Below are 54528 nucleotides of genomic sequence, written 5' to 3' on the forward strand. Positions count from 1 at the left end.
GGTCGAAGATGCGCGCCGCATAGGGCGCGGTCGCCAGCGGGTCCTCGACATAGATGGCGTTGGGCCAGCGCTTGCGCATGTCGGCGAGCGCCTCGTCCTCGCCGCCCTCGTCGGCGAAGGCGAGGCCGCACAGGCCGCGCGGCGTCGCCATGGCGAGCGCGCGTCCGAACGGCGAGGGGTGGAAGCCCCAGCGGATGATCAGCCCGGCGGCGCCGGTCTTCCATTCGCCGGGCGACAGCGATTCATGCACCACGAACAGGTCGTGCAGCCGGCCCGGGCCGGAGAAGCCGAGCTCATAGGCGGCGTCGAGCACGTTGTTGGATTCGGAAAGCACCTGCCGGGCGGCGTCGAGCGTTACCGCCTGCAGGAAGGCCTTGGGGCTGAGGCCGCACCAGCGGCGGAACAGATCGGTGAGCGCGCGCGGCGAGACGCCGGCGGCGCGGGCGATCTCCTCGACCTCGGGCTGGTCGCGGAAGCGGCGGTTCACGAACTCGACGGCGCGACGGACGGTCTCATAGTCGTTCGCGGCGATTTCGAGCGGACGGGCATTCTCCAGAGTTGGCGCGAGCACGGCGGTGTCCTCCTGTTGCGCCCATTTGGACATGTCTGCCAGCAGGGGGCCACCCGATTTCGACGCAACCTCCATCATTGAGTCTCCATCAGAGGTCGGACCGCGCCACGCCGCGCTTGGCCTGCGCCAGCGCGCGGTCGAGCCCGAGAGCGAGTTCTTCCCGCTGCTGGGTGTGCAGGAAGCCACCCACCACCACCGGCGTGCCGCGCGAGGTGAGGCTGAGGCGCTGCAGGCCGTAATCCTCGTGGAATTCCTTGTCGAGCCGGGTCCAGAGCGGGTTGAGCCGCGCCTCGTCGGCGCCGCCGCGCGGGTCGATCTTGCGCACCTCGATCAGGCTCGGCGTCACCGTGATCTCCTCGCGGGCCCGCGCCGAACGGAAGCTCATGCGGAAGGCGATGTAGATGGCGAGCACGTCGAGGCCGAACACGCCGAACACCGGCCAGGCGCCCATCAGCAGGAAGGCGGTGCCGCAGACGAAGCTCACCCCGGCGACCAGCAGCATCACCAGCCGGAAGCCGCGCTCATCCAGCGAGCGATGCGGCGCGAGGCGGACCCGATAGAGGGTCGGCTCCTCGCCCGGCGCGTCGCCTCCGGCGAGGGCGGTCCGGTCGTCGGCAAGGCCGGTGGCGGCAAAGCTCTTGGCAGCGCTCATGACCCCGCATTATAGCTCGCAAATGGCTCGCGACGACAAGAAATCCCCGCCCGACACCTCCCCGCGCAAACCCGCCCCGAAGCCGGCTCCCAAGCGGGCGACGGCGCCGGCTGAGCCCGGCCGCAAGGCCAAACCGGCTGGCAACAAAGCGGCCGCGGGCAAGACGGCCGCCCGCGAGGCGACCCCGGCGGCGCCCGAGATGGTCAAGCGTCGTCGCGCGGTGGCCAATGCCGCCGCCGCGCTCGCCGGGCGCGACATCGCGCCGTGGACGCCGGCCGAGGTGGCGGAGGCCTTCTCGCGCTTCGAGGCCGCCGACCCCGAGCCCAAGGGCGAACTGGATTACGTCGATCCCTTCACTCTCCTCGTGGCGGTGGTGCTGTCCGCCCAGGCCACCGATGTCGGGGTGAACAAGGCGGCCCGCACCCTGTTCGCCGCCGCGCCGACCCCCGAGGCGATGGTGGCGCTGGGCGAGGAGGGCGTCGCCGGCCATATCCGCACCCTCGGCCTCTATCGCGGCAAGGCGCGGAACGTGGTCGAGCTGTCGCGCCGGCTGGTCGCGGAGTTCGGCGGCGCGGTCCCCGCCGACCGGGCGATCCTCGAGACCCTGCCCGGCGTCGGCCGCAAGACCGCCAATGTCGTGCTCAACATCGCCTTCGGCCTGCCGACCATCGCGGTGGACACGCATCTGTTCCGCGTCGCCAACCGCACCGGGCTCTCCGCCGGCAAGAACCCGCTGGAGGTCGAGCTCGGCCTGGAGCGGATGATCCCGAACCGCTTCAAGCTGCACGCGCATCACTGGCTGATCCTGCACGGGCGCTATGTGTGCAAGGCGCGAGCGCCGGAATGCTGGCGCTGCCTGATCGCCGACCTCTGCCGCTGGCCGTCTAAGACGGCAGCGCCCGCCGCGTGAGCCGCTTGTGCAGCCGCACCATGAACAGGGTGGCGAACACCGGGGTGACGAGGTTGAGGATCGGCACCGACACCAGCACGGCGATGATCAGCCCGGCGAGGAAGATCGACAGCCCGTGCCGGCGCCGCAGCTCGCCCGCCTCCTCCTCGCTGCGGAAGCGCATGGCGGCGAGCTGGAAATATTCCCGGCCGAGCAGGTAGCCATTGGCGATGTAGAACACCACGAGGTTGACGCCGGGCACCAGCAGCAGCGCCAGCGCGATCAGGTTCACCACCAGCATCACGCCGAAGAATTTCAGCGTCATCGCCAGCGAGCGCACGAAAGGCAGCGCCCGCCCAGGCGGGTCGGCGGGGAAATCCTCCGCTTCCGCCCGCTCGGCCACCTCGTCGAGGAACAGGCCGGCGACCAGCGAGGTCACCGGCGGCACCAGGAAGATGGCGCCGATGAAGATGCCGAGCGCGGCGAGTATGTCGAGCGTCAGCTGCGCCCAGCCCCAGTCCAGCATGACGAAATAGGTCAGCGCCCAATGCGCGCCGATGCCGAGCGCCGCCAGCAGGCCGAGGGCGATGAGCACGGAGCGGATGAGCACCCGGCGATAGGCGGGGGAGAAGGTGCGCCCGAAGGCGGTGACGGCGTCGTGGAGCATGGCGTCTCGCGTGGTGAGGTGGCCTGTAGCTAGTCACGCGCGGCACCGGTTCAAAGGGGCGACGCGGTTTCCGCTGCGTCGGCCGCGAGATTTTTCGCTTGCGGAATCACCGGTCCCGAGTCGGTCCTCGATTCGTTCTCGCCGAACAAACCATGATTCTGTCCGGGCCGGCGGGTGAGGCTCGAGGCGTTCCGTCGCGCGGCGGTGGGTGCCGGAGCCCTTTCGATCGGATGGAATCGCCCGATTGGAAGCGGCTCCGGATTCAATAAGCCGGAGCACGTCCTCGCCGCGAAAGCCTTTCAGCTTTCGTGGAACATGCTCTAGCGTGGCGGCCGATGCCGGAGTTTCTTGCCGCATGATCCGATTGCCCCGCCCCACGCGCCGCGCGTTCCTTGCCGGCTTGGCCGGTCTGCCCGCCGCTGCGCTCGCGGCGCCGGCGCTGGCGCAGACCGCCGGCACCGGCGTCGACGTCGCCATTGTCGGGGCCGGCGCGGCGGGCATCGCGGCGGCGCGCAAGCTCGCCGCCTCCGGGCGCTCCTATGTGCTGCTGGAGGCCGCCGCGCGGGTCGGCGGGCGGGCGCGCAGCGACACGACGCTCGGGCCGTCGGTCGATCTCGGGGCGGCAACCTTCGCGCGGATGGATGGCGGCCTTGCCGACGCCGCCGAGGCGGCCGGGCTGCCGCTGGTCGCGGTTCCCGCCTCGGCGCGGCTGTTCGTCGACGGCCGCGAGGCGGCGGAGAGCGGCTATGACGCCTTCGCCCTCGCGCTCGGCCGGGCGCGGCGCGACATGCTGGCCGCCGCCGATGGCGGCAAGGACGGGCCGGCTGCGGCCTTCTTCGCCACGCGCGGCCCGTGGACCGCGACGGTGGAGGCGCTGCTCGGCCCGCTCGGCTGCGGCCAGCCGCTGTCCGCCGTCTCGACGCTCGACCTGTCGCGCCGGCAGGCGCCGCCGGACGACGTCACCTGCACGCTCGGGGTCGGCACCATGCTGGAGCGGCTGGCGGCGTGGACCAATCTGCGCACCAATGTGGTGGTGACGCAGATCACCAATGCCGGCCGCGTCTACGCGCTCGCCTTGCGCGGCGACCGCAACGTGATCCGCGCCCGCACCGTCATCCTCGCGGTGCCGGCGGCGGTGCTGGCCTCCGATGCCATCCGCTTCAACCCGGCCTTTCCGACCCGCATCGCGCTCGCCTTGCGCGGCTGCCCGTCCGGCGCCATGGAGCAGGTGGCCTTCGAACTGCCGGGCAATCCGCTGCACCTCGCCGATAACGAGACGGTGCTGGCGCAGGTGGGGGAGGGCACGCCGGCGCTGCTGCGCGGTCGCCTCGGCGGCAGCGACGTGCATGTGCTGCGCTTCGGCGGCGCGGCGGCGCGGGCATTGTCCGGCAAGGGGGAAGCGGCGGCGCGCGATGCGGCGCAGGCCTATATGCGCGCGGCGTTCGGCATTGGCGAGATCGGCAAGGGGGTGGCGTCGAACTGGACCGCCGACCCGCTCATTCGCGGCGCCATGGCGGTGGCGGCGCCCGGGCAGGGCGCGCAGCGCAGCCAGTTCGCGTCGCCGCTCGGCCGCATCGTCTTCGCCGGCGAGTACGCCAATGTCAGCGGCTGGGGCACGCTTACCGGCGCGTGGAATTCCGGCGAGATCGCCGCCGAGCGCGTCATCCGCCTCACCGGCGGCCCCGCCTAGGCCGGACTGCCGCGAGCCCGGTCGTCGTCTCCCGAGCGAAGGATCATCCTCCCGGACGGTGCTAGGCCGCTCGGGCATGCGCAAACACGAGAGAGCGATCCCGGCTCCACGTCGTCAGGACGCCGGTCGGGATGACGCGGAATCGAGCGGGCCGCTCCGTCTCCCCGCACAGAACTCGGCTATAGCCGAGTCCTACACCTCACAAAGTTAGCGCCGAATACATCCGATGCCGACGGAGAGGGCCGGGGTAAGCGGCCTTCGTCGGGTCCGCAATCGCGCAGCCCCTCGCCGAGCCGCTGCGCGGGCCACCTCTCCATCGAAACCGGATGTTTCCGGTTTCGATCGCGCCGGAACTGCACTCGGCGACAGCCGAGTGCAGGCGGGGAGAGGGTAACGAGGCCATCCACCCTCAGCCTCGCAGGCTGGCGCCGGTCTTCTTGGTCACGTCCGCGACGATCTTGCCCGCCACCGCCTCGATCTCGGCGTCGGTGAGCGTCTTCTCGCGCGGCTGCAGGGTGACGGAGAGCGCCACCGACTTCTTGTCGGCGTCGATGCCGGCGCCCTCATAGACGTCGAACACGTTCACCGCGACGATCAGCTTGCGGTCGACGCCGGCCACCGCCTTGACGATGTCGCCGGCCGCCACCGAGCGCGCCACCACGAAGGCGAAGTCGCGCTCCACCGGCTGGAAGGCCGAGAGGTCGAGCAGCGGCTTCACCCGCGTCGCCTTGGCCTTCGGCTCGGGGATCTTGTCGAGCACGATCTCGAAGCCGACCAGCGGCCCCTCGACGTCGAGCGCCTCCAGGAGCGCCGGGTGCAACTCGCCGAAATGCCCGATCACATTGGCGCCGAGCCGGAAGCTGCCGGAGCGGCCGGGGTGGAACCAGGACGGCGCATCGGTCGAGATCTGCAGATTGGCGACCGGAGCGCCGCAGGCGGCGAGCACGGCGAGCGCATCGGCCTTGGCGTCGAAGGCGTCGACCACCGTCGCCTTGCTCGACCAGTGGCGCCCGGTGCCCGCCGGCTTGGCGAAGGCGCGGCGGATGCCGGTGGCGCAGATGAACTGGTCCTGCGGCCGGTCACCCTTGAACACCTGCCCGACTTCGAACAGCGCGACGTCGCCCAGGCCACGGTCGGCATTGGCCTGACCCGAGCGGATGAGGCCCGGCAGCAGGCTGGGGCGCATGTCGGAGAGGTCGGAGGCAATCGGGTTGGCGAGCGCCAGCTCGGGCTGGCCGCCGCCGAACAGCTCGGCCGAGGCCTTGGGCACGAAGGACCAGGTGACGGCCTCGACGAGGCCGCGCGTGGCCAGCGTGCGCTTGGCCTTGCGGGTGCGGATCTGCAGCGTGGTCAGCACCGGCTGGCGGGCGGTCTCGTCGCGCGGGAACGGCGTGGCAGGCACCCGGTCGAGGCCGATGATGCGCACCACTTCCTCGACGAGGTCGGCCTTGCCCTCGATGTCGCCGCGCCAGGACGGCGGCACGACGTCGACGGTGCCGCTGGTGCCCGCGACCTTGAAGCCGAGCTTGTCCAGCACGCCGATCTGTTCGGCATCGTCAGCGACGAGGCCGGCGAGCTTCTCGGTCAGCGACAGCGGGAAGGCAATCGTCCGCGTGGTGTCGGGGATCGCGCCGGCCAGCACCACCTGCGAGGGCTCGCCGCCGCAGAAGTCGAGGATCAGCTTGGTCGCCAGCTCCAGGCCCGGCACGGTGAAGGCCGGGTCGATGCCGCGCTCGAAGCGGAAGCGGGCGTCGGAGTTCAGCCCCAGCTTGCGGCCGGTCTGGGCGATGTTGATCGGCTCCCACAGCGCCGATTCCACCAGCACGTCGGTGGTCGCCTCGTCGCAGCCGCTCTCCTCGCCGCCCATCACGCCGGCGAGCGATTCCACGGCCTTATCGTCGGCGATCACGCACATCGAGGCGTCGAGCGTGTAGGTCTTGCCGTCGAGCGCCAGCAGCGTCTCACCGGCCGTGGCGCGGCGCACCACCAGGTCGCCATGCACCTTCTTGGCGTCGAACACGTGCAGCGGCCGGTTCTGGTCGAAGGTGATGAGGTTGGTGACGTCGACCAGCGCGTTGATCGGGCGCAGGCCGATGGCGCGCAGCTTGGCCTGCACCCAGTCGGGCGACGGGCCGTTCTTCACCCCGCGAATGAGGCGCAGCGCGAAGGCGGGGCAAGGGGCCCCCTCGGCGATGGTCACCTTCACCGGGCAGGGGAAGGCGCCCGGCACCGGCACGATCTCGTCCTCGACCAGCGTGCCGATGCCGGCGGCGGCGAGGTCGCGGGCGAGGCCGTGAATGCCGAGGCCGTCGGCGCGGTTCGGCGTCACGGCTATCTCGACCACCGGGTCGTCGAGGCCGATCCAGTCGACATAAACAGCGCCCACGGGAGCGTCGGCCGGCAGGTCGATGATGCCGTCATGATCCTCGGAGAGCTGCAGCTCGGCCGCCGAGCACAGCATGCCGCGGCTCTCGACGCCGCGGATCGAGCCGACCCCCAGCGTGATGTCCTTGCCGGGGATATAGGTGCCGGGCGGCGAGAACACGCTCTTCATGCCGGTGCGGGCATTGGGCGCGCCGCACACCACCTGCACCGGCTCGCCGGCGCCGGTATCGACCATGCAGACCCGCAGCTTGTCGGCGTTGGGGTGCTTCTCGGCCGAGATCACATAGGCGATGGAGAAGCCCTTGAGCTTGCCCGCCTTGTCCTCGACGCCCTCGACCTCGAAGCCGATGCGGTTGAGGGCGCCGGTGACGTCGTCCAGCGTGTAGCTGCCGGAAAGGTGCTCGCGCAGCCAGGAGAGGGTGAATTTCATGATCTATTTGAACCCGTAGGTTTCTTTGAAAATGTCAAACAGCTGCTTAGCTGTCTCTTCGCCCAACTGGATCGTTTGGCTGAGTTTTCCGGGAATTTCCCGGTCATCAGAGCCATGCGTGTCAATTTGCACAATGGGCGTTGAGTTGTCGGTCTCAAAGACCTTCACCACAGCTACAACTTGCGTCGGCTGCAGCCTTCCTTTGGACTCAACGCGCGAAACCGACTTGATCCAGGCCACATCAATCCCCATTGACCGGGTTATGCGCTAAGGCCGCCGGCCAGCGTCGGGAAGTCGAGCGGGCGGAAGCCGTAATGCTGCAGCCAGCGCACATCGGCCTCGAAGAAGGCGCGCAGGTCCGGCATGCCGTATTTCAGCATGGCGATGCGGTCGATCCCCATGCCCCAGGCGAAGCCCTGATACTCGTCCGGGTCGAGGCCGCAATTGCGGATGACGTTCGGGTGCACCATGCCGCAGCCGAGGATCTCCAGCCAGTCATTGCCCTCGCCGAAGCGGATCTCTCCGGGGCGCGAGCGGTCGCACTGGATGTCGACTTCCATCGACGGCTCGGTGAAGGGGAAGAAGGACGGGCGGAACCGCATCGTCACGTTCTCCACCTCGAAGAACGCCTTGCAGAACTCCTGCAGGATCCATTTCAGGTGGCCGAGATGCGAGCCCTTGTCGATGACGAGGCCCTCGACCTGGTGGAACATCGGCGTGTGGGTCTGGTCGCTGTCCGAGCGATAGGTGCGGCCCGGGCAGATGACGCGGATCGGCGGCTTGTTCGCCAGCATGGTGCGCACCTGCACCGGCGAGGTGTGGGTGCGCAGCACCAGGCGCGAGCCGTCTTCCTTGGTCGGCAGGTAGAAGGTGTCGTGCATCTCGCGCGCCGGATGCCCCTCGGGGAAGTTCAGCGCGGTGAAATTGTGGAAGTCGTCCTCGATGTCCGGCCCCTCGGCCACCGCGAAGCCCATATCGGCGAAGATGGCGGTGAGCTCGTCGATCACCTGGCTGATCGGGTGGACGCGACCCAGCTCGGCCGGCGCCTCGCGCACCGGCAGGGTGACGTCGAGACGCTCGGTCTCCAGGCGCTTCTCCAGCGCGGCGGCCTTCAGCGCGGTGCGGCGCTCGGCGAGCGCGGCGTTGAGGCGGTCGCGCAGGCCGTTAATGGCGGGGCCGGCGGTCTTGCGCTCCTCCGGGCTCATGCCGCCGAGGCTCTTGAGCAGTTCGGACACCGAGCCTTTCTTGCCGAGCGCGGCGACGCGCAGGGCTTCGAGGGCGGCCTCGTCGGCGGCGGCGGCGACGCCGGCATGGAGCTCGGCTTCGAGCGCGGCGAGATCGGGCAAGGTGGCGACGGACATGAAGTTTCCTCGGCGGTTCCTCGGAGGGAGCGGACGCGGCGCTTATAGCGAGGCGGAAGGCGGGCGCAAAGCGGCAGGCGGGGGAAGGCAGGGCCGCCGGCGGCGCGGACAGGCGCAGGAACGCGAAGAGCCCCGGCGCGGACGCGCGGGGCTCTTCTCATTTTGGTCCCGGCAGATGCGGGGAGGTCAGGCGGCCAGATCAGGCGGCCTTGGGCTCCAGAGCGGCCTTGGCCTGCTCCACCAGCGCCTTGAACGCCTCGGGCTCATGGATGGCGATATCCGAGAGCACCTTGCGGTCGACCTCGATCCCGGCCTTGCCGAGACCGTCGATAAATCGACCATAGGTGAAGCCGAGCTCACGGGTCGCAGCGTTGATGCGCTGGATCCACAGGGCGCGGAAATTGCGCTTCTTCGCCTTACGGTCGCGATAGGCGTACTGCTGCGCCTTCTCGACGGCCTGCTTGGCGACGCGGATGGTATTCTTGCGGCGGCCGAAATAACCCTTCGCAGCCTTCAGCACCTTCTTGTGCTTGGCGTGGGAGGTTACGCCGCGCTTGACACGGGCCATGGGGAATTCTCCTGGTACGGGCTAAGGGCTGGCGTCAGCCGTTGGGCAGAAAATACTTACGGACGACCACCGCATCCGGCTCCGCCATGACGGAGGTGCCGCGCTGGTTCCGGATCTGCTTGTTGGTGCGCTTGATCATGCCATGGCGCTTGTTCGCCTGGGCCATGATCACCTTGCCGGTGCCGGAGAGCTTGAAGCGCTTCTTCGCTCCGGACTTGGTCTTCATCTTGGGCATTTGGCTCGGTCTCCGCGGCCTGATGCTCGCCTTACGGCGTGCGTGGCCATATTGTTGGTGTTGAGCAGAAGAACCGCCGCGGCAGCCCTAATTCGCCGGGCGGTTCGATAAGGCCGCACCCCTTACAGGAGCGGGCCCGCTATTTCAAGAGCCGTCAGGCGGCAAACCGGCACGGGCGGGGGAATTCGCCCGTGCCATTGGGTGCCGAACGGCCCGCCAGCGGGCACGCCGTTCGGTGTTTTCGCCGTAACCCTCGGTCCGGTCCGTCAGCACTGGCCCTTCTGCATCTGCACGCGCGGGCAGCCATCGTCGCTGCGCTGCGGGCCGGGGCGCTCGCCCATTTGCTGCGGCGGTCCCGGCGGGCGTCCCTGTTGCTGCGGGGGACCGGAGGGCTGGGCCTGCTGCGGCGGGCGGCCCTGCTGCGGCGGAGGGCCGCCATTGCCGCCATTGCCGCGCGGCGGTTGTCCACCGCCATTCCAGTTGCCCTGCGGAGGCTGGCCGCCGCCGCCGTTCCAGTTGCCGCGCGGGGGCTGTCCGCCACCGTTCCAGCCGCCCCCCTGAGGCGGGCCGCCATTCCAGCCACCACCGCCGCCGCCATAGCCGCCACCGCCATAGCCGCCACGCGGCGGGGGCGGGCCGTTGTTCCAGCCGCCACCGCCACCGCCCCAGCCGCCGCCACCCGGAGGCGGGCCGCCATACCAGCCACCGCCCGGAGGCGGCGGGGGACGCCGGCCGGGGGGCGAGCCCCAGCGGTAGCGGTCGCCATACCAGGGGCGGTCGCGATAGTAGCGGCCCCAGTAATTGTCGACGCTGAAGCCGATGATCGGCACGCCGATCATCGGGGCATAGCTGGGGAATTCCACCCGGCGGCCGCGATAATCGTATTCGAGATAGGCGGCGGCGACCCAGCCGCGATAGCCGCGCCAGTCGACATCGCACCAGCTATAGGTGTCGAGGCAGCCGAAAATGGAGAGCGGGGTCCCGGCGCCGAGCACCACGACCGCCGGATAATCGGTGCCCGGCCCGGCGCGCAAATTCACATTGGTGGTGACGAAGCCGCCGGTTTGCGCGGAGGCCACGCCGGTGAGGGCGATGAGGCCACCCAACGCGGCCAGAAGACGTTTCATGCGTATTCTCCAGAACGTTGCATCATGTCCGCAACGCCGACCCAGGGTAAAATGGATTACCTTCGTGAGGCGGAATCGTGATGACACGGTGTCGGCGCGGCGTCGACGGCGAATTCCCACCGTTACGTCACGTTGATCGCCGGCCGCGAACCGGACAGGATGCGGCTTCCGCTGTTCCTCGTCCGTCCTGCGGCGGTCGTCGGACGTCTTTTCCGCTGCCTCTCACCGGATCGTCTTCATGTCGTTCGGCAATCTGCTCGAAGCCTTCCTGCTCGGCCTTCTCGAAGGCTTCACCGAATTCCTCCCCGTCTCCTCCACCGGCCACATCCTGCTCGCCGGTCATTTCCTCGGCTTCGAGAGCCAGGGCAAGGTCTTCGAGGTGCTGATCCAGCTCGGCGCCATCCTCGCCATCGTAGTCGCTTATTTCCAGCGCTTCTGGCAGGTGCTGGTCACGCTGCCGTCGAGCCCGCGCTCGCGCAATTTCGTCATCGGCATCCTCGTCGCCTTCCTGCCGGCGGCGGTGATCGGCGCCTTCGCGCACGGCTTCATCAAGCAGGTGCTGTTCGAATCGCCGGCACTGATCTGCGTGATGCTGATTCTCGGCGGCATCGTGCTGTTGTGGGTGGACACGCTGAAGATCCGTCCGCGCTACACCGATCCCATGGCGCTGCCGCCGCTGCTGACGCTGAAGATCGGCTTCATCCAGTGCCTCGCCATGATCCCGGGGGTGTCGCGGTCCGGTTCCACCATCGTCGGCGGGCTGCTGCTCGGGGTGAGCAAGCCGGCGGCGGCGGAATTCTCCTTCTTCCTCGCCTTGCCGACCATGGCGGGCGCCTTCGCCTACGACCTCTACAAGAACCGCGACGCCCTCTCGATGGATGACGGCATCCTCATCGTCGTCGGCTTCCTCGCCGCCTTCGTCGCGGCGCTGGCGGTGGTGCGCACGCTGATCGGCTTCGTCTCCCGGCACGGCTTCACGCCGTTCGGCTGGTGGCGCATCGCGGTGGGCGGCGTCGGGCTGATCGCGCTGGCTCTGGTCGGCTGAGCCGCGCCCACAAGGCCGCTCAAGAAAAAGGCCGCCGGGGATCGCTCTCCGGCGGCCTTTTTATGGGATGAGGAGCCGGCTCAGGCGACGAGGCGGGTGAACTGGCCGGCCTTGCGGTAGCGCCAGAGATAGCCCGGCAGCACGGCGCCGAGCGCGGTCGGCTGGATGCCGAGGCCCTCGAGGATGCGGCCCTCGGCGATCGCCTGGGCGGAGACGACGTTGTCATGCGCCAACAGCTTCACCTGGTCGCGGGTGAGCAGCGGGTTGGGCAGCAGCTCCAGCAGCCGCGCCTGCAGCGAGGCGATGGCGAAGGGCAGCGGCACCAGCAGGCGCTTGCGGTCGATCTCCTTCAGCATGATCTCCATGAGCTGCTTGAAGGTGAGGATCTCCGGCCCGCCGAGCTCGTAGACCGTGCCCGGCTTGGCGATCTCGTCCACCGCCTTGGCCACCGCGTTGGCAACGTCGCCGACGAACACCGGCTGGAAGCGGGTGGTGCCGCCGCCGATCAGCGGCAGCGCCGGGGCGAGGCGCGACATGGCGGCGAATCGGTTGAAGAAATTGTCTTCCGGCCCGAACACGATGGAGGGGCGGAAGATCACCGCTTCCGGCACCGCCTCGCGGGCGGCGCTCTCGCCGGCCGCCTTGGTGCGGGCATAGGAGGAGGCGGAGTTCGGATCGGCGCCGATCGCCGACACGTGGATCAGCCGCGCCCCGACCTCGCGGGCGGCCAGCGCCACCTGCTTGGCGCCGAAATTATGCACCGCCTCGAAGCTCTGCCGGCCACCCTCATGCAGCACGCCGACGAGGTTGATCACCACCTCCGCGCCCTCGGCGGCGCGCAGCACCGAGGCCGGGTAGCGCAGATTGGCCTGCACCGGGTTGATCTGCCCGACGGCGCCGAGCGGCTGGAGATGACCGGCGAGGTCCGGGCGGCGCACCGCGACGCGTACCCGCCAGCCCATGCGGGCGAGGGAGCGCACCACATGGCGGCCGATGAAGCCCGAGCCGCCATAGACAGTGACGAGGCGCTCCATGGGGGCGGAACGCGCCTCCAGTTCCGCTTCGTCGGGAAGCGGCATCTCGTCGGAGGTAGCGGCGTCGACCATGGTGCTCTCCCGGCCCGGATAATCCTGTATGCCAGACGATTAGCGCGCCGCCGCGCCAGCGTCCAGCGCCGAGCGGCCCGGCGCGGCGGCCTGTCGGTCTCATCGGCGCCGATCATCCTCATCATACACCTCATCGGCCTGCCGCGGCGAACGGGCGAGGATCCGGCGAGGGGAGGGGGCGGTTGAAAAATTCCCCACAGGAGAAGCGCGATTGATGCAATTGCCTCGTTGACAAGCGGGAGGTCCCCCGACTATGTCTCGCCGCCGTGCCGCAAGGCATGTGCCCAGGTGGCGGAATTGGTAGACGCGCTGGTTTCAGGTACCAGTGGGTAACACCGTGGAGGTTCGAGTCCTCTCCTGGGCACCATATCCCATTGATTTTATTGGGATTTTTGGCGCTTTTAGCCACTCAGTATGCAATTTGCCATAACGGCCTTAGCTGAAGCCCCGCCGCACAGTGCGCGACGGGGCTGAGCGGTTAGCGGGCCGGCGAGATTTCGTCCGAATCCCGCCACTTCCGTCGCAACCTGTCGAAGTTCGGAAACACGACCTCGTAGCGGTCAGGGCGATCAGCGAATTCTGACCGTCCAGTGATCGTACAAATCTGCATCGCCCCGCGATGGATGATCGCGACACGATCGCCGATCTCGAACCGCCACGCCTTTAACGGCGGCGGCCGATCGACCAGACGCCGACGGGCTTCGCGTGCCCAGGTTGGGTCACCAAGGCTGAAGGCGGTCATGCGGACCTCCCGGTTAGACGTTTGACCGGCCCAAGGCACTTGTGGATCGCAGTCACTCGCTCGAGTCGGACGGACACAGTTCGATCAGTGCCGAGGACGTCACAGACGACCGCAGCGTCGACATCGCTCCCTGCAGTCATGCGGTGGTCTGGCAGAGCCTGCCAGTCCTCGGGGAGGATGTCTGTGACGAGCCTGATCAACACCGGATCGCGTCCCTTAATGTAGAGAATCGCCGCGTCGCCACCGTTGGGCTGATCTAGCTGCGTGAACGCCAGCGGGGTGCCTGGCTCCCAGCCCTCCACCGCGCAAGGCGAGTTCAGGAGCATGCAATAGAGAAGCGGGAACGCGTCAGGATTGACAACTTTCACGCCAGGAGTGGCGGATTGCATGTTCATCGCGTGATCTCCACCAGCATCGGCACCCCGTTGACGATGCCGCGCAACCGGGTGAGGCCCTCGCGGGAGGGCGGCCGCTTCGGGTGCATCGTCACCCGGGGCCAGTGTACGGCCCTGAATGACTGGCCAGTCATGTCCGCCAGCTGCTGCAGCGCGGCGTTGCTTGCTTCGTGCCGCTCGACGCGTGTGTCGCTCATCATCTGGGAAAACACGAACTCGTCGCGCAACAGGTGAAGGGCATCCGGATCGGCCGCCATGTCATCTTCGGCGTCGTGCGGTTCGTCATTGATGTCGCCGCCGCCATGGTCGTCTGGCTCTGCCGTCCCGGATGCATCTAGCGTGCACCAGGCAAGGGCATGCTCCTGATTGACGCCCAGCGTCCAGCCGAGTTCTTGCTCGGCGTCAGTGTCGGCCTCTAGGGCGTCCAGGGCCTCTATGGCGCGCTCGATGATCTGGGTTAGGTCGCGGCGCAAGGTTGCGCGGTCGGCAGGCGGGCAATGCCCGTAGTCGGGATCGAGGTGCATGGGGGTTTGGCTCTTCGGTATCGGCTGTTCAAGGCCGTGCCTGGTGACAGACCAGGCAGCCGGGAGTTGAACACCTGCCGAAGAGACAGGCCGTTGCGCTTTTAAGGTATTACCCTCTGGACATAGCGCACCGCTCCCGGCCATACTGATGGCCAGGTTCGGTCGCCCGCCAAGGCGCCGCATGCGTCCAGCCTCCGCCAAGAGGCTTCGCGCTTCAGCTACTCACCGTCGCCAAACGTGAGTGGCCATATCTTCGGTCCGGGTGTTCAAGCCCACGGACACCTTCGCCCCGATTCCGAGAATCTGCAAGTGTCCCCTCGCGGGGGCAACAACGTGCTGGTGCTTACGGGCACACGGAGAGGGCCTAGTTCATATTTGGATCGCCCTCTGACTTGTTCGCCGCCATTCGCTCGTGAAACGCACGCGCGAGCCGCCGCTGATTGGCAGAGCGGGTGTAGCGGTCGACCTCCTTAGCGTTCCTATGTCCCGTGAATGCCATGATCTCACGATCGGTAGCGCCAAGCTCCGCGAGATGCGCTGAAAAGTATTTGCGCAGACCGTGCGCGGAGCGGCCTTCTAAGCCGGCCTTCTTGCACCAGATCCGGAATTGATTGCCGAACGAGTTGGCGCTCGGAAATGGGCGCCCGTGATCATTCACCAGGAACGTCTTGCGTTCGTTTGGGACCCCGGCCAGCGCCGCTAACAGCTCAGCGCCAATCGGGAGAGTTAGCGTTACCGGCTTTCGCTGCCGATTTTTCCATTGGGTGAAGGTAATGCTGTCGTCATGCACCATGTCGGCGCCCAGCCTGTGGACGTCGGAGATCCGCTGGCCAAACTCGAGAAACAACAGCAAGGCGAGGTGAGCCATGGTGCCGGGCGGGTGGGTTCTGCGGAAGCGGGAAACATCCCAGTCAGTCCAAGCCGGTATGCCATCGGGCCGCATGGGGGGCAGATATCGAACGTCTCGCGCTGGGTTTGATTGCAGACTTCCGTGCACTTGAGCGTCGACACCATAGGCAAAGACTTGGCGCAGCGCTTTTAGGCGACTGTTCGCCGCGGAGGGCGTCGGACTGCCATCGGCGCCGGTCGCCTTCCGGTCTCGGAGAGCGCGAACCGCCTTGCCGGTGAATTTGGCAAGCGAAACGGATGAATATGTACCCCTCCGCTCATCGCCACCAGGGACACTCTCTGCCAGGATCGAATCTACAATTTGCCGACGGACTCGCTGCGTCCTCGCGTCAAGGCGCCTGAATTCGGCCGAGCCGTAATACTGCACGACCAGCCAACCGAAGGTGCCCACGGACTCGCATTTGCGGTCGACTGGCTCTAGCGTAGGGGTACCCTGAAGCAGCTGACAATAGTGCGCGTTGAACGCTTCGGAGTGGGGCGGATCAGTCATCCGCACCTTCGCGCGTCCGCGGCGACGGAAGTAGACGTAGACCTTGCCGGTCTTCCTATCCACCTCCTCGCTTACGTATTTCGGCAGGGTGCTGCGCTTGGCCATGGGGAGCTCCATCAACCGCCGCAGCATCATTGTTCACAACGAGTGCGCAGCCAAGCAAGTCCCACCAGAGCGCCACCCCATGCCCTTAAAACCCGCCGTCACGTACACCCCTGAAGAAGTCGAAAAGACCAGGCTCGAGCAGTTGACTGCTGCCGCCGAGGAGCGTGAGACCACACCGGAGGAGCTCGCTGCGGATTTCGCGCCGGGCACATTTGGCTGCCACGAAGCGCTGCAGATGGCGTCGGTGTTCAATGACTCGGTAGAACGGCACCTGGCCGAGCATCCGTCGATCCTGACGAACCCGGAATGGTATGCCCTCGCCCATGAGGCCGGGCTGGCGCTGTGGAATTTGTACCAGGCGATCGGCGGGGAGCACCTGCGGGGAGATGGGGACGGACAGGCGGAGGAGTCTGCGCCGTAGGGAGGTGCTCCAGACGGAGGACAGAGTAATGCATGACGAGGATGAGGTAGGTAGAGGCTTTTTTAGAACCCCAGCCGGGAAGCACATAGCCTACGCTAAGCGGCATCTTGAGGGCGCCCTCACGCTGACCGAGGCAATGCACGACAAGGGGCGAATACTGTACCTGCCCGCCCTACATCTTGCCGGCCACGGGCTGGAGCTTATGCTCAAGGCGGCCATTTTGTTCAATGGCGGCACCATCAATACCGGTCACGGTGGTCACGACATCGAACAGATGTGGAAACGGCAAGAGGCCGAGCCGGTTAGGAGTCATGTCCGAATCAACGCCAACATCGCCCACTCAATTGAGTTGGAGGCTGACCGCTATTGCGGCATCGAGGGCATCGAAGACACGGCGCTGTTAGCCGAAGAGTACGTCCTTGCGCTCGGCAGGCTTCATGCGCTGGCCAAGAAATATCCGCTTCGATATCCAATGGACGAAGCCGTGGAGGCGCCCAGAGCTCCACTGCTCGTTCAGGCGCTCTGGCGAACATCAGATGATTTCGTCAAGCGCTGGGATGACTTTCGGGCGTAGAGGGCGACCGTCAGCGCCAAGCACCGCAAGAAATGGATGGTGCTCATGGGCATCATCGACGAAGACGGTGAGGTCGTTCAATCTGGTCAACTTGACCAGATTGAAAGCAAGCGTAAGGACGGGAGGGGGCACCGCCACGAAGGCGGCCTATCCCTTGCTGTCCGCACGATGCCCATTCCCAGCCGGTTGCAGCCATGGCAGGCTGCTACCGTTGAGGTGGGGGAGTGAATGAAGATCGATCCGGAAATTCGACTTAAGAAGCTAAAGGACTGTCAGCAAGGAGAAATAGTGCGCCTAAGAAACGGCGCCAATATTGCCCTTGTCATTGAGAACGATCCTGTCCAGTCGACAATCGCCGTACTGAGCCCGAGCATGGCGCTCCGACACGTCCAGCTGTCCATAAATTGCATAAGTTTTGGCTCATCGTGGGTTCTAGAGCCAACAATTGATGAGAACACACGACCTCAGAACACGAAATACACGGAAACAGCCGGCTCCATTCAGATAACAGATGAGGGGCCGATTCTGGTTCTACAGAATCCAAATGGGTGGGCACCTGCAGGTGTAAACCTCGACGACTACAAGATCATATCCACCATTGGGCAGAACACCGCCCCCATACTCCAGTGGCGTCTTTGGCTATCTGAGGCTAGTCGCGACCGCGGTGAGCCGCCATTCTTCGAATTCGCACACCAGCCTGCCGATTGATGCTTGCCGCCATTTTGGCGGCAAGCATCCTCCCTCACACCCCAAACACCCTTCCGACCAAGCTGCGCTTCTGCGCCTCCGGCACGACGCCGACGGGCCGCAGCCCGTCGATGCAGCTCTGCCCGTGGGCTATATGCCGCCTCTGCGCGGACGGCTGCTGATAGGCGACGCAACGCCGGATTCCGGCGTTGCTCGCTCTGGGCTAGTCGCACTTGAACTCGCGCACCTTCTCGTCAGCGATGATCCGCCGCCGCAAATCGGATGCCTTATCGCGATCGTGCAGGCAGGTGCCCTGCCGTTTCCAAGGTTTACAAAGAAGGCACCCGGCCCGCGTGGATTTCGGGCGTTTCCGCTTGTGGTGCATGTGACCCTCCGACAATCGCCGGTGCGCCCCTATGGCGCACGGACGTCTTCGGAGGGTGGGTGTGGTGGATTACCATGGCAGGGAGGATAGCTGGTGGCCTAGCGGGTGGCTACGTCACGGGCGATCGGCTGGTCGATGGGGAGGCGGAGGAGGCTGCGCCGATGAAGCGCTGCACGCCGAGACCGAGAACGGCGCGAACCCTCAATCCCCGACCGCTTCACCAAGGCCACGGCCAAGGCTACAGGCAGATCGCTACGCTGATCTGATCATGCCAATTGGCATGATCAGACGCAAGCGCCCCCGGCACCAACTACTGATTGACGGGCTGCCGACCGCCTGTCCGTCGTTCCTTGAATCCATTTGCAACGGTTGCAAATAGTTTTTCGCGTCTGTCTTGCGGTAAATCCAGCCCGGCTAGCGAGGATCGAACCGACTCCCAGAACATATCCTCTCGAGGGGTGTCGGGTGGCGTGCCCTCTCGTGTGGACCCAAGATAAGCAACCACATGGTGCCGCGGCGTGCCCTCCTCGTCGCGGCGGCTTTCAACAAGCTTGCAAATCAGGAGATCCCCCAGGCCGCCAGCCAAACGGGCATTGCGCTTCCTGCGATACCACTTTACAAACATTGTAGTGCTCCACAAAATGCGCACATGTTTCGTTATTGTGGGGCACTACGTCAAGCGGCCTGGTTACGAACTTCCCACGGTGGGAAGTTTGGCCCCCACCGCCCTCCACGCCCTTGCCGCACCCTCCACCCCAGAGCCGGTGCGCGAAGCGGTGCTGGGGCGGGCGGCGGGCTCCCAGCGTCGTGGAGGCGGCCGGCCGGACGCGGTATGGTCAGCGGGTCCGGCCATCGGATTTCTGGACGGCGTGACGCTCCCCCTCACCGCAACCCCGGTGTTACGAGCGCAGGCCTAGGCCGGGCGTTACTAGCCCCTTAGTAGCGCCCGGCCGCACATCCTTCGGCGCGCCAGCACCCTTGACGTTGGTTGCATCCATGGCAGGATGCCACCTAGAGGACTCGGGGCGGGTCATGTCGGATATCAACGAAACCGTGTCGGATCTCGAGCTAGCCCTTGAGGATCTATCTGCTGCCCTTGCCATGGTAAGACGCTCTCCGGATCGAAAAGAGCGTGCTACGATGCTCCGGCTCAGCGAGCACCACTGGCGGCAGGTGCTGGCGGCTCATCGCAAGCTGCTGAGGCTGACGAAGAACACCTCGAGCGTCACACGGCAGGCTGTTCGGCGCTCAGGCCAACAATCTCCTAGCGCGGCGCCATAGGGCGGGGCAGCCAACGTCGTATCCGTGGTCGGGTGCAGCCTGAATGTAAGCGAAGGCCGCCCCACCACCGTTACGGCTTCTTCATTCTACGGCAACCTTACGGCATGCTCGACATATGTAGTTTCCGGCCGCTTGCCGTGAGGCATGCTGCGGACATCCGTGTCTGTGGAGGTGGAGCGCATCGTGGGGAGACGGTGCGCTCCATCTTGCCCGGCGGCCCCACCGACCTATTGACTGCCGCCCCGATCTCCAGCATCGTCCTCGTGCCGGTGAAGCCCTCTGCATGAGGGCGGAGGTGACGTGCCCGCCGCGGACCTGACTGTTCCGCCCCGGCTCGCAGCGCATCGAAGTCATCCCCTCATAAATGGAGAGTGACCATGCGCATTTGCAACTCGGAGTCCGCCATCCGCCACCGCCTCAACAAGGCCGGCTATCATCTGCAGAAGGCGCCCGCGCGCCATTGGACCCGCGCCGTATACGGGCCGGGCTACATGGTGACGGACGATCGTAATGTGGCCGTACTGGGCGCCGTTCAGCGGCCTTATGAGGCGACGCTGGAAGATATAAGGGCATTCGCCGAGCGAGTGTGAGGCAGAGCGCCAGGAGCTACGGTGCGGCTCCTGGCGCTATATGCCGAGCCTTAGCTCACGCATCCGAATGCGCGCCACTTCACTCGATACGTCGAACAGGCGAGACATTCCCGCATAGTCCTTTGTGCCCGCACTAAAGGCCGCTCGAACCAGCGGAGCCGGCATCAAAATTGTGGCAGCGTAGCTGTTAGCCTGCCGCTCAATGTCGTCACTCCTGTCGCTGCGATACATTGCATCGTCAACGATGCCGTCACCGATCAAGCTACGATGAAGCACAAAATGAGCGATCTCATGAGCTAACGTAAATCGCTGACGAGTCGATGAGTGCCGTCCATTGATACTGACGGTATAGCTATCACCATTGAACCACGGCGCCTCAATCTTTCCCGATACATTGTCGGGGAGATCAGATGCCACGCGCACATAAAGACCCAGTGCCTTGGCGATCGCAAAGACGTCGACAGGAGGGGTAAGTTGATGCCTACTGATGACCTCCATCGCCGTCAGATGGCGATCGTCACCCGCCGTCCCTGGCTGCGCCGTGTGCATATTCATCGCCGCCTCCCTGGCCGCCTTCCTGATCCAACGCCGTTCGAACCAATCGACCAGCTATCTCTTCTGCCGTTGCCTTTGCCACTTTTTCTGCGGCCTCCTTTGCCACAGACTTGGCAGTGTCATTGGCGATTTCTCTAATATGAAAATATCCGAGAAAAGCGGCAACTCCGAGAAATATCGTTGTCGCCGCGAGGGTCACACCGAGCGCCGCCAAAGTGGCAGTCACAACGTCAATGCTCTTCCAACCATCCGGGTATGACGCAGTGCGCAGCACAACGTCAATCCCGAGCAGAGCTGCGATCGCGAGGAGCAGAACAAGGAAGGCCCAACGCATCGAGGATCATACCCAGATCGCAAGGCGAATGAACCGACTCGCCTTCAGTCTAGTGAGCGCATGGCGCCCGACAGAAATCAAGCGCCTCCCCTCAGGCCACAACCTCGCCTCGACGTCGACCGTGTAGCCGGCGGCTGCTCAACCGCCCCAGCAGCCCCCGCCGCTGCACGGCCTCGGCGAGATGGAAGTAGCGAGCTGCAACTGAGAATAATTCGCTGACTACGAAGTAATGTAATGAATCAAAGCGCAGAGGTCGACGTCTCGCCCCCTGCGCTCACGATTATTCCAGATATTTTGGCTTCACATTACGGACCAGGGCGGGGTCCACCACCGCCTGGCTTGCCGCCACCGCTCGTTCCACCACCATTACCGCCGGGGAAGGTAGGCGTACCCATTCCACTTCTCCTTAAGTTGCTGCCGGTCATTCGGCGATACACATTCCGCATCGGAAATGTGTCCGAATTTGAACTAAAATTGTTCGTAAATAAGATATTAAATTACCGCTTGCCGGTATCCCTCTGCGCCTTCTCGACGCCGGTCCTCAGCCACGACCAACTCCCGGCATCTGAAGGGGAGACGGCTCGATGAAGTCACTCATCACTCTCGCCGTTCTGATTGCCTTTGCCGGCCCTGCCCTCGCCGACAGTTGCGTCGCCACCGCCGATTCCAGGAAGCTTGCGGGTGCAGCCCGCTCCAGCTTCCTCGGCAAGTGCGTCAAGGACAGCGTCGGGGCGCCTCCCGGCCGAGCAGGCATCATTCCCCCTTGGCGGCCTGAACGGTCTCATCTGCGTTGACGGTCACTATGCCATTCGCATTGACCGCCTTGCGACGTGCGGCAACCTCGATAGCCGAGCGGTGTTTCTCGAACCGCTCAAGGCGCTCCGCGCGGTCCGCTGCCTTGCCGCCCTCCAGCCGATCCAGCGCCTCCCAAGTGACCAAGCAAGGCACCACATCGGTGTCGCCGCGGAAGAAGAACCGGATCTTCTGAACGTCTTCCAGATCTTCGGCGGGTTTGGCAGAATGGTCTAGGATCATGGGAACCTCCTATTGCTAGGGAGGCAACCCATCAGCGCGCCGGAAGTTCAGATCCGCATGTGCAACCTCTACAGCCATAAATCCAACCTCGCTGCCATCACCGACCTCGTCGGGACGCTCCGCAATGGCGTCGGCAATCTGGCGCCCCAGCCGGGCATCTATCCCGACTACCCGGCGCCAGTGGTGCGGAATGGCGAGGATGGCGAGCGCGAGATCGTCATGGCTCGCTGGGGGATGCCGACATCACAGGTCGTGCAGCTTGAAGCCGCCAAGAAGCGCGCGGCGAAGCTCGAGGCGAAGGGGCAGACGGTCGACTTCAAGGATCTGCTGCGGATGGAGCCCGACAAGGGCGTGACAAACATCCGAAACACCAGCAGCCGGCATTGGCAGCGCTGGCTCGGCACCGAGCATCGGTGCCTGGTGCCGTTCACCAGCTTCAGCGAGCCCCCGGCGGGCGCCAAGGGGCCGGACACATGGGAATGGTTTGCTCTGACGCCTAGCGAGCCGCTGGCCTTCTTCGCCGGACTGTGGACCACATGGACGGGCGTGCGGAAGATCAAGGAGGGCGAGGTTACGGCCGACCTCTACGGCTTCCTGACGACGGAGCCGAATGCGGTCGTCGGGTCGGTTCACACCAAGGCGATGCCGGTGATCCTGACAAAGGCCGAGGAGCGCGACGTCTGGCTGCGCGCCCCATGGGACGAAGCGGCGGCGCTTCAGCGCCCCCTGCTGGACGATCAGATCGTGATCGTGGAGCGGCCGGCGACCGATGACATGGCGACGCCGACGCAACCCGCGCTATTCTGATCAGGATTCCATCCCACCGAAGCCCGGCGGGCGTTCATAGGGCGCCGCGTCGATGGCGGCGGCCAGCTGCATATCCATCAGGATCAGCGAGTAGTTGAGGATGTCGCAGCCCAGATACGCGGTCGTGCCAATCGGGAGCCGCGCGGCCCACTGACGTACATGGCGTTGGAACTCCCGCACCTCGCGTTGCATTTCCTTGGCTTCGTGCGCGTGGAGCGCTCGCTGGGTTCGTTTGCTCACGATCCCGCTCCCTCTTTCAGGTGCCGCGATGGCCGGCCCCGGACATAGCCCCACGAGGCCTCCTGTCGCGCCGCTTCCAATGCGGCCTCCATAAACTGCCCGGCTATCAGAAGAGCCCGAACAGCCTCACGTGCATCGCCGCCGCAGGCGGCTATCGCTTCGTCCACATCGGTGTCGGTGACGACAATAGGCTGCTGTTCGGCGGGCGATTGCTCGCTCGGCATCGTCTGCTCCATCGGTTGATGGCCAGATTGATTCCACGAGAACGAAAATAGAACAAGCCCGATCCAGGTAGGGGTGTTAGAACTCCTCTCTGTGCTCAATCGGAGGAGCGACGCAGATGGCGAGCGTGACCTATTACGTGGTGCTGCCGTTCGTGCGGAATGAGGAAGGCGAGCTTGTCGCCGAGGAAGCGATCGAAGTACAAAGCGCCACATCGGCAGCGTCGAAGGCGCTAGTTCTCTCTGCCCGCAAGGCCGGCGCGGTGGCGTTTTCTCGCACCGGGGATCCGAGCCAAGGCGAGTTCGAGCCGGCCGTCGTGATCGCTCGCTACGGCGAGACGCCAGACGATTTGGAGTGACGAGCATGGCCACGTTGGTGAGCATCCGACCGGTCACGTCGGGCGACGCCCCTGCGATATCCGTCTTGATGCGGGGGATGGGATTCGATCATTCGATCGCTGAAATTGAACGGCGTCTCGCCTTGGCACCCAGCAGGATGACCGACCCAGCCTTTATCGCGGACGATGGCGACCAAAAGCCCGTGGGCTTGCTCGCCCTTCATATCGCACCTCTCTTGTTCTATCCGGCGCCGCTGGCGAGGATCACAACAATCGTTGTGGCTGAAACTTCGAGGCGAGAGGGGATAGGCAGCGCCTTAGTCCGGTTCGCAGAAGACCTCGCGATGCGCGCGGGATGCGATACCCTTGAGCTTACCAGCGGCCTGTATCGAGAGGGCGCCCACGCGTTCTATGAAGCGCGAGGCTTTCAGCGGGCGGGTCTTCGGATGTCCCGTCCGCTGGTGTAACCGCCGAACGACTGGAGTGATCAGACACCCTCCAGCGTGTGCTGGAAGCCGGCCGGCCGCCAGTCCGGCGGATCGCTTTCCGCCTGATCACACACGGCAAGGATGGCGCGCGCCAGCCGGCGCAGCTCGGCCGGATCGCCATGGACGGTGTTGTGGCCACGGTCGACGATGACGATGCCGGTCGGTAGATCGAGCACGACCAAGTCGGCACCAGGCACGTCCAGCGCCCGGCCCCCTGGTGGCAGGCGCCGCATGTGAGCCTACCGCGGCAGGGCACGCAGCAGCGGTGCGAGCCAATCCCACGCATAGGTCGCAACAAGACTCAGCGCGCCGCCGGTGAACATTGCTGCCCGCCAACCGCCGGACAGCGCGAGCCATCCGCCTTTTGCCTGCGTCAGAAGCTGTTTGATTTCGGCGACGTCATTCTTCACGGACTTGATTTCGTCACGCACTTCCCGGAATTCATTCCGCACCTCAACGCGAGATTCCTCATGCTGTCGGGTGAGGTGCCGCACTTCAGATTCCACGACAGCCAGTCTTTCGAGCTCGGTAAAGGTCATCGGCGCACCGCCTTAACGGCCAGTGCGCCGGCATCGCCCAGAATGATCGCGGGAATGAGGATCATCGCCATGCCGTTGATGTGCTCCGGCACATCCACCACAACGAGGTGCAGCCCGAACCACGGGTTGATGATTTGCACTAGGTAGATCGCCGACCACCAAAGCCCGTACGGGATGACGATCAGCAGCCTACCCAGCCGAACGGCCGACCATCGATCGCCCGCCTCGGCTAGCGCGATGTCCCGCGCCGCCTCGAGCTTGGCTATGGTCTGTTCGGCTTCCAGCTTGGCGGCATCGTTCGCTGCGGTCAGCTTGGCCTGATAGGCGTCAGTCAGCGCCGACGTGATCTTGGTGAGCGTGCCGCCGGTGAGCCACCGCATTGGCCCAGTCCTGAATCTCAGCGGTGATCACTGGCTTCTTGGTATCGCACCCCACCGCGACGATCAGCGCCAAGCGGGCAGCATTCTCGCCGACGCGGTTGAGAATCGGCCGGTATTGCGGATCCAGGGTCGTCCGCATGGCACGCATCCGGTCGTCGAACGCCTCGAAAAGGTCCTCGACCCCCGGTGCGAATTCGACCGTGATCGTGGGCCAAGGCTTGGCCTCGGGATTGGCAGACAGCGCGTGCCATGGCCCTGCCCCGAGATGACCTGCACTGCCGCCTAAAAGCGCCGAGACCTTCGCCGACAACTCGGATGGGACGTTGTCTAGCGACCCGGCGGGGCGTCGCACCTTCACCGGCTCGCCGTCGCCAGCGTCGATCAGCACCAGGCGACCAAGCAGGCCCTCCGAGATATTGCCGGACGAAAGCGCAGCCCAAAATGTACTTGGCGTCGACACACCGTGGATCGTCAAGCAGGGTTGGATGATCCGCTTAATATTCCCGCTGGCTTTCTCGGCGCCGCCCCAGCTTCCGGAAGGTGCACCAGTCAACTCCATCAACGCAGTGGCAATTTCCTCGCGATGAGGCGCGACATTCTTGCCCGTGTGAAGTGCCAAAAACTTCCCGAATTCGTCGATTACAGCGATGCAAGACGGCGACTTCCGCAGGCGCCCCGCGAGGCCAGGTAGCGAACGTAGTTTGTCGGCGAAGATGTGTTCGCTCACCCGCGTTCCGTCGGGCGTCGAGTCGGCCAGTGCTTCGGCCGCGCGGATCGTGATGTCCTTGCCGAAACCGGATTCGGCGAGCGCGATCAGGTACAGATTGCTGCGCAAGCCGGTCGGCCCCCTGTACCGACGTCCGATCAACCCAGCCGTCAGCGCCAACGCCGAGGCGAGCGAGAGGTGGGGAGACGGGAAGCGAGCACAACTGGCGACCCAGCGGGCGAACTCGCCGACGGCACCAGGCGGATAGCAAAGCTCGAGGGGCAAGCCGGAGGTGCTGGCCGTTGGAATGGGCAGGGCCGCGTCCTCGTCGTCGTCATTGTCTGCGGACGGCGGAGGTGGGGCTGTGCCGAAATGTACCGCCGCTGCCGGACGATGCTGCCAGCCAAGGGCGGCAGGATCGATCCCCATCCGGTCGCACAGCCAGAAGGCCGCATCGCGCGGGGTGGGCGCGCCGCCGTACTCGATCACAAGCTGGGTTGCGGTCGCTGACGTCTCGGTGCCGAAGTCCTGGATACCATCTGGGTGGATCGAAACGTCCTCCTCGAACGCGCGTCCCAGATCTTTCGAGGTCACCCTCCAGGCACCGGTGCCGGATTCGCGGCGCGCCGAGGGAAACAGGGTAGGAACCCACGCCTCGAGGTTGCCGAGCGCGGCGGTGTTAACCTGCTGCCAAAAGGTCCTGCCGACATTCAGGGGCTCGGCCTTCAGCTTCGCCTTCTTCACCGGCTCGCCAACAGCAGCAAGCACTGCCTCAGCCTCGGCGAGGAAGCCGTCTACGGTCGCGCCGTCGATCATAGGTAGGTCATCCAGCGCCACCTCGAGAGGTGACGCCGCCTCCCATTCGTACGGCTTGCCGGTGTCGGGGTGGATGCCGAACGCGACGAATTGCTGGCCCGCTCCGAGTACCTCTACTTGGCAAACGTGCCCGCCGATCCGATACTTCGCGGTGCTGATCTTCTCCCGCGGAGCGTCGGCGCGGAACAGATAAAGCGCCTTGGGTGCCTTGCCGATCCGGCAGAGCGCGTGGTTGCCGCCGGGCAGCTCGCGGACCATCGCTCCGAGCCTCGCCGCAGTGTCGACGTCGGGGACGTCGACGTCGATCGCCACGACCGCGCCTGCCAGAATGCCGGTGTTTGTCGCCTGCGGCGCGTGGCGAATGAGGCCGTCGACCTGGCGATGGTCGGGCTTCAATTTCTGCCAGCGCTTGGTCCCGTGCGGACTCTTTCCTTCGACCGGAACGGCCGTGTAGCCATTGTCGATCAACGCATGGCGCAGGGAGGCGAGCTCGGGATTGGGGGAGATATTACGCGACGCGACGGTCATTGGGTTCACGGCTCCGGAGAAGAGAAACAGCGTCGGCGGCGAGAGCATCGGCAATACGCGTGGGGATGGCCGCACATCTGCGACCAAACGCATTCGGTGCCCAAAGTCGCAGCGCGCCATCGGGGGTGCGCTTTAAGGTCAAGTCGTAGAGTTTGATTCCGTCCGACGTCTCGACATCGAGACGCGCAAGGTCGGACCCGCCCGGCTCCGCCGGGCGGATGCCGATGATCTTCAACGGATCACCATGGTGGCCTTCTGACCCTGCCGTCGGCGGCGCGGTCGGCAATAAGCGCAGCCCGACGCGCTGCGCGCCACGCCTCGACGAACCGCTCCTCGCCATCACCCGCGCCGCGGTCGCCATCGTGGAAGCCGGTCATGCGGTTTCGATACGATAGGCTGTCGTGACAGAAGCCGATGCCTCCGCCAACGTGCGGGACGGCATCACCCCAGCCGTAGTCACCGCCGCACCATTCGGCGATGGCACCGAGCGCGATGCCCCCCGCTCGGATCGAGCCGAGGCCCGTCCCGAGAAGAAGAATGTCTCCCCGGTGCCCCGCGACGCGGGACGAGCCGCTGGCGAGCAGGCGGGCGGCCGGGGTAGGCTTAAGCTCGGGTTCGACACCAACCAAGACGGTGCTGGCGCCGATCAGTGAAAAGGTTGGCGCCCATCCGCGCGGTCCGAATGGGCGGTACTCATAGTGCCACCCGAGGTGGTCGAAGAAGGCAGCCCAGGTTGCGTGTAGGCGAGACTCGAAGTGAAGGCCAAAGTAACGGCAAGGGCCGTTGCTGCCGAGTTCCATGGGGAGCTCCCGTAAAGACAAGACCGATCATCCGCCGCGGCGACGGTGCGGGGCGGTCTGATGCGATTGCTTATGCCCGCGGGGCGGGCGGCTGCTTGAGAAGGTGGGGTTAGGCAGCCCGGACTGCGGGAGCCGGGAAGATCGGCACATGCCGATCGCCAGCCGACGGCAGGAGCATGCCTCTCGTCACGCCGTTGCGGCGGCAGATACTGTAGACGTCACCGGGCTCGATATATGCCCAGATGTTGCCATCCTCCGCTTCTTCCGCGTCGGCCGCGATGTTGAAGAGCTCATCGCCGACATCGCATATGGCCTTCCAGACCGTCGGCTTCGCGACGATGCGTTGCGCCGCCCGCCAGACTAGCCGCTGGAAGGCATAACCGTCTCTTCCGCGCGCGAACAATGTCCGCACGATAGAGTCGATCCCATGGTGATCGCCCTCCGAGGCGATGAGCAGCCGAATAGGCTTCTCACGCTCGATGCAGTGCCGGCGTTCACCTGCCGGCCCGGCGGCCAGAGTAACGCCGAGCTTGAAGTGGAGCGCGCGATAGTCAAAATCGATTGATACTCGATGTGCCCCTTTACGGCTTCGTGGACGAGCCAAGCCCGAATAACAGACACTTTTCTTGCCAGACGCATCCGGCGCGTAGTTCGCACACACGCCGACGCTTTCAAGAAGATTTCCCATCGCATACATGGTCACGGCGTGGGCAGCTTCATGGTGACACACGGTTTCTAAGTAGGATGCGACGGTGAAGACGTTCTCCTCCTCCATCGGGTCGTTCTGAAACATGCCATCGAAATAGCTGCCGGTATCGAGCATCACGCCGCCCCCCGCTGATCCCGCGCGGCGATCCGCTGGTCGATCCAGGAATCAACCTCGGCACGAATGAATGCGATCCTGCGATCCCCTAAGGGAACCGCTGCGGGGAAGGTGCCTGCCGCCCTGCGCTTGAAAAGTTCGGCCCGCGAGAGCCCGATCTCGCGCACAACGTCGTTCACGCTCATGAGGCGAGCGCGGTTATCATTTGCCGGCATATAAACTCCCATCTTGGGAGGTGGCTAGGGATGGTTGCTAGTGCTGGCGACTGGCGCCCGCAACGTCTATAAATGTACCCCTGCTCGGCCGGCCACGCTATGCCCCCAACCGGGAGAAACTCGACGCGACGCACATTGCGAGCAGAAACTAGCGAGGCGACGCGCAGTAGTCCGCCCACGCCGCCATGAGCAGGCGACGCTTCGCCAGGGCGTCACTGCGCCGGTAAGCCCTCTCAACGGAATCGCCGACGGCGTGGGCAAGAGCGGCCTCAGCCACCTCCCGAGGAAACTCGGTGGCATCGCCGCACCAATCTCGGAAGGTGGATCGAAGGCCATTTATTGTAGATTTATCGCCACTGGCCCGCCGCAGTGCGACGACCATTGCGGTATCGCTGACCGGAAGCCCGTCTTTCTCGCCCTCGAAGACGAGCGGCCCTCGGGCGACCTGCTGGCGCTCCCGAAGGATCTCGAGCGCGCGGCCCGTGAGCGGTACGGTGTGCTCGCGCTTCATCTTCATCCGGCTCGCCGGCACGGTCCAAAGTTCGGCGCCAAAATCAATTTCGTCCCACGTCGCGCCGCGCACTTCACCGGCACGTGCGGCGGTGAGCGCTTGAAACTCAACGGCCCGTGTTCCGGTGCCATTCGCCGCTCGGAGGGCCGCCATTATCACCGGGATGCGCGCATGGGGCGCTGCAGTATTGTGACCGCGGGTGAGCTTCTTTCGGGCCGGCAGGAGATGCTGGAGGCGACCAGACCATTGAGCGGGATTGTCGCCTTGGTAGAGATTGCGTGCGCGGGCGTGATCGACGACCGCGGCCACGCGCATGCGCAGCCGGTCGGCGATCTCGGGCGTTTTCTGCCAGATGGGCGAGAGCAGCGTAACGATATCGTCGACGCCCACGTCGGCGATCGGCTTGGCGTGCAGCGGCTCGGCCTGCACTTCGAGCGAATGGCGCCACTGCCAACGAGATTTCTCATTTTTCAGGGCCGCATCTTTGACTGCCAGCGTGTCATCGGCGACGTCCTTGAAGGTCGTAACCTTCCGCTTACCCGGTCGGGGATCTTCGCCGCGCGCTAATTGGTCCCTTATGACTTCGGCCTTCTCGCGAGCCAGCTTGACGGACACCGGCGCCGTGCCTTGACCGTATCCGCCAAGGCCGATCTCGGTTCGAGTCCTTCCCCGTCTATATACGAAGAACCATTGCTTCGAACCGCCATCGCGCACCCGGACAAACAGTCCGTCGCCGTCGGAATACATCCCCGGACGGCTGAGCGCCTTAACCTGAGCATCCGAAAGCTTGTTCCGCGCCATCGTCGATTCCCGATGCCATAACCATAGTATCGTCACTGATGTCTTTTGGTGTGTCTAGTGTCAATAAAAGACCTTACAAATCAATATGTTGGCTCCTCTCCTGGGCACCATCCCTTCCGAATTGCGCCTTTGGCGTCGGAAGTTGAACCCCCTCAGAGTGTTGTGCTTACGGAACTGTGTTACAGGACCGTGTATCAATGCTCTTTCGGCTGGTTCGTCCGATGCGCCGTAGCGATACCCGCAATCACCAATTCGCCCTGCGCATCCCTAAAGATCTGAAGTCCCGCATGGTCGGGATGATGCTTGAGATTCCCTTAGGCGATGGCTTCGTCTCGGTCCCCATCACCGAGAAGACCCACTACATTCGATTTTCGCTGAGAACTGCCGAGCCGTCCGACGTCAAGCGGCGACAGGCGGCGGCCCTTCAGCACGTGGAGAGCATCTTCGCGAGCCTCCGAGCCTCCGCACCGGTTGCCCTTACACACAAGCAGTGCGTAGCGCTGGCGGGAGAGGTCTACCGAGCATGGGCAGGGGAGTTGGAGAGTTTTCGCACCCGAACGGTCTTCGAGCAGACGCCGGGTGACGATGCGGACCTCGCGCTGGATTTCGAGCTGGAGGCGCTGGCAGTCCGGCATGCGACCGAGGAACTACAGAAGCTCGATAGTGCGGCGCTTGAGCGACAGATAGGCCCGTTGGTGGATCGTATGCTGATGCGACATGGCATCGTCGCAGTGGACGTTCGGTCGCGCAGCATGCTGCTCATGGAGGTCCCCAAAGCGCTGACGGAAGGGCTGGAGGCTCATGCTCGCAAGGTCGGAGGTGACTATTCACCCGACCCAAAGTCAGAGCGCTTCCCGGAATGGCAAAAGCCGTCGACCCCAAGGCTCGCCGCAGGCGCCGCAGCGGAGTCCAAGCCAGGACGCCTGACGCTGGACGACTTGCTGGAGGGGTGGTGGAAGGAGGCGAAGGCAGCGGGGCGTAAGCAAAGCACCTATGAGAGCTACCGACGCACCGTGACGGCCTTCGCGGCGTTCCTGAAGCACAAGGACCCGAGGCAGATCACACCCGAGGACGTCATCGCCTACAAGGATCATCGGATTGCGGAAGGGGTGAGCGCGAAGACGGTCAAGGATAGCGACCTTGCCGGCCTCAAGACGGTTCTAGGATGGGCAGCCGCCAATCGGAAGATCGCTACGAATCCGGCAGCAGGAGCGACACTCAGGATCGGCCGCAAGAAACGTCTCCGCTCACCAGCTTTCACTGACGGGGAGGTGCGGGCGATTCTTTCTAAAGCGGCAGCATATCGTCAGGGAAATGCTGAGAGCTGGCAGATGGCGTCTGCCAAGCGGTGGGTGCCTTGGCTTTGCGCCTTCACGGGCGCTCGCCTTGGAGAAATCGTGCAGCTCCGTCGCCAGGACGTGCGGCAGGAGGGTGGGCGATGGGTGATCCACATCACGCCTGAGGCCGGCACCGTGAAGACTAACGAGGCGCGGGACGTGCCGCTCCACGCTCAGCTTGTCGAGATGGGCTTCCCTGAGTTCGTGGCGGCGGCGCCCGAGGCGCGCCTGTTCATGGTGTTGTCTGGGGAGGGAGAGGAGGCTTGGCGGAAGGCGTGGCGGACGGCCAAGAACCGCGTCACCGAATTCGCGAGAGGGGCGCTGGGAGATGTGGAGGTTGCCCCCAATCATGGCTGGCGGCACCGCTTCGAGACGCTTGCGATAGAACAGGGCTTCAACGGACGGGTGGCGGATGCGCTGGTCGGTCATGCGCCCGGCCGCGTGGCAGATACCTACGGGGAAGTGACCCTGTCGGCGCGAGTGACCGCCATCGACAAACTCCCCCGGGTGGCGCTGGAGGTCGCGCCTTTCGACGTGGCGTCCCTGCGATGGGATGTCAGGGATCGCGGAGGACGTGGCGTGAAGAAGCGGGTGCTGGTCCCCAGAAATCGGCCTAAGGTGCGCCGAGGAAAGGGTGCCCATCCCAAAGCCTCTTCCCCCGGCGTCTCCTAGGTGCGGCGAGCCGGAGAGTGTTACGCCGCCGCCCAGTCTCCCAAGCTCAGAGCGAGCATGATGAGCGAAAGGTATTCCTCAAGGGGAACGTCAATGCCGGCCTTGGCGTGGTTGTCGGTCCAGTAGAGTTCCACAGCTGCGAAGAACTCTGGACGTCCCTTTTCTGGCGGGCGAGAGGGCTTCTCATCCACGACGTAGGGGCACGTCGTGAACGCATCCCTGCCGCAGTCATGATAGTCCATGCGGGTCCCATTGGTGGTGCGCTGCTGGACCTCCTCATGGGGCTTGGCGTCGACGATCACCCGCTCGACGTAGATCGACTGCCCACGGGGGTGCTTTATGCGGAACCGGGGGTAAGAATATCCCCTGCCTCTCCCTGCATTGTCGTTGATATTGAGGGGCATTCCGACCCCCACAGCGAGCACGATGGCGGCGGCGTCGGTGGAATTGAACAAACGAGCAGTATTACCCTCGGGCTTCTTCTTAGAGAAGATCGAAAGCCCGACCATCGGCTGTGCGTCAGGATCGTCCCGGTATTTTAGCACTATGTCGCGCACGGAACCGTGAGCAGGGTAGCTGTTGAAGAATTCAAGAGACGGCTTGGGATGCTGCTGCGGATCAGCTCGGTGTTTGGCCTCAGAGAGAATGTAGGCTTTGAGGACCTGATAGGAAGACATGGAGATGTATCGTCGGGTCGTCACTGGGATAGGCCTTTCTTGGTCGAGGGTGGTGGGGGCGGGCGTGCACAAGCGTCCTCTCCGCCATTGCAGGGGCATGGAGAGTTCGGGCCCTGTGTCGGCGACGTCACCCGCAGGCCGGGGATGTGAGATGACGTGGGAACTGGGAGGGGATCGGTGAAAGGGCGCCGAGACCCATGTGATCGACTTGAGGCTACTGGGGGTATCAGCCGGGTGGGGGTCTGGCGTGGTGAACTGTGGTGCGCCCCATCGCACGCAGAGGCCGAGCGGAGGGGCTCTAGGTGATCGGCGTTTGGCTCACTCAGCCACCATCACCGGCCGAACGGAGGGACCGGGAGTGCTGACTGTTGCCTTGAGTGGGAAGCCGGGAATGGGGCCGCAAGTCCGGCATCAAGAGGCCGATCCTGCCGCGCTTTTCGTACAATGATGCTGGTGATTGAGGCCGTCTCTCACTGGAGGCGCTCGATGTGCACCCGAAGCCCTCTTCTCATATAGCTACCTATTATCACTCCAACGCCGCCGGCCGCCCGGTGCCGTCTCGGGGGAGGGGGTCTATAAGCCTAGGCACCATCAGTGCACCTTGGGTCCCTCTCGTAACGAAGGGTATTGATTGGGTCCCTGCCTACCGCATCGATGTGTGGCTATGACTTAAGGTGTTGGCGATGACGATGATCTGCCTAGGTATTATGTGTACACTTTGGGTACCTTCTCTATAGGCTGCCCATTGTCGCTACTTTCTTGCCGCCCACCGAACGTGGTCACTGAGAGGCGCCTTCTCATATGGCTGGGTATTAGTCGGTCCCTGCTTGCCGCACCGATGCGCTGCGACGACCTGAGGTGTTGGCGCAGACGAAGCCTGATGAGCCTAGGCACTATCAGTACACCTTGGGCTCCCCTTCTCTTATGGCAGGGTATTGACGCTACCTCTCTATCGCCACCCAAAGCCGTCACTGGGGAGCGTCTTCTCATATGGCAGGGTATTAAATGGCTTCTGCTGCCGCTCGGATGCCTAGTGACGATCTTGGGTTACTGCGGCGGCGGTCTGAGAAATTAGGTGTTGTCAGTGGGCTTTGGGTAGCTTTCTACTATGGCTACCTATTATTGCAGCCGAATTGCCGTCGCCTCAGGAACTGACAAGGTGCCTTCGAGCGGTGTCACGTTATGGCGGTGATGGGAGGCTGTCGGGCTTAGGTGCTTCCAGTATATCTTTGGTCCTCTTCTTTGTATGAAGGGTATTGACGTTTCTCTTCTCTCGCTACCCGTTCATCTTGGAGGGGCTCGGGCGACTTACAGTGATGTTGGCGATGAGGGCTGTCTACCAGCCAACGGTTCTCGGTGTGCACCCGGGGCTTTTCTTTCAATACACTGCCTATTCCGTCGAGGGGGCTGAACTCGGTGTAGGCCGCCTGGGCCTCTCTCCCTTAAGGGAGGGTATTTCTCTGGTGCCGCAGTAATTGACGTTGCCTGACGTTGCCCCCTATTTGCCCTCGTTCATAACTGGACTCTGTTCTCGATGTGGTCCGTTCTGGACCGGGTTGCAAACTCGTTGGGGGTGAGGCCGCCAAGGCTCGTGTGCGGCCGGTGGGCATTGTAGTCCATCCTCCATTCTTCGATCAGCCTGCGAGCGGTCGGCAGGTTACGGAACATGTGCTCGTTGAGACATTCGTCCCGGAAGCGACCATTCAGGCTCTCGACGAACCCGTTCTGCATCGGCTTGCCTGGCGCAATGTAGTGCCACTCGACCTGGCTATCCTCCTGCCATTGCAGGATTGCCCGCGATGTCAGCTCGGTGCCGTTGTCGCTGACGACCATGAGCGGCCGGCCGCGAAGGGCGATGAGGGCATCGAGTTCGCGGGCGACCCGCTGGCCGGAGAGCGAGGTGTCGACGACAAGCGCCAGGCATTCGCGGGTGAAGTCGTCGACCACGACCAGCACACGAAAGCGCCGTCCATCGACCAACTGGTCGGCGATGAAGTCGAGGCTCCAGCGCTGGTTCGGCCCCTGTGGCAGGGCCATCGGCGCCCGCGTTCCGAGCGCGCGCTTGCGCCCGCCACGCCGTCGCACCGTCAGTCGCTCTTCACGATAGAGCCGGAACAGCTTCTTATGGTTCAGCTCGACGCCGTCCCGCCGCAGCAGGATGTGCAGGCGCCTGTAGCCGAACCGCCGCCGTTGACCCGCCAAGGTCTTCAGGCGCGCCCGGATCATCACGTCGTCGGAGCGGCGCGAGGCATAGCGATAGGTCTTCGGGTCAAGCCCGATCAGGCCGCACGCCCGACGCTGCGAGTAGCTCTTCTCTTCGATGGCCCAGGTCACGAACGCTCTCCGCGATCCGGGCTTCAGAAGTTTTTTCCAAGCGCCTCGCGCAACGTCGCGACGTCGAGCATCGACTCCGCCAGCAACTTCTTGAGCTTCCGGTTCTCGTCATCCAGAGCCTTCAGCCGACGCGCGTCCGATACCTCCATCCCGCCATAGCGATTGCGCCAATTGTAGAGGGTCGCATCGCTGATCCCGTACTTGCGGCAGAGATCCGCAACCGCGACCCCGGCCTGATGCTCCTTCAGGACCGCGATGATCTGCTCTTCGCTAAACCGGCTCTTCTTCATCTCCGTCTCCTTCCGACGGAGTCCAATTCAAACCGAGGGCGCTTCAGGGGGCAACGTCAACCGAACCCCTCGTACCGGTTCTACATGTAGATGTGTCGTAAAGGTCCGTGGCGGCGCGAACGACCAGTTGGGTTGCCAGAATGCGGACGCCCCAATGTCCGCGGTGGGTCAGATTCAGAAGGGGCCGAGCGCAGACGGACGCTGCCGTCTGCTACATCTTGGAGCGGAACTCCCGCGGTGCGCGGCCAGTCACCTTTCGAAAGGCGCGGGCGAAATTGGCGGGAGAGGAATATCCCAGCTCTGCCGAAACACGGGTGACCGAGCCATCCGTGTGCCGCAGCAATTCGGTGGCTCGCTGGATCCTTGCCGCGTTTGCCAGGCCTCGAAAATCGGTGCCAGCCCGATTCAGCTCGCGTTGCAGCGTGCGGACGCTGGTGTCCATCGATTGCGCGGCGCTTTCGATGGACACGCTGCCGGTGAGAACCTGGGCGCGGATCTGCTCTACGACGACATCGAGCAGAGCCCGTGGAGCACCGGCTCCCCGGTCTCGCGCCACATCCTCGATGGTGACGCTCGGCCGCGAAGTACGCCTAGATACAGCGGATAAAAGATGGCGCTCCATGACGACGGTCACCGCCGGCGCATTGAAAATGACCGGGCACTGGAACACATCTTCGAACAGCGCTGGCTGGCTCGGCTCGTCGATATCGAGTTCAACGCGCAGCGGATGCCAGTCGACAGGCAAATAAGCCCTGAAGACACTCAGCAGCACCCCAGCCGCGGCGCTGGCAACGATGTCGTAGCCGGCGCGGCCGGCCAGGGCAAAGCCGTAGCTGAATCGCGCCTCGTCGCCATCGATCGCGACCGACATCCTGTCATCCGTGCAGTGATAACGCAGCGCCGCTATGGCGTGCTTGAGGGATTGGCCGAGGGTGTCGGCTCCGAGGATATAGCGCCCAAAAGTGCCATAATTGGCAACGTCCATCACCGGAGCCATCAGAATCCCGAGGTTGTGCTCGCCCGCCGCTCTCGCCGCGGCATCCACGAAAGCAAGCACCGCCGCGTGCGGAATGAAGCAATTCCCGTCCTCGATCAGTTCGAGGTCGAACCCTGCCGCGCGATTGGCCTGCAGAAGCGCCCTTTCCCCGATCTCTTGCCGCAGGAAAGCCGGCAGGCCGTGAAGTATGCGGTTCGAGATAACCGGTATCTCAGCCATGCGCGGGATGCTCCGAGGATACCGCCATGATGGCGCAAAATGAGTGGTTTTGAAATCCGATTGCTGCTCTCTGCCTCCACATAAGTGTGTCGGGCCGATGGGGAAATCTATCTGCGGCCGTCAGCATGTCTTTGGCTATAGCCAAGGAAATTTGTCGACCGTGAGCGCGAGGAAATTGCCCATGCCAACCAATGGCCCTCTTGCTACGTCCCGGCCGACTAGGAGGCGCGTGAATGCCATCGCCGCACCGCCGAGGTCGTGGGCGGCACTTGCCCTCGTCGCAACCTTGTTGTGGCCGGGGGGCGCAGGCGGAGGATTCGTCGTGCTAAACATATTCAAGCTAACGATCCTGTCTGCAGTGCTAGCTGTCCCAATGCTCTCGAGTACGCCGGCCCAGGCCTATCGGTCTGGCGGGGCGGCCTGTGGACCGCGAGGCTGCGCGGCGGGCGCGGTCAGGCCAGGCTATGGAGCCCCAGGGTACCGTCCGCGCGGGGTAGTGGTCGTAAATCCTCATCGCTACTGGCGCCCGGGAGGCGCCATCGCGGCCGGCGCGGCCATGGGATTTATTGCCGGTGCTGCAGCCGTTTCGATTGCCGGCACTCCGCCCAAGCCTGGGTACTGCTGGTATTATACGACCCCCGCTCGAACTCAGGGCTTCTGGGACGTCTGCCCGCGATAGTTATCTATCGGCCGATGAGAATAGGCGGAGAGATGATGAAGAAGGAGGCCGACGGCTCGCTGTACTTTCGGGCGAAGGGAGATGGCAGCCGCCGGCATCAATGTGGCGCAATAACTATCCCCGGCCATGCTGATGCGCGGTGCCGGATCGCCATTCGGTTCTCAGGCTGACCGGTCTTTGTACCAGACCTTCGAGCCGCGACTACCAAGGCTAAAGAACCAAAGAGAGGACGACCTATGAGACCGATCCACAGCAGGCTCTGCGGAGTGACGATGGTCTTCGCGGCATCGACTTTCCTCGCCGGCACGATTGGAGCAGGCGCCCAAACGGCGACCCCACCTGCATCGATCCTGACACCGGACAAAGTCGAGACGCGCATCGGCACACTCGACTTCAAGGACGGCATGCCGAGCAAGGAAACCATCGCCAAGGTCTATGACAATCTGGACTTCACGCACGCCTTCGAGGCGTTCGTGAACACTTTCCAGGGGGTCAGCATAGCGGCCCTTCACAAGGGATTTCAGAACGCCGGGGTGAAGGACAATGAAGTCCTCATCTTTTCCGATCTGATGGATGCCAAGTCGCTGTTCCTGACGGCCAACGCGGACACGATCTACAGCCTGGGAATGCTCGACCTCACCAGGGGACCCATGGTGCTGGAGGTAGGTCCCGATATGTTGGGCGCTATCGACGACCAATGGTTCCGCTGGGTTATTGATTTGGGCGCGCCCGGGGCTGATCGCGGCGAAGGAGGAAAGTATCTCATCCTGCCGCCCGGCTACGAGGGTAACGTGCCCGAGGGTGGCTACTTTGTGGCCCGTGCCCGCACCAACTTCGTTATCTGGTTCGCTCGCGCGTTCATGGAGAACAACGACCCCAAGCCGGTCGTCGAAAAGATAAAGAAAACACTGAAGGTCTATCCGTACCAAGCCGGCGGCTACGGCACCCCCGTTGCCGAATTCCTTGCCGGTAAAACCAAGCTCGGGCCGATCACCCCGCCGCCGCCGACTGTGTTCCACGAAGGCACCGGTAAGGTGATGAACACGATTCCGCCCAACGACTATTCCTATTACGAGTGGCTCAACGAGGTCGTGCAGCAGGAGCCTGCAACGGCGCTCGACCCCGAGTTGATGGGCCCGATCGCCGCCATCGGCATCGTGAAAGGCAAACCCTTCGCGCCGGATGCGCGGATGAAGAAGATCCTCACCGAAGCCGTGGCACTCGCCAATGCCACGTCACGCACCCTGTTCATGGCGCCTCGCGCGGCGGACTGGTATTACTACCCCGGTTCGAATTGGGTGAACCAGCTGTTTGTCAGCGGCTACGAGTTCGAGACGCCGATTCCGGAAATTACGCCTGAGGGCGTCAAGCCCTTCCCGGCCACCGGCTACCGCTTGCTGGACTCGCGAACCTCCTTCTTCTACGGCGTCACCGGCATCACGCCTGGCATGGCCATGCGCGTGCCCGGCATTGGCTCGCAATATCTGTGGACGATAGTGGATGCGGACAAGCAGCCTTTTGACGGCGCCAAGACCTACAAGGTGAGCCTGCCGAAGGACATTCCGTACGCGAACTTCTGGTCCTTCATTCTCTATGACAATCAGACGCGCTCGATGCTCGATACCCCCCAGCGCTACCCGCGCGCAGGCAGCCAGAGCTATCCTTCACCCGCGGCCGAGGCAGCCGCCGACGGCACGACGACGGTCTGGTTCTCACCGACCCAACCCGCGGGCGTGAAGCGGGGCAACTGGATCCAGACCATGCCCGGCAAAGGTTTTATCCCGTGCCTGCGTCTTTACGGCCCGCTCGAACCATTCTTCACGAAGGCGTGGAGGCCAAGCGAGGTCGAACTGGTGAAGTGACGGGACACCTGTCCACGTCAGCCCGATCTCCAGTCGAGAGCTGAAGGACACCTGCCGCAATGGTGAAGGGGGAGGTCAGGCTGAGTGCTTGACCATCCTGTTCTTTGTCGCCCGCTTTCTCGGCCATCCCTGAGAGCCTCCTGAGCAGAATATGCCCATGGCAGCAGCATCATCGATGCGGCCGTTGGGATGGGGCTGCCTACGATCCTGGTCATGATGTCGGCGAGGTACACCCGGCAGTCGAGCGGCTCGTTGCGCACGCTGGGATCTGGCACCGTGAGAGCAGCCCATGCTTGAGCGTGTCGACACTGACGATATGCACAGGCGCCAGGTTGGCGATGCGCAGCTTGGGCGGGCGCTTCGGCCAGGGCGGCACGCCGGGACTGCCGCGGCCCTTGATAGCCCAGACGCGCTGGTTAAGCCGCTCGGCCGAGAACTTCATCACCATGTCGGTGCGATGCCCGCCGGAATCGATGGCCACGGCGAGCACCGGCAGATCCGGGATGGCCCGCGGATGGCGGAAGCGGCGCAGCAGCAGCCGGTCGAGCGCCTCCCATACACAAAGGCGCGGGGGACAAAGGCGCAGAGGCAGGCTGAAGTCCGGCCAAACGAGGCAAGCATCAGCTGCGAAGGAACGCGAGCAGGTCGGTGTTCAAGCGGTCCTTGTCGACGTGCAGCAATCCATGGGAGCCGCCCTCGTAGACGACGAGCTTGGCATGAGGAATTAGTCCGGCGGTCAATCGCGCGGAGATCTCGAGCGGGACGATCTGATCGTCGCTGCCGTGGACCACCAGCGTGGGCACGGTGATCTTCTTCAGGTCATCGCGGAAATCGGTTTCCGAAAAGGCGCCGAGTGCATGATAGGCGGCAAGAAAACCGGTCGCCTGTCCCTGCCGCCAGTAGCTCTCCCGCAGGCCTTCCGAGACATGCGCCCCCGGCCGGTTAAAGCTGTAATACGGTAGGGTGACGTCGAGATTCCACTGTGACCGGTTGGCTTGCACGGCGGCGCGGAAGGTATCGAACAGCTCCTTCGGCGCACCGGTCGGGTTGGTCGCGGTCTTGAGCAGGAAAGGCGTCACGGAGGAGACGAAGGCGACCTTGGAGACGCGGCTCTGGCCGTAACGCGCGATGTAGCGCGCGACCTCGCCACCGCCCATCGAATGGCCCACGAAGGCAGCCTCGCGCAGATCCAGCGCCTCGACAAGTTGCGCCAGGTCGTCGGCGAAGGTGTCATAGTCGTAGCCGCCGGACGGCTGGCTCGACCGTCCAAAACCCCGACGGTCATGGGCGATGACGCGATAGCCGTTTTGCAGCAGGAAGAACATCTGGTCCTCCCAGGCGTCGGACGAGAGCGGATAGCCATGGCTGAACACCACGGCTGGCCCGCTGCCCCAGTCCTTGAAGTAGAGGCTGGTGCCATCTTTCGTGACGAGGCGATCGCCGCTCGTCTTGCCGGCATGGGCCGACACACCTGACTTTGCACCGACCGCGCCCGTGCCGGCCGCCGCAGCCGCCAGCCCGACGCCGGCGATGGCAGCCCCTTTCAGCAGGTTGCGCCGGGAAGCGCTGTCGGATGTTGAGATCGTAGACATGAGGGAACTCCGCGAGAAATGAGCCGCGTGGGCTGCATGTGAATGGCAAATGCGAGTGAGAGCGGCTGCGTTCGAACCGCTGCTGCGCGATGGATCAGAAGCCCAGGCGGCGCAGATCCTCCGCGACGAACATCTGGCCGCTGCGGTTCTTGACGCTTGGGAGCTCGGAGACCTTTGCTCGCCACGCCTTCAGCGCCGAATAGTCTTCAGGAATGGCTATGCCGGCAGCATCGGCAAACATCAGTCCGGCAAATACGGTGATATCGGCCATCGAGAACGCATCGCCGGCGACAAACGGATCGTCCCGCAGCACCGTGTCGAAGTACTTCGCGCCCGCTAGTGCCTTGTCACGCTGACGGTTGCCCCAGTCCTGGCGACCGGCCCACTCCGGGCTCTTGAACGCCTGCAGCTCAGCACCGAGACCGGGCGTCGCGTAATGGAAGTAGTTGCCGACCGCATCGAGCAGCTCGGATTCAGCCCGCTTCTGCATCATGTGGATGACGGCTTTTTCCTTCGGCGTCTTGCCGGTGAGGCGCGGATCGCCGTCGAGATTATCAAGATATTCGGTGATGGCCGTGGCTTCGCTGATGTAGGTGCCGTCCTCGAGCTGGAGGACCGGCAGCACGCCCGACGGGTTCTTCTGGAGGAAGTCGGGTTGCTTGTGTTCAGCCGCGATGAGGTCGACCGAGACGAACTCGATCTGCGGTTCGAGTCCCTTCTCGGCAAGCACGATGCGGATGCGGGCGGGATTGGGAAAGCCGGGACGATCGAAGATCTTCATGAGAGTCCTCATTTGTCTATCTATCGATAGATAGAATGCGAAGGCTGTCTATCCCTTCCCTTTGCCGGCGTCAACGACTATCTATCGAGTGATAGGTGAAGATCGATGATGACCAAAACCAAGACGGACGTGCGCGAGGCACTCATGACCGCCGCAAAAGCGACGGTACAGGCGCATGGCTATAATGCACTGAGCTTTCGCGAGCTCGCGAAGGAGGTCGGGATCAAGAGTGCCAGCGTGCACTATCATTTCCCCACCAAGGGCGATCTCGGCGCTGCGTTGGCGCATCGCTATACGGAGGAGGGGGCAGCCAGTCTTGCCGAGCTCCTGGCCACCTCCAACGACGCGACCTGGTGCCTAGACAAGTACATAGCGATCTTTCGCTCGGCCTTGGCCAACGACAATCGCATGTGTCTGTGCGGGATCATGAGCGCGGAACTCGACGATCTGCCCAATGAGGTCAGGATCGAGGTCGATAAGTTCGCCGAGATGAACGTCGGATGGCTCATGAAGGTGCTGTCGCGGGGAACGCCCTCCGCCGACGAGCAGGACCTGCAAGACCGGGCGATGGCGATCTTTGCCGCCATCGAGGGAGCCCAACTGGTCGCGCGCGGATGCCAGGACATCGGCATCTACGATCGAACAATCCGAGCTTATCGTAAAACGGGTCTCGTGCCGTAGGCCCGACCGTTGGCGCTGGGCAGTACCGCGCTACAAGCCGTTGAGCCGCCGCCGCGATGACGGCAATCGCTTGGAAGGGCGGCCGTGATCGCTCCACCGCGTGCCGCTCTCCACCTGCGCGCCTCGCAGCGCGGCAAGCCGAGCATGGTGCCCCAATCCCCAGCCAGTACCAGCAGGGAGGCCTCCGTGATTGTCAGGTCGCGACTGCCGGCTGGTCGCGACTTCTGGCAAGCTGGGAGCCTTGGGTCCCAACGATCGCGAGGTTCATCGTTTAGACAGCGTGCGTTGATGCCCTCGAAGTTGACGGCATGCCAGGTTGGATGGCCAATCCTTGTTGCGTGAAGCCTAATCCGAGACGCTGCCGTGCGGCACCGTGCTGCCATGCGTTGCGCCGCACTCTCCGCTCGCGGATCACGAGCCTCCCCCATCAGCGAGAAGTTGACGTATAATCGTTGCGGGCATATACCCTTTTTTATGTCGACACCTTGCCATTGCGTGCAACTCAGGAAGGCGGCCCGGAAGATCGGCGCGCGCTACGACGCGGTGCTGGCGCCGGTCGGCATCAACATCGCGCAGTTCTCGCTGCTGCGGGCGGTCGAGCGAAGGCAGCCGGTCAGCCTCACGGAGCTCGGCCGGACCCTCGATCTCGACCGTTCGACCATGGGGCGCAATGTCCGCGTGGTGGAAAAGCTCGGCCTGGTCCGTCTGGACCGCGGTGAGGACCAGCGCGAGGCGGTGGTGTCGCTGAGCGAACATGGCGTGGCCGTACTGCGGGTGGCCGAGCCGCTATGGGAGCGATGCCAGCGGCAGGTAGCCGATCAATTGGGCCCGACGCGGCTCCAGCTGCTCGGCGAGCTTGGCCAGCTGCTCTGAAAATTTGTTCAAACGCGGGTATATACCCGATACGGATGGGATCATGCCGACTGAACGCTCGATCGCCAATGGCGGGGCGCTCCCTGCCTTCTTCCACCGTCACCATATCCACTATGGCTGGGTGGTCGCCGCCGTCACCTTCCTCACCATGCTGGTGACGGCGGGCGCGGTCGGGGCGCCCGGCGTGCTGATCGGGCCGCTTCAAAAGGAATTCGGGTGGACGACTGCCGACATCTCGTCGGCCTTTGCCGTCCGGCTGGTGCTGTTCGGCCTGCTCGGGCCGTTCGCCGCGGCCTTCATGAACCGCTTCGGCATCCGGCCCGTCGCGCTCGTCGCGCTGGCATTGATCGGGACGGGCGTGCTCGGCTCTTTCGCGATGAGCGAGGTGTGGCAACTCGTGGCGCTCTGGGGAGTCGTCGTTGGCTTCGGCACCGGTCTGACCGCCATGGTGCTGGGTGCCACGGTCGCGACGCGCTGGTTCTCGGCACGGCGCGGCCTCGTGGTCGGATTGCTCACCGCGAGCACGGCGACCGGCCAGTTGGTCTTCCTGCCGCTGCTCGCCTCGTTGACGGAAACGTTCGGCTGGCGCAGCGCGCTTTCCTTCGTGCTCGCCATGCTGCTGCTGGCGGCCGTCGCCGTGCTGGTGCTGATGCGCAACCGTCCCGCCGATGTCGGGCTGGCGCCCTATGGCGCGACCGCGCCGGTCCCGGCGCCCGCCGCCGTGCCCGCGACCTTCCGGGCAATGCTGGCCTCGCCTCTGATTGCCCTGAGGGATGCGGCGCGCTCGCGTACCTTCTGGGTGTTGTTCGGCACCTTCTTCGTGTGCGGCGCCAGCACCAACGGGCTGGTCCAGACGCATTTCGTCTCGCTCTGCGGTGATTTCGGCATCCTGCCGGTGGCAGCTGCCGGCATGCTGGCCATTATCGGCATCTTCGACTTTGCCGGTACCGTCGGTTCCGGCTGGCTCTCCGATCGCTTCGACAGCCGCACCCTGCTGTTCTGGTATTACGGCCTGCGCGGGCTGTCGCTGGTCTATCTGCCCTTCACCAGCTTCAGCTTCTACGAGCTGTCGATCTTCGCCATCTTCTACGGGCTCGACTGGGTCGCGACCGTGCCGCCGACGGTAAAGCTGGTGGCGGACCGCTTCGGCGAACGCGCCAACCTGGTGTTCGGTTGGGTGTTCGCCGGCCATCAGCTGGGTGCCGCCTTCGCCGCCTGGGGTGCCGGCTTCAGCCGCACTGCCTATGCCAGCTACCTGCCAGCCTTTTTCCTGGCCGGCGTGCTCTGCCTGCTGGCCGCCCTTGCCATCCTAGTCATCCGCGAGCCGCGCCAGCCCGCGCTGGCGCCGGCGGCGAGCTGAACCGCGCCAGCTCCGCCGGTCCCAGGGACTTCCCACGCTCACGGCCCAACGACGAAGACCAACCATGACCGATATCGCCGCCACCTCGCCGGTCCCCGGCACTCCGCTCGGGGCCGGCATCGACCACCGGACCCGGCGTCTGCTCGAGGCGCCCATCCTGCCGCTGCTCATCCGGCTCGCCTGGCCGAATGTGCTGATCATGCTCGCCCAGGCCTCCGCCGGACTGATCGAAACCTGGTGGGTGGCCAAGCTCGGCACGGATGCGCTGGCCGGCATGGCCCTGGTGTTTCCGGCCGTGATGCTCATGACCACGATTTCCGCCGGCGCTATCGGCGGAGGCATTTCCTCCGCCGTGGCGCGCGCGCTCGGCGCCGGGCGGCGCGAGGCGGCGGATGCGCTGGTGCTGCACGCCGTCGCCGTGAACCTCCTCATCGGCCTCGGCTTCTCGGCGCTTTTCCTGCTCTTCGGCCGACGGATCTATGGCTTCCTCGGCGGATCGGGCGGCGAACTCGAGGCGGCGCTGATCTATTCCAACGTGGTGTTCGCCGGCAATGTGCTGACCTGGCTGATGAACGGGCTCGCCAGTGTGGTGCGCGGCACCGGCAACATGCTTTTCCCTGCCGTCGTGACCTGCGTCGGCGTGGTGCTTCTCATTCCGGTGTCGCCGCTGCTGATCTTCGGCGTCGGCCCGCTGCCGGGCTTCGGCATCGCCGGGGGAGGAATGGCCCTCGTGGCCTATTACGCCGCCGGCGCGATTGCCATGGCCTGGTACATCCTCTCCGGCCGTAGCCCCGTCCGGCTGAGTTGGGTTCGGCTGCGCTGGGCACCGCTCGCCAGCATCCTGCGGGTGGGAGCGTTGTCGGCCCTCCAGTCTATCCAGACCAACGTCATCATCGCCGGCACCACGGCCCTGGTTGCCGCGCATGCCGGCGTCAACGCCGTGGCGGGCTTCGGCACCGCCGTGCGGCTGGAATATTTGCTCATTCCGCTCATCTTCGGCATCGGCGCGCCCATGGTCGCCATGGTCGGTACCAATATTGGGGCGGGGCGCGGCGACCGGGCGCTCAAGATCGCGATGGCCGGCGCCGGTCTGGCGTTCGGCGTCACCGAGCTGATCGGGCTCGCCGCGGCGCTATTCCCGCAGGCCTGGCTGGGGCTGTTTAGCGCCGAGCCGGCGATGATCGAGACCGGCAGCGCCTATCTCCGCATCGTGGCGCCATTCTACGGCTTCTTCGGGGTCGGCTTGTCGCTCTATTTCGCGGCCCAGGGAGCCGGCCGCCTGTTCTGGCCTTTGATCGGTGGGTTTGTGCGCGTGGTGATCGCCCTTGGCGGAGGATGGATCGCGCTGCGCTTCTCCGGCTCCCTGTCGGGCCTGTTCGCGGCGCTCGCCGTCGCGGTTGTCGCCTATGGCGTGACGGTCTTCGCCGCGGTCCGGTCCGGGCTCTGGTTGCGCTGAGCCGGGCTCGCTGACAACAAGGCTGCGTCGTTGACAATAGGTGTATATACACGTATGTTCCGAGCATGAATTTCTCGGACACTATATCGCCGGCCCTGATCCAGGAGGTAGGGCAGGCATGCCTCTGCCGGCGCGTGCAGCGCGCCAGCCGCAGCGTCGGCAAGCGTTTCGACGACGCCTTCCGTGCCGTCGGCATCAACAACTGGCAATTCACCATGCTGATGTCGCTGGTCTCGCCGGAGCCGCGCACAGTCAACCAGATCGCCGCCGAGCTGGGTATGGATCGGACGACCACCACCAAGAACCTGCGCCCTCTGGAGCGGCGCGGGCTCATCGAGATCCGGCCCGATGCGAAGGATGGTCGCGTGCGGCGCGTCCTGCTGACGGAGGCGGGGGACCGGCTGCTTGCCGAGGCGCTGGTGCAGTGGCGCGGTGTCCATGAGCGCCTGGCGGCGTCGCTGACCGGCGATCAGCTGCAGGCGCTGCGCAGGGCGCTGGAGATCATCTCCATCGACTGAACGAGAGGCGGAGGCGCTGCCGCGCAGGGCGGACTGCCTCCACCTAATAGGTGCATATACACTTTCTTTCTGGCCGGATCGAGACGGGGCGCGGTCAGTCCCGGTCCCGGGCGGGAGCGGATAGTCGGGAGCGGATAGATGCGTCATCTCAGGAAGGTTGTTCTCGGCTCGGCGGCGCTTGTCGTCGCCAGCGGCGTCGGCTTCATCATGTTCGCGCGCCCGGGACCGGCGACGCCGGCTCTGGAAGATCCGCGCCAGGCGCCCCCGCTGGTGCGCACCGCCGAGGTGCGCCCTGCAACAGCCTCGGAACGCGCCTTTACCGGGGTGATCTCGGCCCGCGTGCAGAGCAATCTTGGCTTCCGCGTCAACGGCAAGATCGTCGAGCGTCTGGTGGATGTCGGCGAACGTGTCGTGGCGGGACAGACGCTGATGCGCATCGATCCCAAGGATCTCGAACTCGCCCGCACCGCCCGCGACAACGCCGTGGCGGCGGCGCAGGCGCAGGTGGTCCAGGCCGAGGCGGACGAGACGCGCTATAGCCGCCTCGTCGCGGATGGTTGGACGCCGAGGCAGCGCTATGAACAGGCAAGAGCGGCGCTCGACACCGCCCGCGCCCAGCTGGAGGCGGCCCGCGCCGAAGCCGAGGTGGCGCGCAACGAAACCGGCTACGCCGAACTGCGTGCCGATGCCGATGGCACGGTGGTGGAGACCCTGGGCGAACCCGGCCAGGTGAGCGCCGCCGGTCAGGTTGTCATCCGCCTCGCCCATGCCGGCGCCCGCGAGGCCACGGTGAACTTACCGGAAACCGCCCGCCCTCTTGTGGGCAGCGGGGCTGAAGCCAGAGTGTATGGTGTCGGGACCGGACGATCGCACGCGCAACTGCGGCAATTGTCGGATTCCGCCGACCCGACGACCCGCACCTATGAGGCGCGCTATGTGCTGGACGGCGAGGCCGCACAGGCCCCGCTCGGCGCGACCGTTACGGTTTGGCTGGCGCGTACCGATGCCGCCGGTAATGCGGAGACCGAAATCCCGCTCGGGGCCATCCTCGACGATGGACGCGCCAGCGGCGTCTGGGTCATTGGCTCGGATACCTCGACCGTCACCCGGCGACCAGTCGCCATCCGCCGCCTCGGGCAGGAAACCGCGGTCGTCACCGGCCTCAATCCCGGCGAAACCATCGTGGCGCTCGGCGCCCATCTCCTTCACGAAGGCGACCGCGTGCGCGCGGCCGAGACCCGGACCGCCGCCCAATGACCGGTTTCAATCTCTCGGCCCTCGCCGTCCGCGAGCGGGCGGTCACGCTGTTCTTCCTCATCGGCATCGCGCTGGCCGGCACCTTCGCCTTCCTCAAGCTGGGCCGGGCGGAAGACCCTTCCTTCACGGTGAAGGTGCTGACCGTCACCGTCGCCTGGCCTGGCGCCACCGCCGAGGAGATGCAGGAGCTCGTCACCGAACCGCTGGAGAAGCGGCTGCAGGAGCTGCGCTGGTACGACCGTGTCGAGGCGCTGATGCGTCCGGGCCTTGCCTTCCTCACCGTGACGCTGCGCGACGACACGCCGCCCACTGAGGTGCCCGAGCAGTTCTACCAGGCCCGCAAGAAGATGGGCGACGAGGCCCGCAACCTGCCGACCGGCGCCGTCGGCCCCTTCGTGAACGACGAGTATTCCGACGTCACCTTCGCGCTCTACGCGCTGCGCGCCCCCGGCCTGGCGCCGCGCCTGCTGGTCCGCCAGGCGGAGGCGATCCGTCAGCGATTGCTGCACGTGCCGGGCGTCAACAAGGTGAACATTCTCGGCGAGCGTCCCGAGCGCATCTTCGTCGCGTTCTCCTATCCACGGCTCGCCACGCTGGGCATCTCGGCACAGGACCTGTTCACCGCTCTGGCGCGGCAGAACGCCATCACTCCTGCCGGGTCGATCGACGCCGACGGCCCGCAGGTGATCGTGCGCCTCGAAGGCGCCTATGACGACCTGCAGAAGATCCGCGACACGCCGGTGGTCGCCGGCGGACGCACGCTGAAGCTCTCCGACATCGCTGAGGTGACCCGCGGCTACGAGGATCCGCCGACCTTCCTCATCCGCAACCAGCAGGAGCCGGCACTGGCGCTCGGTGTCGTCATGCGGACGGGCTGGAACGGGCTCGATCTGGGCAAGGCGCTGGAGGCCGAGACGGCGAAGATCGCCGGCCGGTTGCCGCTCGGCATCACGCTGGCCAAGATCACCGACCAGGCGGTGAACATCACCGAGTCGGTGAACGAGTTCATGCTGAAATTCTTCATGGCGCTCGGGGTGGTGCTGCTGGTGAGCCTGCTCAGTCTCGGCTGGCGGGTCGGCATCGTGGTGGCTGCGGCCGTGCCGCTCACCCTCGCGGCCGTCTTCGTCATCATGCTGGAGACCGGCCGCTTCTTCGACCGCATCACGCTCGGCGCGCTCATCCTCGGGCTCGGCCTGCTCGTCGACGACGCCATCATCGCCATCGAGGTGATGGTGGTGAAGATGGAGGAGGGCATGGACCGCATCAAGGCGGCCGCCTATGCCTGGAGCCACACGGCGGGGCCGATGCTGTCGGGCACGTTGGTGACGATCATCGGCCTGATGCCGGTCGGCTTCGCGCATTCCTCGGCCGGCGAATATGCCGGCAACATCTTCTGGATCGTCGCCTTCGCGCTGATCGTCTCCTGGTTCGTGGCGGTGGCCTTCACGCCCTATCTCGGCGTGAAGCTGCTGCCCGACATCAAGCCCATCGAGGGCGGCCATCACGCCATCTACGGCACGCCGGGCTACCGGCGGCTGCGCGCCATGATCTCCTGGGCCGTGCGGCATAAATTCGTCGTCGCCGGCGCGGTGGTGCTGGTCTTTGCCGTGTCGGTGGTCGGCATGGGCCGGGTGCGCCAGCAGTTCTTCCCGGTCTCCGACCGGCCCGAAGTGCTGGTGGAGGTGCGGCTGCCGGAAGGAACCAGCATCGCCGTCACCGAGGGAGCCGTGAAACAGGTCGAGACCTGGCTGCGTCAGCAGCCGGAAGCCGAGATCGTCACCTCCTATATCGGCCAGGGCGCGCCGCGCTTCTTCCTCGCCATGGCGCCGGAGCTGCCGGATCCGGCCTTCGCCAAGATCGTGGTGCTGACGCCCGATGCCGAGGCCCGCGAGGCGCTGAAGCTGAAGCTGCGCCAGGCGGTGGCCGAGGGCCTGGCACCGGCGGCCTATCTGCGCGTCACCCAGCTGGTGTTCGGCCCGTACACGCCGTTTCCGGTCGAGTTCCGCCTGCGTGGCCCCGATTCCGTCGTGCTGCGCGGCATCGCCGACGAGGCGCTCGCCCTCATGCGCGCCAACCCGAACACCCGACAGGCCAACCAGGACTGGGGACGGCGCGCGCCGACGCTGCGCTTCGTGCTCGATCAGGACCGGCTGCGGCTGATCGGCCTCTCCCCGGCCGAGGCGGCGCAGCAGCTGCAATTCCTGCTCACCGGCGTGACGGTCACGCAGGTGCGCGAGGACATCCGCACCGTCGACATCGTCGCGCGAAGCGCGGGTGACGAGCGGCTCGACCCGGCGCGCCTGTCCGACTTCACCCTCACCTCGCGGGACGGCAAGCTGATCCCGCTCGACCAGATCGGCCATGCGGAAGTCCGGATGGAAGAGCCGATCCTCAAGCGCCGCGACCGCATCCCGACCATCACCCTGCGCTCCGACATCGCCGAGGGACTGCAGCCGCCGGAAGTGTCGAAGGAACTGATGGCCGCCTTCCAGCCGCTCGTCGCCCGCCTGCCTGAAGGCTACAGCCTGGAGATGGCCGGCTCCATCGAGGAGGCGGGCAAGGCGAACGTGGCGCTCGCCGCCGTCTTCCCGCTCATGCTCGCGCTGATGCTGGCGGTGATCATGGTGCAGGTACGTTCGTTTTCGGCGACCGCCATGGTCATGCTGACCGCACCGCTCGGCCTGGTCGGCGCGGTGCCGACGCTGCTGGTCTTCAACCAGCCCTTCGGTTTCAATGCCATCCTCGGCCTGATCGGCCTCGCCGGCATCCTGATGCGCAACACGCTGATCCTCATCGGCCAGATCCATACCAACCAACAGGAAGGACTGGACGCCTATCACGCGGTGGTGGAAGCCACCGTGCAGCGCGCCCGGCCGGTGCTCCTCACGGCGCTGGCGGCGGTGCTGGCCTTCATCCCGCTGACGCATTCGGTGTTCTGGGGCTCGCTCGCCTACACGCTGATCGGCGGCACGGCGGTCGGTACGGTGCTCATCCTGATCTTCCTGCCGTCGCTCTATGCCATCTGGTTCCGCGTGCGGGCGCCCGCGCCGTCGCGCACGCCCCATGATGCCGCATCCCACGATCCGGCGGCGGCCGTTCGCCTGTTGGCTGCCGGTGAGTAGGCGGTTGGTCGGCCGGGGTTCGTCGCTGGAGCGGTGCGGCACTGGATCGCCGCGGTGGAGACAGGCCGGCCTCCCATAAAGGTAAGCGCCGCGATGAATTGCTCGAGGAGCCGTTCCCCGCCATCTCGGCCATCTCGATCAACCGTTGGGGTGGCGTTCCTGCGTATCTGACGCTGCTGTCGGGATCCGCGCGCCAGTACCTTTTTTGCGATAGCCGCGATGTGTTCGCCGCTCTAATTTGACCTATGAGGACAAATATGGGCGAAATTTGCCGGGAGGCTCGACGAATTGAGTGTCGCATTTGCGAAGGAAGAAAGCGCTGAGGCGGCATCCGAGACCGTCTTGCCGGCGCGTCCGATCTCCGACCGGATCAATCTCGTCACCGAGGCCGGTCTTCGGATGCTGCAAGAGGAATTGGCCCGTGCCCAGCACGCTCTTGCGGCGGCTCATGCCTTGGAGGACGTCAATGAGCGGCGACGGCAGTCGGCGATTCCGACCCGGGACCTCCACTACTATACCCAGCGTGTAAAGACGGCCCGGGTCACTCCGCTGCCCACGTCACATGAGGTGGTTGCCTTCGGTCACACCGTGACCTTCGAACGCGATGACGGGCGCACCCAGACCTACCGCATTGTCGGCGAGGACGAGGCGAACCCGTCTCAGGCGACGGTATCGCATGGCTCACCGCTCGCTCTTGCGCTGATGGGTAAAGCCGTTGGTGACGTTGTCCCACTGGGGCCGCGTAGTATCGAGATCTTGCTCATCTCCTGATGGCACGCTCGGCGGCAGCCTGCGGTGTGTCGCCGGGGGCCGCAGCTTGAAATCTTGCTTAGCCGGGGCGAATGTCCTGCAACATTCGCCCCGCCGCCGCGCGATGCCCCTGACGGCCGGCGTCGACGGCAGCCGCCCGGCGGCCTTGCGCCTATCAGGGGGCGTTCACCGCGATGCGTAGCGCGCGCGGCGTTCGTGCCACCAGGGCTGATTGCAGATGAAGCCGAGAAACCCCACGGTGATCAGCGCGCCGAGGTAGGAGGTGGCGCCCGTCGGCACATCGAGCGGCGGATTCACCTCGACGAAATCAAAGCCGATGATTTCATGACGGCTGGCAATGGCTTTCAGCATGGCCATGAGCTGCCGGTAATCAAAGCCATCCGGCTCGCCCGAGACGCAGCCCGGAATGAGCGACATGTCGAGCGCGTCCACATCGATCGAGACATAGACCTTCGAGCGTTCCGGCAGCAGCCCCGCGATCCCCTCGGGTCCGAGCCGGCGGGATTCCGTCATGCCGAGCACCCGGTTGCCGCGTGCGCGCATCTCCTCGACATCGGATCGCGGATTGCGGATGCCGCGAATGCCGACCTGAGTGATCGAGAGGCAGGTTTCCATCCCGGCGATGTGGCGAAAGGCGTGGCTGTTGGTGCGGTTCAGCTCGTCGGTCGCCGGCTCATAGTCCTGATGCGCGTCGAACTGGATCACGTGAGCGGGCTGATCGAGGCCCGCGAACACCGGCCAGGTGATCGAGTGATCGCCGCCCAGCACCACGGGAAAGGCGCCGGCCCTGGTGATCTCGCGCAGGCGCGCGGTGATGGCCTCGAAGCTGCGGGCCGCATTGGCGGGACGGATGTCGACATCGCCGGCATCGAGGATCAACCCGTTCGCAATCTCGTGCCAGAGATAGCTCTCGTCGCAGTCGAGATCATAAAGCGGCTGGGCCACCGAGAAGCGCAGAGTCTGTTCGCGGATCGAACGCGGCCCCATGCGACTGCCCGGCAGGAAGGGCGATCCTTCGTCGAAGGGCACGCCGAGAACGGCGATCGCCGCCTGTTCCAGGTCTTTGACATCCTGCATCGCGCGCTGGCGCAGGAAGCTCGCAATGCCGGTGAAGGGACGGTTGATCGAGGATGTTTTCATCTCATGCATGGGCGTGACTGATCTTGTTGAAGAACTGGCGGATACGTGGATTGTCGTGGCTGGTGATGATCTGGCGCGGATCGCCGTCGGCGACGATCTCGCCGCGATCCATGAAGACCATTCGGTCGGCGACGTTGCGTGCGAAGGCGATCTCGTGTGTGACCACGAGCATGGTCGTGCCCTCGGCCGCGATGTCGCGCAGAAGCTGCAGCACCTCGCCGATCATCTCGGGGTCGAGTGCAGAGGTCGGCTCGTCGAACAGCATCAGCGTCGGGTCCATCGACATCGCGCGGGCGATGGCGACGCGTTGCTTCTGGCCGCCCGAAATCTGTGAGGGGTAGCGGTCGGCGAGCTGGGCGATATGCAGCCGCTGCAGCAGTTCGTGGGCCCGCGCGCGCGCCTCCGCGGCACTGCGGCCGAGCACGATCCGCTGCGCCGTGGTGATGTTCTTTTCCACCGTCATATGCGGCCAGAGATTGAACTGCTGGAAGACGAGGCCGATCTTCGCGCGCATCCGTTCGAATTCGCGCGGCGACTGGCGGGTCGTGCGGCTGCCGGGCCCCGGCGCGTTGCCGAAGGGCTGTCCGTCGATGGTGATCACCCCCTCGTCGGCGGGGTCGAGCATGGTCAGCGCGCGCAGAAAGGTCGACTTGCCGCAGCCCGAGGGGCCGACGAGGCTGACCACCTGCCGCTTCGGGATTTCCAGAGTCACATCGTTCAGCGCGACGAGACCGCCGAAGCGACGGGTAATACCGCGAGCGCTCAGCGCGAAGGGGGCCGGAGACGGGGCGCTGGTCATGATGGGCTCCTTTACGGATCGGCTCAGCGGCGCAGGCTGAGGTAGCGCGCGGCGATGGGAGAGAGCGTGGCTTCTTCGCCGCCGTGCATCAGGAACCGTCGCTCGGAGAAGCCGGCAACGCTGACGAGTGAGAGAGTGACGAGCCAGTAGAGCACCGCCGTGACCAGGAAAACCTCGAAAGGCGCGAAGGTCTGGCCTTGGACGATCAGCCCCTGATAGGTCAGTTCCGAGACCGTCAGCACGGAGAGAACAGAGCTTTCCTTGATCATCGTGATGGTATTGCCCAGAAGCGAAGGCAGGGCCGGGCGCCAGAGCTGCGGGATAATGACGATGCGGGCCGTTTGAAAGCGGCTCATGCCGATGGCGCGGGCCGATTCCCACTGGCCGGCTGGCAAGCCGTTGACGGTGGCGCGGATCACTTCGGCATAATAGGCCGAGCAGAAGGCGGTCAGCGCGATCAGTCCGCTGACGATCGGCGGCGCGCGCCAGCCGAAGGCCGGCATCAAAAAATGGATCGAGTAGACCAGCACGATGAAAGGGGCGCCGCGCATGATGGCCAGCCACAGCGTGGTGAAGGCACGTCCTACCGGCCCGCCGCGCAGCGAAAGCACGGTCAGCAGCGCGGCGGTGATCAGCCCCAGCACGGCCGCCGCCGCCGAGACTGCCAGCGTCACCCGGAGGCCGGCGAGGAACTCGGGCCAGAACTTTAAGGTCGCGAAAAGATCGAAGCTCATCAGATGCGCCCCCGCACGAAGCGGCGCTCGACAACGGCGCCGATGGCCATGAGCCCGAGATTGATCACGATGAAGCAGAGCGCCGCCCCCAGGATCGGCTCGATCGGGCGGAAGCTCGCCGCGCCCATCTGCTGGGCGGTGCGCAGCACTTCGACCACGGTGATCATCGAAAGCAGCGCGGTGGATTTCACGATCACCGTGCCTTCATTGACCATGACCGGCACTGCGCGACGCAGCAACTGCGGCAAGACGATCGCCGTCCAGATCCGGTGCGGCGGCAGGCCGATGGCCACGGCGGCTTCGACGTGACCTTCCTCGATGGTCAGCAACGTGCCGCGCAGGCTTTCTGTGAGAAAGGCCGAGGTGTTGCACGTGATCGCCAGGACGCCGGCGGTGACGGGATCGAGACGC

At 65.0% G+C, this 54528-nt stretch carries 60 protein-coding genes, 1 tRNA gene and 1 pseudogene (2 of these 62 running past the window's edge); 23 read left to right on the forward strand and 39 right to left on the reverse strand.

The window, feature by feature from the left end; translation table 11 throughout:
- A protein-coding gene (locus LGR54_RS04250) for a bifunctional helix-turn-helix domain-containing protein/methylated-DNA--[protein]-cysteine S-methyltransferase (RefSeq protein ID WP_230360807.1) crosses the window boundary here: on the reverse strand, positions 1-571 show its 5' portion. Its footprint begins 311 nt before the window's first position; only the first 571 of its 882 coding nucleotides appear in the window; it begins with the start codon at positions 569-571; its stop codon lies beyond the left edge, outside the window.
- Positions 572-659: 88 nt separating this feature from the next.
- Entirely contained in the window at positions 660-1223 is a 564-nt protein-coding gene (locus LGR54_RS04255; protein ID WP_230360685.1) for a DUF2244 domain-containing protein, read from the reverse strand.
- Here LGR54_RS04255 and nth point away from each other — a divergent pair.
- Positions 1222-2133 (forward strand): endonuclease III, encoded by a 912-nt coding sequence (nth, locus tag LGR54_RS04260; RefSeq protein WP_230360686.1) that lies wholly within the window; start codon positions 1222-1224, stop codon positions 2131-2133. The two genes, LGR54_RS04255 and nth, sit on opposite strands and share 2 nt — an antisense overlap.
- Here nth and LGR54_RS04265 read toward each other — a convergent pair.
- Positions 2108-2779, reverse strand: coding sequence for a sulfate transporter family protein (locus LGR54_RS04265; protein WP_230360687.1), 672 nt, complete (start codon positions 2777-2779; stop codon positions 2108-2110). The genes nth and LGR54_RS04265 overlap by 26 nt on opposite strands.
- A gap of 355 nt (positions 2780-3134) precedes the next feature.
- On the opposite strand from LGR54_RS04265, the gene LGR54_RS04270 reads away from it, so the two are divergent.
- Positions 3135-4469 carry an FAD-dependent oxidoreductase gene (locus LGR54_RS04270; RefSeq protein WP_230360688.1) on the forward strand — a complete coding sequence of 445 codons (1335 nt, stop codon included), beginning with the start codon at positions 3135-3137 and terminating at the stop codon, positions 4467-4469.
- Positions 4470-4878: 409 nt separating this feature from the next.
- On the opposite strand, the gene pheT is transcribed toward LGR54_RS04270, so the two are convergent.
- The 6 genes from pheT to LGR54_RS04300 all read right to left on the reverse strand — a co-directional run bounded on the left by pheT (position 4879) and on the right by LGR54_RS04300 (position 10575).
- Entirely contained in the window at positions 4879-7284 is a 2406-nt protein-coding gene (gene pheT, locus LGR54_RS04275) for a phenylalanine--tRNA ligase subunit beta (protein ID WP_230360689.1), read from the reverse strand.
- Positions 7285-7287: 3 nt separating this feature from the next.
- Complete coding sequence (locus LGR54_RS04280) at positions 7288-7524, reverse strand: hypothetical protein (protein ID WP_230360690.1); 237 nt, start codon at positions 7522-7524, stop codon at positions 7288-7290.
- Positions 7525-7544: 20 nt separating this feature from the next.
- On the reverse strand, positions 7545-8645 hold the full coding sequence (pheS, locus tag LGR54_RS04285) for a phenylalanine--tRNA ligase subunit alpha (protein ID WP_370638124.1): 1101 nt from the start codon (positions 8643-8645) through the stop codon (positions 7545-7547).
- 199 nt (positions 8646-8844) lie between these two features.
- Positions 8845-9213, reverse strand: coding sequence for a 50S ribosomal protein L20 (gene rplT, locus LGR54_RS04290; protein ID WP_213353166.1), 369 nt, complete (start codon positions 9211-9213; stop codon positions 8845-8847).
- A 34-nt stretch (positions 9214-9247) separates the two neighbouring features.
- Positions 9248-9448 carry a 50S ribosomal protein L35 gene (rpmI, locus tag LGR54_RS04295; protein WP_213353165.1) on the reverse strand — a complete coding sequence of 67 codons (201 nt, stop codon included), beginning with the start codon at positions 9446-9448 and terminating at the stop codon, positions 9248-9250.
- A 266-nt stretch (positions 9449-9714) separates the two neighbouring features.
- Positions 9715-10575 carry an SH3 domain-containing protein gene (locus tag LGR54_RS04300; RefSeq protein ID WP_230360691.1) on the reverse strand — a complete coding sequence of 287 codons (861 nt, stop codon included), beginning with the start codon at positions 10573-10575 and terminating at the stop codon, positions 9715-9717.
- Positions 10576-10813: 238 nt separating this feature from the next.
- On the opposite strand from LGR54_RS04300, the gene LGR54_RS04305 reads away from it, so the two are divergent.
- Positions 10814-11620: an undecaprenyl-diphosphate phosphatase gene (locus LGR54_RS04305; RefSeq protein ID WP_230360692.1), complete on the forward strand. Its 807-nt coding sequence runs from the start codon at positions 10814-10816 to the stop codon at positions 11618-11620.
- Positions 11621-11700: 80 nt separating this feature from the next.
- On the opposite strand, the gene LGR54_RS04310 is transcribed toward LGR54_RS04305, so the two are convergent.
- On the reverse strand, positions 11701-12726 hold the full coding sequence (locus LGR54_RS04310; RefSeq protein ID WP_370638125.1) for a complex I NDUFA9 subunit family protein: 1026 nt from the start codon (positions 12724-12726) through the stop codon (positions 11701-11703).
- 282 nt (positions 12727-13008) lie between these two features.
- Here LGR54_RS04310 and LGR54_RS04315 point away from each other — a divergent pair.
- Positions 13009-13093: transfer RNA gene (locus LGR54_RS04315), tRNA-Leu, on the forward strand.
- A 111-nt stretch (positions 13094-13204) separates the two neighbouring features.
- On the opposite strand, the gene LGR54_RS04320 is transcribed toward LGR54_RS04315, so the two are convergent.
- From LGR54_RS04320 to xerC, 4 genes are all read right to left on the reverse strand, one after another.
- A complete protein-coding gene (locus tag LGR54_RS04320) occupies positions 13205-13468 on the reverse strand; it encodes a hypothetical protein (RefSeq protein WP_230360693.1) in 264 nt (87 codons plus the stop codon).
- Complete coding sequence (locus LGR54_RS04325; RefSeq protein WP_230360694.1) at positions 13465-13863, reverse strand: hypothetical protein; 399 nt, start codon at positions 13861-13863, stop codon at positions 13465-13467. Before LGR54_RS04325 ends, LGR54_RS04320 begins: the two co-directional genes overlap by 4 nt.
- On the reverse strand, positions 13860-14387 hold the full coding sequence (locus tag LGR54_RS04330; protein WP_230360695.1) for a hypothetical protein: 528 nt from the start codon (positions 14385-14387) through the stop codon (positions 13860-13862). The genes LGR54_RS04325 and LGR54_RS04330 overlap by 4 nt, the downstream gene beginning before the upstream one ends.
- A 364-nt stretch (positions 14388-14751) precedes the next feature.
- Positions 14752-15891 carry a tyrosine recombinase XerC gene (gene xerC / locus LGR54_RS04335; RefSeq protein ID WP_230360696.1) on the reverse strand — a complete coding sequence of 380 codons (1140 nt, stop codon included), beginning with the start codon at positions 15889-15891 and terminating at the stop codon, positions 14752-14754.
- Positions 15892-15970: 79 nt separating this feature from the next.
- Between xerC and LGR54_RS04340 the strand changes: the two genes are divergently transcribed.
- The 5 genes from LGR54_RS04340 to LGR54_RS04360 all read left to right on the forward strand — a co-directional run bounded on the left by LGR54_RS04340 (position 15971) and on the right by LGR54_RS04360 (position 19829).
- A complete protein-coding gene (locus LGR54_RS04340; protein WP_230360697.1) occupies positions 15971-16312 on the forward strand; it encodes a hypothetical protein in 342 nt (113 codons plus the stop codon).
- 28 nt (positions 16313-16340) lie between these two features.
- Positions 16341-16886, forward strand: a complete 546-nt coding sequence (locus LGR54_RS04345) for a hypothetical protein (protein WP_230360698.1) — start codon at positions 16341-16343, stop codon at positions 16884-16886.
- Positions 16887-16931: 45 nt separating this feature from the next.
- On the forward strand, positions 16932-17114 hold the full coding sequence (locus LGR54_RS04350) for a hypothetical protein (RefSeq protein WP_230360699.1): 183 nt from the start codon (positions 16932-16934) through the stop codon (positions 17112-17114).
- Positions 17115-17594, forward strand: a complete 480-nt coding sequence (locus tag LGR54_RS04355) for a hypothetical protein (RefSeq protein ID WP_230360700.1) — start codon at positions 17115-17117, stop codon at positions 17592-17594.
- 2022 nt (positions 17595-19616) lie between these two features.
- Complete coding sequence (locus LGR54_RS04360; protein WP_230360701.1) at positions 19617-19829, forward strand: hypothetical protein; 213 nt, start codon at positions 19617-19619, stop codon at positions 19827-19829.
- Between the two features lie 36 nt (positions 19830-19865).
- On the opposite strand, the gene LGR54_RS04365 is transcribed toward LGR54_RS04360, so the two are convergent.
- The 3 genes from LGR54_RS04365 to LGR54_RS04375 form a co-directional block, all read right to left on the reverse strand.
- Positions 19866-20384: an ImmA/IrrE family metallo-endopeptidase gene (locus tag LGR54_RS04365; protein ID WP_230360702.1), complete on the reverse strand. Its 519-nt coding sequence runs from the start codon at positions 20382-20384 to the stop codon at positions 19866-19868.
- Entirely contained in the window at positions 20347-20718 is a 372-nt protein-coding gene (locus LGR54_RS04370; protein WP_230360703.1) for a hypothetical protein, read from the reverse strand. Before LGR54_RS04370 ends, LGR54_RS04365 begins: the two co-directional genes overlap by 38 nt.
- A gap of 753 nt (positions 20719-21471) precedes the next feature.
- Positions 21472-21753 (reverse strand): DUF1488 family protein, encoded by a 282-nt coding sequence (locus LGR54_RS04375; RefSeq protein ID WP_230360704.1) that lies wholly within the window; start codon positions 21751-21753, stop codon positions 21472-21474.
- 57 nt (positions 21754-21810) lie between these two features.
- On the opposite strand from LGR54_RS04375, the gene LGR54_RS04380 reads away from it, so the two are divergent.
- Complete coding sequence (locus LGR54_RS04380) at positions 21811-22560, forward strand: SOS response-associated peptidase (RefSeq protein ID WP_230360705.1); 750 nt, start codon at positions 21811-21813, stop codon at positions 22558-22560.
- Here LGR54_RS04380 and LGR54_RS04385 read toward each other — a convergent pair whose 3' ends face one another.
- The gene (locus LGR54_RS04385) at positions 22561-22800 is read right to left on the reverse strand and encodes a hypothetical protein (protein WP_230360706.1); all 240 of its coding nucleotides are present in this window, start codon (positions 22798-22800) and stop codon (positions 22561-22563) included.
- Complete coding sequence (locus tag LGR54_RS04390) at positions 22797-23024, reverse strand: hypothetical protein (protein WP_230360707.1); 228 nt, start codon at positions 23022-23024, stop codon at positions 22797-22799. Before LGR54_RS04390 ends, LGR54_RS04385 begins: the two co-directional genes overlap by 4 nt.
- Positions 23025-23140: 116 nt before the next feature.
- On the opposite strand from LGR54_RS04390, the gene LGR54_RS04395 reads away from it, so the two are divergent.
- Both LGR54_RS04395 and LGR54_RS04400 read left to right on the forward strand, forming a co-directional pair.
- Positions 23141-23380 carry a hypothetical protein gene (locus tag LGR54_RS04395; RefSeq protein ID WP_230360708.1) on the forward strand — a complete coding sequence of 80 codons (240 nt, stop codon included), beginning with the start codon at positions 23141-23143 and terminating at the stop codon, positions 23378-23380.
- A gap of 5 nt (positions 23381-23385) precedes the next feature.
- Positions 23386-23826: a GNAT family N-acetyltransferase gene (locus LGR54_RS04400; RefSeq protein WP_230360709.1), complete on the forward strand. Its 441-nt coding sequence runs from the start codon at positions 23386-23388 to the stop codon at positions 23824-23826.
- Positions 23827-23846: 20 nt separating this feature from the next.
- On the opposite strand, the gene LGR54_RS04405 is transcribed toward LGR54_RS04400, so the two are convergent.
- The 9 genes from LGR54_RS04405 to LGR54_RS04445 form a co-directional block, all read right to left on the reverse strand.
- Positions 23847-24044: a hypothetical protein gene (locus LGR54_RS04405; RefSeq protein ID WP_230360710.1), complete on the reverse strand. Its 198-nt coding sequence runs from the start codon at positions 24042-24044 to the stop codon at positions 23847-23849.
- A gap of 42 nt (positions 24045-24086) precedes the next feature.
- On the reverse strand, positions 24087-24386 hold the full coding sequence (locus tag LGR54_RS04410; protein ID WP_230360711.1) for a hypothetical protein: 300 nt from the start codon (positions 24384-24386) through the stop codon (positions 24087-24089).
- Positions 24383-24766 carry a hypothetical protein gene (locus LGR54_RS04415; protein WP_230360712.1) on the reverse strand — a complete coding sequence of 128 codons (384 nt, stop codon included), beginning with the start codon at positions 24764-24766 and terminating at the stop codon, positions 24383-24385. Before LGR54_RS04415 ends, LGR54_RS04410 begins: the two co-directional genes overlap by 4 nt.
- Positions 24714-26816 carry a bifunctional DNA primase/polymerase gene (locus LGR54_RS04420; RefSeq protein ID WP_230360713.1) on the reverse strand — a complete coding sequence of 701 codons (2103 nt, stop codon included), beginning with the start codon at positions 26814-26816 and terminating at the stop codon, positions 24714-24716. Before LGR54_RS04420 ends, LGR54_RS04415 begins: the two co-directional genes overlap by 53 nt.
- On the reverse strand, positions 26797-27051 hold the full coding sequence (locus LGR54_RS04425) for a hypothetical protein (protein WP_230360714.1): 255 nt from the start codon (positions 27049-27051) through the stop codon (positions 26797-26799). The genes LGR54_RS04420 and LGR54_RS04425 overlap by 20 nt, the downstream gene beginning before the upstream one ends.
- A gap of 4 nt (positions 27052-27055) precedes the next feature.
- Positions 27056-27616: a hypothetical protein gene (locus tag LGR54_RS04430; protein ID WP_230360715.1), complete on the reverse strand. Its 561-nt coding sequence runs from the start codon at positions 27614-27616 to the stop codon at positions 27056-27058.
- A gap of 109 nt (positions 27617-27725) precedes the next feature.
- Positions 27726-28442: a hypothetical protein gene (locus tag LGR54_RS04435; RefSeq protein WP_230360716.1), complete on the reverse strand. Its 717-nt coding sequence runs from the start codon at positions 28440-28442 to the stop codon at positions 27726-27728.
- Positions 28439-28624 (reverse strand): AlpA family transcriptional regulator, encoded by a 186-nt coding sequence (locus LGR54_RS04440; RefSeq protein WP_230360717.1) that lies wholly within the window; start codon positions 28622-28624, stop codon positions 28439-28441. The genes LGR54_RS04435 and LGR54_RS04440 overlap by 4 nt, the downstream gene beginning before the upstream one ends.
- Before the next feature lie 178 nt (positions 28625-28802).
- Positions 28803-29966 (reverse strand): site-specific integrase, encoded by a 1164-nt coding sequence (locus LGR54_RS04445; protein WP_230360718.1) that lies wholly within the window; start codon positions 29964-29966, stop codon positions 28803-28805.
- 197 nt (positions 29967-30163) lie between these two features.
- Here LGR54_RS04445 and LGR54_RS04450 point away from each other — a divergent pair, with 197 nt between their 5' ends.
- Positions 30164-31975 carry a tyrosine-type recombinase/integrase gene (locus LGR54_RS04450; RefSeq protein WP_230360719.1) on the forward strand — a complete coding sequence of 604 codons (1812 nt, stop codon included), beginning with the start codon at positions 30164-30166 and terminating at the stop codon, positions 31973-31975.
- Positions 31976-31995: 20 nt separating this feature from the next.
- Here the strand turns inward: LGR54_RS04450 and LGR54_RS04455 are convergent, their stop codons facing one another.
- The 3 genes from LGR54_RS04455 to LGR54_RS04465 all read right to left on the reverse strand — a co-directional run bounded on the left by LGR54_RS04455 (position 31996) and on the right by LGR54_RS04465 (position 36492).
- A complete protein-coding gene (locus LGR54_RS04455) occupies positions 31996-32652 on the reverse strand; it encodes a hypothetical protein (protein WP_230360720.1) in 657 nt (218 codons plus the stop codon).
- A gap of 1512 nt (positions 32653-34164) precedes the next feature.
- Positions 34165-35276, reverse strand: a protein-coding gene (locus LGR54_RS04460; RefSeq protein ID WP_230360721.1) for an IS3 family transposase whose coding sequence is annotated in 2 segments (ribosomal slippage) — positions 34165-35021 and positions 35021-35276 — 1113 coding nt in all. Because the reading frame shifts where the segments join, the coding sequence is not laid out codon by codon here.
- 211 nt (positions 35277-35487) lie between these two features.
- Entirely contained in the window at positions 35488-36492 is a 1005-nt protein-coding gene (locus LGR54_RS04465) for an AraC family transcriptional regulator (protein WP_230360722.1), read from the reverse strand.
- A 373-nt stretch (positions 36493-36865) separates the two neighbouring features.
- On the opposite strand from LGR54_RS04465, the gene LGR54_RS04470 reads away from it, so the two are divergent.
- Together LGR54_RS04470 and LGR54_RS04475 are read left to right on the forward strand one after the other, a co-directional pair.
- Positions 36866-37171, forward strand: coding sequence for a hypothetical protein (locus LGR54_RS04470; protein WP_230360810.1), 306 nt, complete (start codon positions 36866-36868; stop codon positions 37169-37171).
- Between the two features lie 272 nt (positions 37172-37443).
- Positions 37444-39033, forward strand: coding sequence for a DUF1254 domain-containing protein (locus LGR54_RS04475; RefSeq protein WP_230360723.1), 1590 nt, complete (start codon positions 37444-37446; stop codon positions 39031-39033).
- A gap of 131 nt (positions 39034-39164) precedes the next feature.
- Here the strand turns inward: LGR54_RS04475 and LGR54_RS25965 are convergent.
- From LGR54_RS25965 to LGR54_RS04490, 4 genes and pseudogenes are all read right to left on the reverse strand, one after another.
- Positions 39165-39269, reverse strand: a pseudogene (locus LGR54_RS25965) (transposase domain-containing protein); the annotation flags it as partial.
- Positions 39245-39625: a terminase gpA endonuclease subunit gene (locus LGR54_RS04480; RefSeq protein WP_370638137.1), complete on the reverse strand. Its 381-nt coding sequence runs from the start codon at positions 39623-39625 to the stop codon at positions 39245-39247. The pseudogene LGR54_RS25965 and the gene LGR54_RS04480, both read right to left, overlap by 25 nt.
- A 28-nt stretch (positions 39626-39653) precedes the next feature.
- Positions 39654-40625 carry an alpha/beta fold hydrolase gene (locus tag LGR54_RS04485; protein WP_230360724.1) on the reverse strand — a complete coding sequence of 324 codons (972 nt, stop codon included), beginning with the start codon at positions 40623-40625 and terminating at the stop codon, positions 39654-39656.
- Between the two features lie 94 nt (positions 40626-40719).
- Positions 40720-41406, reverse strand: coding sequence for a glutathione S-transferase family protein (locus LGR54_RS04490; protein WP_230360725.1), 687 nt, complete (start codon positions 41404-41406; stop codon positions 40720-40722).
- 105 nt (positions 41407-41511) lie between these two features.
- On the opposite strand from LGR54_RS04490, the gene LGR54_RS04495 reads away from it, so the two are divergent.
- From LGR54_RS04495 to greA, 8 genes are all read left to right on the forward strand, one after another.
- The gene (locus LGR54_RS04495; protein ID WP_230360726.1) at positions 41512-42087 is read left to right on the forward strand and encodes a TetR/AcrR family transcriptional regulator; all 576 of its coding nucleotides are present in this window, start codon (positions 41512-41514) and stop codon (positions 42085-42087) included.
- Positions 42088-42582: 495 nt separating this feature from the next.
- On the forward strand, positions 42583-42960 hold the full coding sequence (locus LGR54_RS04500) for a MarR family winged helix-turn-helix transcriptional regulator (protein WP_370638126.1): 378 nt from the start codon (positions 42583-42585) through the stop codon (positions 42958-42960).
- A 43-nt stretch (positions 42961-43003) separates the two neighbouring features.
- Positions 43004-44320 (forward strand): MFS transporter, encoded by a 1317-nt coding sequence (locus LGR54_RS04505; protein ID WP_230360728.1) that lies wholly within the window; start codon positions 43004-43006, stop codon positions 44318-44320.
- Positions 44321-44384: 64 nt separating this feature from the next.
- Positions 44385-45776 (forward strand): MATE family efflux transporter, encoded by a 1392-nt coding sequence (locus tag LGR54_RS04510; protein WP_230360729.1) that lies wholly within the window; start codon positions 44385-44387, stop codon positions 45774-45776.
- 65 nt (positions 45777-45841) lie between these two features.
- Positions 45842-46294 (forward strand): MarR family winged helix-turn-helix transcriptional regulator, encoded by a 453-nt coding sequence (locus tag LGR54_RS04515; RefSeq protein WP_230360730.1) that lies wholly within the window; start codon positions 45842-45844, stop codon positions 46292-46294.
- Between the two features lie 138 nt (positions 46295-46432).
- Positions 46433-47551, forward strand: coding sequence for an efflux RND transporter periplasmic adaptor subunit (locus LGR54_RS04520; protein ID WP_230360731.1), 1119 nt, complete (start codon positions 46433-46435; stop codon positions 47549-47551).
- Positions 47548-50673, forward strand: a complete 3126-nt coding sequence (locus LGR54_RS04525; RefSeq protein ID WP_230360732.1) for an efflux RND transporter permease subunit — start codon at positions 47548-47550, stop codon at positions 50671-50673. The genes LGR54_RS04520 and LGR54_RS04525 overlap by 4 nt, the downstream gene beginning before the upstream one ends.
- A gap of 288 nt (positions 50674-50961) precedes the next feature.
- Positions 50962-51444, forward strand: coding sequence for a transcription elongation factor GreA (gene greA / locus LGR54_RS04530; protein WP_230360733.1), 483 nt, complete (start codon positions 50962-50964; stop codon positions 51442-51444).
- Positions 51445-51609: 165 nt separating this feature from the next.
- Here the strand turns inward: greA and LGR54_RS04535 are convergent, their stop codons facing one another.
- The 4 genes in view from LGR54_RS04535 to LGR54_RS04550 are tightly spaced (at most 23 nt apart) and all read right to left on the reverse strand, a layout consistent with a single transcriptional unit that may run on beyond the window.
- On the reverse strand, positions 51610-52593 hold the full coding sequence (locus LGR54_RS04535; protein ID WP_370638127.1) for an arginase family protein: 984 nt from the start codon (positions 52591-52593) through the stop codon (positions 51610-51612).
- Positions 52586-53383, reverse strand: a complete 798-nt coding sequence (locus LGR54_RS04540) for an amino acid ABC transporter ATP-binding protein (RefSeq protein ID WP_230360735.1) — start codon at positions 53381-53383, stop codon at positions 52586-52588. Before LGR54_RS04540 ends, LGR54_RS04535 begins: the two co-directional genes overlap by 8 nt.
- Positions 53384-53406: 23 nt before the next feature.
- Complete coding sequence (locus LGR54_RS04545) at positions 53407-54117, reverse strand: amino acid ABC transporter permease (protein ID WP_230360736.1); 711 nt, start codon at positions 54115-54117, stop codon at positions 53407-53409.
- Positions 54117-54528, reverse strand: the 3' portion of a protein-coding gene (locus tag LGR54_RS04550) for an amino acid ABC transporter permease (RefSeq protein ID WP_230360737.1). Its footprint extends 248 nt past the window's final position; 412 of the gene's 660 nt are visible here — the last part of the coding sequence; its start codon lies off the right edge, out of view — the gene reads right to left on this strand; it ends in the stop codon at positions 54117-54119. The genes LGR54_RS04545 and LGR54_RS04550 overlap by 1 nt, the downstream gene beginning before the upstream one ends.

This window comes from Ancylobacter sp. Lp-2 (assembly GCF_020523795.1).
Lineage (GTDB): Bacteria > Pseudomonadota > Alphaproteobacteria > Rhizobiales > Xanthobacteraceae > Ancylobacter.

Coding starts and splice junctions, on each gene's coding strand:
- LGR54_RS04540 (WP_230360735.1), bottom strand. CDS start 53,383: ATGACCAGCGCCCCGTCTCCGGCCCCCTTCGCGCTGAGCGCTCGCGGT.
- LGR54_RS04515 (WP_230360730.1), top strand. CDS start 45,842: ATGAATTTCTCGGACACTATATCGCCGGCCCTGATCCAGGAGGTAGGG.
- LGR54_RS04395 (WP_230360708.1), top strand. CDS start 23,141: ATGGCGAGCGTGACCTATTACGTGGTGCTGCCGTTCGTGCGGAATGAG.
- LGR54_RS04445 (WP_230360718.1), bottom strand. CDS start 29,966: ATGGCGCGGAACAAGCTTTCGGATGCTCAGGTTAAGGCGCTCAGCCGT.
- LGR54_RS04255 (WP_230360685.1), bottom strand. CDS start 1,223: ATGAGCGCTGCCAAGAGCTTTGCCGCCACCGGCCTTGCCGACGACCGG.
- pheT (WP_230360689.1), bottom strand. CDS start 7,284: ATGAAATTCACCCTCTCCTGGCTGCGCGAGCACCTTTCCGGCAGCTAC.
- LGR54_RS04330 (WP_230360695.1), bottom strand. CDS start 14,387: ATGCACCTCGATCCCGACTACGGGCATTGCCCGCCTGCCGACCGCGCA.
- LGR54_RS04470 (WP_230360810.1), top strand. CDS start 36,866: ATGCTCTCGAGTACGCCGGCCCAGGCCTATCGGTCTGGCGGGGCGGCC.
- LGR54_RS04495 (WP_230360726.1), top strand. CDS start 41,512: ATGATGACCAAAACCAAGACGGACGTGCGCGAGGCACTCATGACCGCC.
- LGR54_RS04400 (WP_230360709.1), top strand. CDS start 23,386: ATGGCCACGTTGGTGAGCATCCGACCGGTCACGTCGGGCGACGCCCCT.
- LGR54_RS04390 (WP_230360707.1), bottom strand. CDS start 23,024: ATGCCGAGCGAGCAATCGCCCGCCGAACAGCAGCCTATTGTCGTCACC.
- LGR54_RS04350 (WP_230360699.1), top strand. CDS start 16,932: ATGGGCATCATCGACGAAGACGGTGAGGTCGTTCAATCTGGTCAACTT.
- nth (WP_230360686.1), top strand. CDS start 1,222: ATGACCCCGCATTATAGCTCGCAAATGGCTCGCGACGACAAGAAATCC.
- LGR54_RS04465 (WP_230360722.1), bottom strand. CDS start 36,492: ATGGCTGAGATACCGGTTATCTCGAACCGCATACTTCACGGCCTGCCG.
- LGR54_RS04535 (WP_370638127.1), bottom strand. CDS start 52,593: ATGCATGAGATGAAAACATCCTCGATCAACCGTCCCTTCACCGGCATT.
- LGR54_RS04455 (WP_230360720.1), bottom strand. CDS start 32,652: ATGTCTTCCTATCAGGTCCTCAAAGCCTACATTCTCTCTGAGGCCAAA.
- LGR54_RS04510 (WP_230360729.1), top strand. CDS start 44,385: ATGACCGATATCGCCGCCACCTCGCCGGTCCCCGGCACTCCGCTCGGG.
- LGR54_RS04380 (WP_230360705.1), top strand. CDS start 21,811: ATGTGCAACCTCTACAGCCATAAATCCAACCTCGCTGCCATCACCGAC.
- LGR54_RS04265 (WP_230360687.1), bottom strand. CDS start 2,779: ATGCTCCACGACGCCGTCACCGCCTTCGGGCGCACCTTCTCCCCCGCC.
- LGR54_RS04375 (WP_230360704.1), bottom strand. CDS start 21,753: ATGATCCTAGACCATTCTGCCAAACCCGCCGAAGATCTGGAAGACGTT.
- LGR54_RS04475 (WP_230360723.1), top strand. CDS start 37,444: ATGGTCTTCGCGGCATCGACTTTCCTCGCCGGCACGATTGGAGCAGGC.
- LGR54_RS04525 (WP_230360732.1), top strand. CDS start 47,548: ATGACCGGTTTCAATCTCTCGGCCCTCGCCGTCCGCGAGCGGGCGGTC.
- LGR54_RS04520 (WP_230360731.1), top strand. CDS start 46,433: ATGCGTCATCTCAGGAAGGTTGTTCTCGGCTCGGCGGCGCTTGTCGTC.
- rpmI (WP_213353165.1), bottom strand. CDS start 9,448: ATGCCCAAGATGAAGACCAAGTCCGGAGCGAAGAAGCGCTTCAAGCTC.
- LGR54_RS04410 (WP_230360711.1), bottom strand. CDS start 24,386: ATGACCTTTACCGAGCTCGAAAGACTGGCTGTCGTGGAATCTGAAGTG.
- LGR54_RS04365 (WP_230360702.1), bottom strand. CDS start 20,384: ATGAATATGCACACGGCGCAGCCAGGGACGGCGGGTGACGATCGCCAT.
- LGR54_RS04485 (WP_230360724.1), bottom strand. CDS start 40,625: ATGTCTACGATCTCAACATCCGACAGCGCTTCCCGGCGCAACCTGCTG.
- LGR54_RS04340 (WP_230360697.1), top strand. CDS start 15,971: ATGCCCTTAAAACCCGCCGTCACGTACACCCCTGAAGAAGTCGAAAAG.
- LGR54_RS04305 (WP_230360692.1), top strand. CDS start 10,814: ATGTCGTTCGGCAATCTGCTCGAAGCCTTCCTGCTCGGCCTTCTCGAA.
- LGR54_RS04420 (WP_230360713.1), bottom strand. CDS start 26,816: ATGACCGTCGCGTCGCGTAATATCTCCCCCAATCCCGAGCTCGCCTCC.
- LGR54_RS04505 (WP_230360728.1), top strand. CDS start 43,004: ATGCCGACTGAACGCTCGATCGCCAATGGCGGGGCGCTCCCTGCCTTC.
- LGR54_RS04545 (WP_230360736.1), bottom strand. CDS start 54,117: ATGAGCTTCGATCTTTTCGCGACCTTAAAGTTCTGGCCCGAGTTCCTC.
- LGR54_RS04320 (WP_230360693.1), bottom strand. CDS start 13,468: ATGACCGCCTTCAGCCTTGGTGACCCAACCTGGGCACGCGAAGCCCGT.
- LGR54_RS04490 (WP_230360725.1), bottom strand. CDS start 41,406: ATGAAGATCTTCGATCGTCCCGGCTTTCCCAATCCCGCCCGCATCCGC.
- LGR54_RS04430 (WP_230360715.1), bottom strand. CDS start 27,616: ATGGAACTCGGCAGCAACGGCCCTTGCCGTTACTTTGGCCTTCACTTC.
- LGR54_RS04440 (WP_230360717.1), bottom strand. CDS start 28,624: ATGAGCGTGAACGACGTTGTGCGCGAGATCGGGCTCTCGCGGGCCGAA.
- LGR54_RS04300 (WP_230360691.1), bottom strand. CDS start 10,575: ATGAAACGTCTTCTGGCCGCGTTGGGTGGCCTCATCGCCCTCACCGGC.
- LGR54_RS04370 (WP_230360703.1), bottom strand. CDS start 20,718: ATGCGTTGGGCCTTCCTTGTTCTGCTCCTCGCGATCGCAGCTCTGCTC.
- LGR54_RS04345 (WP_230360698.1), top strand. CDS start 16,341: ATGCATGACGAGGATGAGGTAGGTAGAGGCTTTTTTAGAACCCCAGCC.
- LGR54_RS04310 (WP_370638125.1), bottom strand. CDS start 12,726: ATGGTCGACGCCGCTACCTCCGACGAGATGCCGCTTCCCGACGAAGCG.
- LGR54_RS04360 (WP_230360701.1), top strand. CDS start 19,617: ATGCGCATTTGCAACTCGGAGTCCGCCATCCGCCACCGCCTCAACAAG.
- LGR54_RS04270 (WP_230360688.1), top strand. CDS start 3,135: ATGATCCGATTGCCCCGCCCCACGCGCCGCGCGTTCCTTGCCGGCTTG.
- xerC (WP_230360696.1), bottom strand. CDS start 15,891: ATGGCCAAGCGCAGCACCCTGCCGAAATACGTAAGCGAGGAGGTGGAT.
- LGR54_RS04415 (WP_230360712.1), bottom strand. CDS start 24,766: ATGCGGTGGCTCACCGGCGGCACGCTCACCAAGATCACGTCGGCGCTG.
- rplT (WP_213353166.1), bottom strand. CDS start 9,213: ATGGCCCGTGTCAAGCGCGGCGTAACCTCCCACGCCAAGCACAAGAAG.
- LGR54_RS04355 (WP_230360700.1), top strand. CDS start 17,115: ATGAAGATCGATCCGGAAATTCGACTTAAGAAGCTAAAGGACTGTCAG.
- LGR54_RS04450 (WP_230360719.1), top strand. CDS start 30,164: ATGCTCTTTCGGCTGGTTCGTCCGATGCGCCGTAGCGATACCCGCAAT.
- LGR54_RS04325 (WP_230360694.1), bottom strand. CDS start 13,863: ATGAACATGCAATCCGCCACTCCTGGCGTGAAAGTTGTCAATCCTGAC.
- pheS (WP_370638124.1), bottom strand. CDS start 8,645: ATGTCCGTCGCCACCTTGCCCGATCTCGCCGCGCTCGAAGCCGAGCTC.